The sequence below is a fragment of the Geodermatophilus sp. SYSU D00815 genome (assembly GCF_054050035.1).
Genome location: NZ_JBJGYO010000010.1, coordinates 114,317 through 169,516 on the forward strand (window position 1 = coordinate 114,317; position 55,200 = coordinate 169,516).

Consider the following 55,200-nt stretch of genomic DNA (forward strand, 5'->3'; position numbering starts at 1 on the left):
GGACCTGGTCGAGGGCCTGCTCAACAACGTCGTGCGGCCGCCGGTGCGCAGCCGCGACGGCAGCCGGGTGCTCTTCGAGGACCAGGCGCTGCCCCACTTCAACGAGGTGGACGAGGGCGTCGCCGTCGACGGCCTGGTCACCAACCGGGTGTGGCGGGCCATGGGCCTGGACCCGGCGACCACCCTGCACGACGTCCGCTGGGGCGAGGACTACGACGGGCAGTTCGTCTGGGTCTTCGAGATCTCCGGGTCGGTGCCGCCGTCCCACCTCGTGGGCGGCTACGCCGGGGCCGAGGGCTGGCGGCAGGGCAACGTCTTCTTCCCGGCCGGCGGCAGCACGATCAACGGCGTCTCCAAGCCGGGCGAGATCGTCTGGTCGCGGGTCTACCTCGCCGAGGGCGCGCTGCACGTCGACATCGGCCGCGGCACCGTCGTGGAGCTGCCCGCCGAGGAGACGCAGCGCCGCAAGGAGGCCACCAACCCGGAGTGGCCGATCATGCACGCCGTCCTGCACGGGGTCTCCCGCGACCAGTTCATGGGGCGGCACAAGGCCAACCACATCCAGGTCGCCTACGCCGAGGACGCCGACGGCGCCGACCGCGCGCTGACCGCCAAGGCGGCGATGTTCGACGCGCTCGGCCTGCAGGTGCACGTGTGCGGCGACGTGCGGTTCACCGGGGTGGCCGCCTGATGAAGATCGGCTGCCACGGGCTCGTCTGGACCGGCGTCTACGACCCGGAGGGGATCCGGCACGCCGTCCGCAAGACGCGCGACGCCGGGTTCGACCTCATCGAGTTCCCGCTCATGGACCCGTTCACGTTCGACGTCGCGGCCGCCCGCGCCGCGCTCGACGAGACCGGGCTGGAGGCCACCGGCTCGCTGGGGCTGAACGAGTCCACCGACATCAGCAGCGAGGACGACGCCGCGGTCCGGGCCGGCGAGGACCTGCTCAACCGGGCGGTGGACGTGCTCGCCGAACTCGGCGCCGAGCACCTCTGCGGGATCGTCTACAGCGCCATGCGCAAGTACATGGAGCCGGCGACCCCGCGGGGCGTGGCGAACAGCCAGGCCGTGATCGGCCGGGTGGCCGAGCGGGCCCGCGAGGCCGGGATCAAGGTCTCGGTCGAGGTCACGAACCGCTACGAGTCGAACGTGCTCAACACCGCGCGCCAGGCCCGGGAGTTCGTGAAGGGCACCGACAGCGCCAACGTCGGCGTCCACCTCGACACGTACCACATGAACATCGAGGAGAGCGACATGTTCTCCCCGGTGGTCGAGACCGCCGAGCAGCTGTCGTACGTGCACATCGGGGAGAGCCACCGCGGCTACCTGGGCACCGGGAGCGTGGACTTCGGCTCCTTCTTCCGGGCCCTGCACCGCGTGCGGTACGACGGCCCGGTGGTGTTCGAGTCGTTCTCCTCCGCCGTCGTCGCGCCCGACCTCAGCCGCATGCTGGGCATCTGGCGCAACCTGTGGAGCGACAGCGACGAGCTCGGCGCGCACGCGAACGCCTACATCCGCGGCACGCTGACCGCGATGGCGTCGCTCGAGCACCACTGACGTGCGCCGGCTCCTCCCCGCCGCCGCGGACCCCGTCGACGACGCCGCCCTGGCCGAGGCCTACCGGGCCCCGGCCGGGCGGTTCGTCCGGGCCGACTTCATCGCCGCGCTGGACGGCGCGACGACGGTGGCGGGGCGGAGCCGGGGCCTGCAGAGGCCGGGCGACCTGCGGGTGTTCCGGGTGCTGCGGGCGCTCGCCGACGTCGTCCTGGTCGGCGCCGGGACGGCGGCGGCCGAGGGGTACGGGCCGATGACCGACGACTCCGCCGTCGGCCGTCTGCGCGGCCGGCTCGGCCGCCCCCCGACCGCGCCGATCGCCGTGGTGTCCCGCCAGGCGTCGCTGGAGCCGGGCAGCCGGCTCGCCGCGCCGCCGACGATCCTGGTCACCTGCGCGGCGGCCGACGCCGGACGGCGGGCCGCCCTCGCCGGCGCCGGCGTGCAGGTGCTCGTCCGCGGCGAGGACGACGTCGACCTGCCGGCGGCGCTGGACGCGCTCGCGGAGCGGGGGCTGGAGCAGGTCACCTGCGAGGGCGGGCCGCAGCTGCTGCGCTCCGCGCTGGAGGCCGGCGTCGTCGACGAGCTCGACCTCTCGATCTCCCCCGCGCTCGTCGGCGGCGAGGTGCGGCTGCTCGGCGACACCGCGCTGCGCGACGTCGTCCGGCTCGACCTGCGCCAGGTGCTCGAGGAGGACGGGATGCTGTTCACCCGGTACGCGGTCCGGCGGGCGCAGGCCTAGCGGGCCGCGCCGATCCCGGCGTCCCGGGCGCGCGCGACGGCCTCCGCCCGGCTGGCCACGCCGAGCTTGAGCAGGACGTTGGAGACGTGGTTCTGCACCGTCTTCACGCTGATGCCGAGGCGCAGCGCGATGACGTCGTTCGACGCGCCGGCGGACATCCGCTCGAGCACGTCGGCCTCGCGCTCGGTCAGCTGCGGGAACGCCGCACCCGGACCGGGCCGGCCGACGTCGACCAGGGCGGCGGTGACCGCCGGGTCGAGGATGGCCTGGTCGGCGTGCACCGCCTCGATGGCCCGCAGGATGTCGTCGGGGGGCGCGTCCTTGACGATGTAGCCGCGCGCCCCCGCCCGCAGCGCCTCGCGGACCCGCGCCGAGTCGGCGTGCATGGTGAGGACGAGCACCCGCACCCGCGGCAGCTCCTGCACGATGCGCTGCGTCGCCACCACACCCCCGCCGCCGGGCATGTCCAGGTCCATGACGACGACGTCCGGCCTCAGCTCGCCGGCTGCGGCGACGGCCGCGCCGGTGTCGGCCGCCTCGCCGACGACCTCGATGCCGGGAACGGCGTCGAGGAGCCGCCGCATGCCGAGCCGGAAGACGGAGTGGTCGTCGGCGACGACGACGCGGACGGGACGGGCGGGTTCCTCCACGGGGCCTCCTCCAGCGGGAACGTGGCGGCGACGGCGGTGCCCCCACCGGGCGCCGGGCCGAGGGCGAAGACGCCGCCGAGCTCGAGCACGCGGCGGCGCATCGAGCCGATGCCGATCCCGGCGACGTAGGGCTCGGTCAGGCCGGCGCCGTCATCGGTCACGGTGACCCCGAGCGAGCGGCTCCCGCGCTCGACGGCGACCACGACCCGGGAGGCGCCGGCGTGGCGCAGGACGTTGGTCACCGCCTCCAGGACGAGGAAGTACGCCGCCTCCTGCACCGGGACCGGCAGCGGGTCCACGTCCGACGCGGCGAGCTCGACGGCGGGACCACCGGGCAGCTGCGCCAGGCGGGCGAGGTGGTCGCGGACGGCCTCGACCAGCCCCCGCTCGAGCAGCGCGACCGGCTGCAGGCGGTCGACGATCCGGCGCACCTCGGCGGAGGCGTCCCGGAGCTGGCCGGCGACCTCGGCGAGGCCGGCCGCCGCCGGGTCGCCGTCGGCGCCGCGGCGCAGCGCGTCGACGGCCAGCCCGGTGCCGAGAAGCAGCGGGCCGAGCCGGTCGTGGAGCTCCCGGCGCAGCCGCTCGCGCTCCGCCGCCGCCGCCCGGCTGACGCGGTCGGCCGCCGCCCGCAGCTCGGCGCGCAGCCGGACGGCGTGCGCGGCGGCGGCGACCTGGTGGCCGAGCTCGGTGAGCAGCACGAGGTCGGCCCGGCCGAACGGCACCCCCGGGTCGCGCAGGCCGACGGTGAGCGCGCCGAGCAGCTCGGACTGGTGCACCAGGGAGAACTCCACCGCGTCGGCGCCGGGCTCGCCCGTGCGGGCCAGCTCCTTCCGGTCCCCGTCGGTCAGCAGGGTCAGGGCGACCGAACGGGTCCGCAACAGGCGCGGCACGACGTCGACGACGGCCGCGCCCAGCTCGGCCTCGTCGGTGGCCGCCCGGAGCCGCTCGCGCAGCACCGCCAGGGCGGCCAGCGGCTCGTCCCGGCGGCCGAGCAGCAGGCGGGTGATGGCGCGCTGCAACCGGAGGCGGACCGGCTCGGCCACGGCCGCGACCACGACCGCCGCCACGAGGGCCGCGCGCTCGGAGGGGTCGGCCCCGAAGGCCGCGGCGACGCCGAGGTAGGCGGCGAACACCAGCACGGTGACGCCGGTGAAGACCGCGGCGCGCCGGATCACCAGGTCGACGTCGTAGAGGCGGTACCGCAGCACGGCCAGGGCCACGCTGCCGACCAGCAGCACCGGCACGGCGAGCAGGGCCACCTGCGCCGCGTGCGGCGGCAGGAGGTCGACGACGGCGTAGAGCAGGAGCGAGACCAACCCCGCGAGCAGCAGGTACTTCAGCTGCTGCCGGGCCACACCCGTCGACCGCCGCCAGCGGGCCACCACGGCGGCCAGCGCCGCCAGCGCGGCGACCGCCCACAGGATGCCGGTCAGCAGCCCGACGACCGGCCCGGCCGCCGCCCAGTCCGCCACCGCGACCGACACCGTGGCCACCCAGCCCAGCGCGACCACCGGACGCCAGCGGGGCGTCGGCGCCCGCCCGTCCGGGAAGACGGCGAGGAGGACCGTGGTGACCGGCACGACGCTGAACGCCCACAGCCCGCGCGAGGAGGACCAGGCCACCGCGTCGGCCCACGCGGCACCGGCCGCCCCGGCCACCGCGACGACCCCGCCCCCGGCCAGCGCGAGGGCCATCGCGCACCCGCCGAGCAGCAGCAGCAGGCCGATCCGGCGGCCCTCCCGCCGGCCGGCCAGGGGGGCGCCGACACCCACGAGCAGCAGGGCGACGACCACGTTCTGCACGAGGCCCCAGCCGACGGTCGCGCCGAGCCCGTCGGCCGCGACGGAGAGGGCGACCCCCAGCGCCGTCGCGGCCAGGGCCCCGGCCGGAAGCCAGCGCACGGGCTCAGCGTGCGGTCGCGGGTGCCGGGCTGTCCAGCACCGCGGGCCTCCGGGTGCCGACGACCAGCGCCACCCCGAGGGCGGCGCCGACCACGAACGCACCGAAGGGCAGCCAGGCGGCCGGGGCCAGCAGCACGACCAGGAGCCCCTGCCACCGCGGCAGGCCGCGGTCGCGGAGCATGGCGACGCCGGCCAGCACGATGCCCGGCATGATCAGGTAGCCCAGCCACTCGAGGGCCATGAAGCCCGGAGGCAGGTCGCCCCGGCCGAGCACGCCGCGCACCAGGGCGCCGACGGTGATGAGGGCGTACTCCAGCGGGCCGCCGAGGAGGTTGAGCCAGGCCCCGACCCGGCCGATCCGCCCCTGGACCGCCCGCCGCCGCGCCCACAGCGCCAGCACGGCCAGCGGCAGGAGGGCCCAGTACCACTGCAGCGTCAGCCGGCCGACCCACTGGGGCCACTCCTGGTTGCCCGGCTCGTGCATGTGCGCGACGGCCATCTCGTGCACGGGGATCAGGGCACCGCCCACGACGAGCAGGACGGCGACGACGGGGACGGGGATGCGGGCGAGGCCCGACCAGATGCGTGTCATGGCGGCAGCGTCGCCACGGCCCTTCCCGGGTGGCCAGGGAGCAGCACCCCGGCCGGCCGGGAGGTCCTCCCCGGGATCCTCGCCACCCCGCACCGGACGGCCGGGTCCGGGAGGGACACCCGGTCCGGCGACACGGGCGCGGGAGCCGTGGTCCGCCGTCGCGCCCGGCTGGTCTACTGACCGGCATGGACCTGCCCCTGCTGCCGCCGGTGAAGCCGATGCTGGCCAAGGCGTCGACGAAGTTGCCCACCGGCGACGGCCTGTTCTACGAACCGAAGTGGGACGGCTTCCGCTGCATCGTCTTCCGCGACGGCGACGAGGTGGAGCTCGGCAGCCGCAACGAGCGGCCGATGACCCGGTACTTCCCCGAGGTGGTCGAGGCGGTCAAGGCGGCGCTGCCCGAGCGCTGCGTCGTCGACGGCGAGATCGTGATCCAGAGCGGTGACCGGCTCGACTTCGAGGCGCTGCTGCAGCGCATCCACCCGGCCAAGTCGCGGGTCGACCTGCTGGCCGAGCAGACGCCCGGGACGTTCGTCGCGTTCGACCTGCTCGCCCTGGGCGACGAGGTGTTCCTCGAGACGCCGTTCGCGCAGCGCCAGGCGCGGCTGCGGGAGGTGGTGACCACGACCGGGTCGGTGCACGTCACCTCGATCACCCAGGACGCGGAGACCGCGCAGCGCTGGTTCCAGGAGTTCGAGGGCGCCGGGCTCGACGGCGTCGTCGCCAAGGCCCCAGACCTGCCCTACGGCCCGGACCAGCGGCTGATGACCAAGGTGAAGCACGTGCGGACCGCCGACTGCGTCGTCGCCGGGTTCCGCTGGCACAAGAGCGGGCCGATCGTCGGCTCCCTGCTGCTCGGCCTCTACGACGACGGCCGGCTGCAGCACATCGGCGTGGCGGCGTCGTTCCCGATGGCCCGGCGGGCCGAGCTGGTCGAGGAGCTGGCGCCCTACCGCGAGAACGCCCTGGCCGACCACCCGTGGAAGGACTGGGCGAACGCCCAGACCAACGGCGAGGGCAACGGCAACGGCAACGGCCACGGCGGGGACCGCATGCCGGGGGCGGTGAGCCGGTGGAACGCCGGCAAGGACCTCTCCTGGGTGCCGCTGCGCCCCGAGCTGGTGGTGGAGATCAAGTACGACCAGCTCGAGGGCCGCCGGCTGCGGCACACCGGCCAGTTCCTGCGCTGGCGGACCGACCGCGACCCCGCGAGCTGCACCTACGACCAGCTCGACGTCCCCGTGAAGTACGACCTCGCCGAGGTCCTCGACGGGTGACGCGGGTCATGTCCACGGGCGTGCCGGGAGGGGCCCTCCTAGGCTCGTGATCATGCGACGTCGCTCCCCCCTGCCCGTCGTCGTGGCCGGGCTGCTCCTCCTGCTCACCGGGTGCACCTCCTTCACCAGCGGCGTGGGCGCGGAGGGGACGCCGGCCACGGCCACCTCGGCCGCGCCGCCCGAGGCGCCCGAGATCGAGTGGAACGAGTGCAGCGAACAGCTGCGGCCGTTCGTGGAGGGACGCCCGGGGTCAGAGCGCCCGCTCACCTTCGAGTGCGGCCGCACGGAGGTGCCGATCAGCTACGACGAGCCGCAGGGCGCGACGCTGCCGCTGTTCCTCGTGCGGGTGACGCTGGCCGGGCAGACCGACCGCATCGGCTCGCTGGTGGTCAACCCCGGCGGCCCGGGGGGCTCGGGCGCGGACTCCGTGATCGGGCTGGCGCTCAGCCTCCCCGAAGACCTGCTGCGCCGGTTCGACCTGGTCGGCTTCGACCCCCGCGGCGTCGGGCTGTCGACGCCGGTGGAGTGCATCCCGGCCGAGCTCAAGGACCGGATGATCGCCGCGGAGCCGCGCCCGGCGTCCGACGAGCAGGTCGACGACGCCTTCGCCCTCGCCGACGAGGTGGCCGAGGGCTGCGCGGAGAAGTACGGCGAGGCGCTGGGCAGCTTCAACACCGTCGACACCGCGCGGGACATGGACCTGCTGCGCGAGGCGCTGGGCGACGAGCAGCTGACCTACCTCGGCTACTCCTACGGCACGACGCTCGGCTCGACCTACGCCGAGCTGTTCCCCGAGAACGTCCGGGCGCTGGTGCTCGACGCGGCGGTCGACCCCACCACCGATCCGGTGGAGGACGCCGAGGCGGGCGCCGCCGGGCTGGAGGCCGGCTTCGACGCGTTCGCGCAGAACTGCACGAGCCTGATCTCCGGCTGCCCGATCGGCGGCAACCCGCGCCAGTTCGTCCTGGACCTGCTCGCCCAGGCGGCCACGACGCCCATCCCGAGCGCCGCGCCCGGCGAGACCCGCACCGCGACCCCGGGCGTGGTGATGACGGCGGTCAAGGCCGCGCTGTACAGCCAGAACTCCTGGCCGCTGCTGTCGCAGGCGCTCGCGGCGGCCCAGCGCGGCGACTCCCAGGGCCTGTTCAACCTCGCCGACAGCTACGCCGGACGGCTCGACGACGGCCGGTACTCGAACCTCTTCGACGCCAACATCGCGATCAACTGCGCCGACACCTCCACCGAGGCCGAGGTGCCCGACGACGAGATCCGCCGGCTCGCCGCGGAGTGGAACGAGCGGTACCCGCTGTTCGGCGCGAGCACGGCGGTCGGCCTGTACACCTGCTCCGCCTGGGAGGCCGAGCGCACGCCGCTGCCGGAGCGGGACGCGGAGGGCTCGGCGCCGATCCTGGTCGTCGGCAATTCCGGCGATCCGGTGACGCCGTTGCCCGGAGCGGTGGACATGGCGGAGGAACTCGAGTCCGGCGTGCTGCTGACCTGGCAGGGTCAGGGCCACACGAGCTACCCGAAGACGCCGTGCGTGACCGACGCCGTCGACGCGTACCTCATCGACCTGACCGCGCCGTCCGACGGGCTGACCTGCCCGGCGGCCTAGGCGCCCGACCGGGCCCGCGCCGCCCGAGGAATGGAGCGCCCATGGCCGCGAGCAAGGACGCCGTCGTCCTGGAGATCGACGGGCACGAGGTCCGCGTCTCCAACCCGGAGAAGCCCTACTTCGCCGAGCGCGGCATCCGCAAGATCGACGTCGTCGAGTACTTCGTCTCGGTCGGCCCGGGCATCCTGCACGCGCTGCGCGACCGGCCCACGACGCTGGAGCGCTGGCCCGGCGGCGTCTTCGAGGGCGCGCGGCTGTCGACCCGGGTCGACAACACCGGGGACGCCTTCTACCAGAAGCGGGTGCCGAAGAACGCCCCCGACTGGGTGCCGACCGCGCACATCACCTTCCCGAGCGGGCGGACGGCGGACGAGATCGCCCCCGACTCGGTGGCGGTGGTGGCCTGGTGCGCCAACCTCGGCACGCTGACCTTCCACCCGTGGCCGGTGTCGAAGGGCGACGTCGAGCAGCCCGACCAGATCCGCATCGACCTCGACCCGCAGCCGGGCACCGACTTCGCCGACGCGGTGCGGGTCGCCCCGCACGTGCGCGAGCTGCTCGGCGAGTTCGGCATGCAGGGCTGGCCCAAGACCTCCGGCGGGCGGGGCGTGCACGTCTACGTGCCGATCCAGCCGCGCTGGACCTTCCCCGAGGTGCGCCGCGCGGTGATCGCGTTCGGCCGCGAGCTGGAGCGGCGGCTGCCCGACCGCGTGACGATGTCGTGGTGGAAGGAGGAGCGCGGCGAGAAGATCTTCATCGACTACAACCAGATGGCCCGGGACCGCACGATCGCCTCGGCGTACTCCATCCGCCCCAAGCCGCACGCCCCCGTCTCGGCGCCGGTGGACTGGGAGGAGCTGCCCGACGTCCACCCCACCGACTTCGACGTGCTCACCATGCCCGAGCGCTTCCGCGCGGTGGGCGACAAGCACGCCGGCCTGTCCGACCACTCGTTCGGCATCGAGCCGCTGCTGGAGCTGGCCGAGCGGCAGGCGCGGGACCAGGGCCTGGGCGACCTGCCCTATCCCCCGGACTACCCGAAGATGCCGGGCGAGCCGATGCGCGTGCAGCCGAGCCGCGCCCGCAAGCCCGCTGACTGACCGACGGGGACGACCGGCGGCTCGTCCGCGGAGTGGGCGCGCGCGGCCGCCGGCGGCTCGGCCAGCGCCTGCTCGAAGCAGGCGTGCAGCAGGGTGAGGCGGTCGACCAGCCGGTCCACGTAGAGGACGGACGACCCGACGGCGACCGGCCGCTGCATCAGGAACCAGAAGAAGCGGTCCAGCTCGCGGCCGTCGTCGTGCTCCCGGCGCTCGGCGGGGGTGGGGAGGTAGCCGACGGCGGCGAGGAACAGGTGGGCGACGCGGCGGTGCAGCGCGACCGTCGCCCGCGCGTGGGCCGCGACGGCGTCGCCGAGCCGGTCGGCGGTCACGCCCGCGGGCGGGCGCGCCACCAGGCCCACGGCCCGTCCCAGCAGCGGGACCAGCCGGGGCCGGTCGGCGTCGGAGAGCAGGTCGTTGGCGTGCCGGAGCACCGCGGCGAGCTCGTGGTCGACGCAGTCGGGGGCGTCGCTGAACGGCTCACCGGCGAGGAGGGACGTGTACTCCAGGAAGCACGCGCCCCGGGACGGGTGCTTGTGCTTCCCCCGGCTCAGCACCGGCATCAGGTCCGGGACCACGGCCATGGGGCAGCCTAGCCGGGTCCCGGCCCCCGGCGGGGGCCGTTGCGCGCAGCGGTCAGGCGGCGGCGCGGTGCCGGCCCGACGTGCGCTCCACCGCCGAGGACCAGGTGCTGGCCAGGGCCGCGATGGTCGCCATGGCCTCCTCGTAGATGCGCTCGTGCGACTCCACGGGCGCCTCGTAGATCACCTCGGCGATCGCCTCGTCGGTCACCTCGACGACCGCCTCGGCCTCCTCCTCGGTCACCTGGTCGGCGACGTCCCCGGCGGTGTCGTCGGCGGTGTCCTCGACGGGGTCCTCGACGGTGTCCTCGACCACCGGGGCGCCGGCCACCGCCTCCGGCTCCGGCGTGGGGGCGGCGGCGACCGGCACCGGCCGCCGGACCGGCCCGGCGATGGTCAGCGCCACCGTGGGGTGGGCCGTCCCGGCCGCGGCGGGAACCGGGATGCGGGGCAGCACCTGCGTGTCACCGGAAGTCGTCACGCTGCTCCCTATCGGCGGACGCCGACCCTCGCGTGACCGCGGTCCCGCGGGGCAGGATCCCGCCGTGTCGCCCTACGACCCCGAGCCGTGGCACGACCTCGGCGTGGCCGTGGCGGGCGCCTGCGCCGCGCTGACCGGCCTGCTCTTCGTCGCCGTCTCGCTCAACCTGGCGCGGATCCTGGAGTTCCGCACGCTGCCCGGCCGCGCGGCGCGGACCCTCGGCCTGCTCGTGGCGCTGCTGGTCGCCGGCGTCCTCCTCCTGGTGCCGGGGCAGCCCGACGGCGCGCTGGCCGCCGAGCTGGGCGGGCTGGGGCTCTTCCTCGCCGCGAGCGCGGGCACCTCGGTGCGGCACGTCCGCCACGGGGAGTCGCCGCACAGCCGGGTGGTGCCGGCGGCGGCCGTCCTGCTGGTCCCGGCGCTCGCCCTGCTGGTGTGCGGCGTCAGCCTCGCCGCCGGCGCCGGCGGTGGGCTCTACTGGCTGGCGGCGGCCGTCGTCACCGGCATGGCCGGCGCGACGGTGAACGCCTGGGTGCTGCTGGTGGAGATCAACCGCTAGCTCACCGCGCCAGCAGCATCGCGGTGACGTCGAGGTCGTGCGCGCCCTGCGCCGCGGCGTCGGTCCGGATCGCGAACGCCAGCGAGACGGCCCGGGCGAGCACCGCGGGGCCGCGCACCTCGGCGGGCAGGAAGCCCGTCGCGGCCAGGCGCGGGCGGGCGACGGGGGCGAACGCGGTGGCGGGCGGCATGGGAGGACTCCTGTCGTCGGTGCGGACCGGGTCCGTCCCGGTCGTCGACCAGCCTGCGCCGGGCACCGCACCCCTCCCGCAGGGAAACCGCACGATCGCCGCAAGACGCCGCCGCTCACCCGGTCGGGTGAGGTCGCCCCGGTTCCGGCCCGCTCCCGCTCTCGCCGGGGCACCGATGTGTCGTTCCTGCATGCACGAGCCGGGAGGAGGTGGGGACGTGCGGATCTCGTTCGTGGTGTACGGGCTGCTCTACGTCATGGTCGAGCTGGTCGGCGCGGAGATCGAGGCGATCGGCTGGCCCGAGCTGACCGGGCTGGACGTCGCCACCGCGATCGCCCAGGCGGTGTTCACCATCAGCATCGCGCTCGCCGTCCTCCTCGGGCTCGACGTCCTGGTCCGCCGCTGGCGCCGCTCGCGGCAGGCCTGGCACGCGGAACGGGCCCGGCTCGCCGCCGAGGCGGAGCAGGAGCCGATCCCCGTCGGGGCCGGCCGCCCGGAGCCCGTGGCGGTGCCCGCGGGCAGCGCCCCCGGCCCCTTCACCGGACCCGACTACGCGACCCGGGACGACGGCGCTCTGCCGCTCTACGTCCCCTCGGAGATCCTCGACCGCGACGGCCGCCGCCTCTAGCCGGTCGCGCCGCGGAGCCGGCACCGCCGGTGCGGTGAGGCAGCGGTAACGCCGACGACACATCCGCGGCGCATGCTCCAGGGGCATGACGTGGAGCCGGTACGCCGCGGGCGCCGCGGAGGTCGTGACCGCGGAGACCCTGTGCTGCGGGGAGCCCCGTCCCCTGTCCCGGCCGGTGGGGGTGGCGCACGCCGTGCCGGTCCCGGCGGCCTCCGGCCCGGGCGCCGCGGTCTGCGGCGAGCCGGTGACCGTGGTCGGCGGCCTGGACTGGCAGATGGTCTGGGGCGTCCCCCGCTGCCCGGCCTGCCGGCAGCTCGCGGGTTGTTGACGCGGGCCCCCCTTCCCTCCGCGCTCCGGACGGCTAGTGTTCAGCCCGTCGGGAACACACTGCGCAATGGCAGGACCCCGATGCACCACTCAGCTAGGAGCAGGGAATGCCCGAAGGAACTGTCAAGTGGTTCAACGCGGAGAAGGGGTTCGGCTTCGCCACCCCTGACGGTGGTGGACCGGACGTGTTCGTCCACTACTCGTCCATCCAGACCAGCGGCTACCGCTCGCTCGACGAAGGGCAGCGCATCTCGTTCGACATCGAGCAGGGCCAGAAGGGCCCGCAGGCGGCGAACGTCCACCCGCTCTGAGCGTCTGATCTCGCGCCAGCGCCCCCGTCCGGTCCGCCGGGCGGGGGCGCTGCCGCGTCCGGGACCGGTCAGCGCCGGCGCGGCACGTACCCGCCGATGAGCGCCGCCATGAGCAGCGCGCCGTCGTCGTGGCCGAGGGCGTCGGCGGCCTGCGCCATCGCCCGCCAGCGCTCCCGCTCGACCTCCGTCGGGGCCTTCTCCGCCCGGACGGCGAGCTGCTCGAGCAGCCGCTCCCACTCCCCCTGCGGCGTCGGCCAGAGCCCGGCCAGCCGGCGCGCCTCCGCCGAGATGCCGGTGAACCGGACGATCTCGCCGGCGTAGGTGGTCAGCACCTCGACGAGGCCGGCCGCCACGAGGGCCCGCGCCGCCGCCAGCACGTCCGGCTTCGGCAGCCCGCTGGCCGGCACCACCTGCCCCAGGTAGGGCGCACCGCCGTGCGCCGGGGCGTCGACCAGCCGCGCGATCGCCCGCAGGACCGGCAGGTCGCGGGTGAACCAGACGTCGTCCAACGGTCGGTCCAGCGGTTCCACCGCCCGACCACCTCCTCGCCTGCTCCGGACGCCTCACGGTACGAGACCCGGCTGCCCGCGCCGGCGCCGGCCGACCCCTCCCGCGCCGTGCGCGGAGGGGGTCGGCCGGTGCGCGGTCAGCGGCGGGCGGTGGCGAGGTCCGGGCGCAGGGCGAGCACCAGCCCGAGGGCGGCGTAGCCGGCGAGCAGGTGGCCGGCGGCGATGTACGGCGCCGCGGCGGGCAGCAGGGCGGCGGCGGGCACGCACACCGGCGCCCAGCTCTCGGCGACCGCCGGCCAGACGCGGGCGGCGCCGCGCCAGCGCCCGGCGATCGCGATGCGGATGCCGATGGCGAACATGCCGAGCATGGAGAGGGGCCAGAAGGCGTCGAGCGCGACCCACGCCGGGGCGTCGTCCCACGCCGGGACCGCGATGGTCTGCACCGTGGAGACCATCGCCAGGCCGAGGAGCACGTGCTCGGCGTGCAGCAGCCGCCGGGCCAGCCGGCCGGTGCCGATCGCCCCGGTGCGCAGCTGCACCGCGACGAGGGCGACCAGGCCGATCTGGAACAGCAGGGTCGAGGTGTTGTAGACCGTCGCGTCCAGGCCCGGCTCCGCGCCGAGGCCGTAGACGAAGATGCAGGCCGCCCAGGCGGCCGAGCCGGCCGTGGTGGCGAGGCCGGCCAGCCGGACCGCCGACCGGGTGGTGGCGGGGGGCGCCGGCGGGCGGGCGGCGCGGGCGTCGGTGCGGGCCGGTACGGGCGTGGTGCTGAGGGTCATCGGGTCCTCCGGGGTGCGGTGACGGCGCTCGGTGCGCCGTCCTGGCACCACCGTCGGCGGGCGCCGTCCCGGGCACCCAGGGCCGGCCGCCCTCGATCCGGTCCTCTCCCCCGTCCCGGGGGACTCGGGACAGCTGCCTCCTGACGGACGGGACACCGGTCGGCGAGGATCCTGCGTGTGCCCGCCGCCCCCGACCTCGCCGCGCCGCGCGTCGCGGCGCCTCCCCCACCCCGGGAGGCCCGGCGGCCCGGGTTCGTGGCCGCGTGGGCGGTCGCGCTGGTCAGCGCCGCCGCCACGCTGGGCGCCGCCGTCCTCGACCTGCTGACACCCGCCGCGACGCGGGCCGCGGCCGAGGCGACCGTCGGCTGGGTCATCGGCCTGCCCGGGCTGCTGCTCGCGGTCCCGGCCGGCCTGCTCCTCGCGCGCCTGCCCCGCCACCCCGTCTCGTGGGTGCTCGGCGGCAACGCCCTGGCCTGGGGCCTCGACGGGCTGGCCCAGTCCTGGCTGGTGCACGCGCTGCGCGGCGAGGAGGCGCTGCCCGGGGCGACGGCGGCGTTCTGGTTCGTCTCCCGCTTCGGCGCCTGGCTGCTGATCGGGCTGCCGCTGCTCCTGCTGGTCTACCCCGACGGCCGCCTGCCCGGCGGCCGCTGGCGGCCGGTCGCGGTCGCGGGGCTCGCCGCCGCCGCGGTCCTGCCGCTGCTGCTCATGGTCGCGCCCGCCGCGCTGCTCGACGCCGGCTCCGGCACCACCACCTCGTCCTTCTACGACCGGGTGGACCTCGACCCGACCAGCCTGCCCCTCCCGGCCGGCGTGGTGCTGCCGCTGCTGCGCATCGGCCTGCCGGCGGCGATGCTCGGCATCGGCATCGCGCTCGCCGCGGTCGTCGCCCGCTACCGCCGGGCCACCGGCGAGCGGCGGCTGCAGCTGCGGTGGCTGCTGTGGGCCGGCGTCGTCGACGCGCTCGTGCTGCTCGCCACGCTCGTCGTGCCGGGCGACCCGAGCTCGCTGGCCTTCAGCCTCGCCGTCGGCCTCACCGGGGCGGCGGTCGCGGTCGGCCTGCTGCGGCCGCGGCTGGTCGACATCGACCGCCTGCTCGGCGGCACGCTGGTCTACGGCGGCCTGGCCGTCGCCGTCGTCGTCCTCGACCTCGCGGTGATCGCCGCCGCCGGGGCGCTGCTCGGCGACCGGCTCGGCGACCGCGACGCCACCCTGCTGGCGCTGCTGGTCGTGACCGGCCTGTACGTGCCGCTGCGCGCGCAGGCGTGGCGGCTGGTCCGCCGCTGGGTGCTGGGCGAGCGCGAGGACCCCTACCGCGTCGTCGCCGACCTGGCCTACCGGCTGGAGCGCTCCGACGGCGTCGACGAGCAGCTCGCCGCGGTCGCCGACGGCGTCGCCGAGGCCTTCCGCTCGCCCTACGTCGGCGTGGAGGTCGACGCCGTGGGCGGCGCCACGCTGCTCGTCGAGCACGGGCCGCGACCGGCCGCGGTGCAGGCGCTGCCGATCGCCTACCGCGGCGAGGAGGTCGGCCGCCTGCTGCTGCCCCGCGGCGGGGTCCGCGCGCACCTGGTCGCGCGGGACGAGCGGCTGCTCGCCGACGTCGTGCGGCAGGCCGCCGCCGCGGCGCGGGCCAGCTCGCTGGCCGCCCAGCTGCAGGACAGCCGCGAGCAGCTCGTCGCCGCCCGCGAGGAGGAGCGCCGCCGGCTGCGCCGCGACCTGCACGACGGCCTCGGGCCGAGCCTCGGCGCGGTGGTGCTGCGCATCGACCTGGCCCGCAACCTGGCCGGCCCCCGCCCGGACGAGGCCGACGCGGTGCTGCGGCAGGCCCGCGACGACGTGGCCGCCGCGCTCGCCGACGTGCGGCGGCTGGTGCACGACCTGCGCCCGCCCGCGCTCGACGACCTGGGGCTGACCGGCGCGGTCCGCCAGCAGGCCGAGCGGCTGCTGCCGGCGTCGGTGCACGTCGGCGTGCACGCCGCCCCCGACGTCGACGAGCTGCCCGCGGCGGTGGAGGTGGCCGCGTACCGGATCGCGTCGGAGGCGCTGGCCAACGTCGCCCGGCACGCGTCCGCGGGCCGGGTCGCGGTGCGGCTCGAGCGGCTGGCCGACGGCGCGCTGGCCGTCGAGGTGGCCGACGACGGCGTGGGCATCGAGCCCGGCGCGCCGGCCGGCGTCGGGCTGGTGTCGCTGCGCGAACGGGCCGCGGAGCTGGGCGGGACGTGCTCGGTCACGTGCCCGCCGGAGGGTGGGACGACGGTGCGGGCGGTCCTGCCCGTGGAGGGGAAGGGGATCGCTCGTGGCTGAGCCGGCCGTGCCGGAGGAGGACGGGCCCGTGCGGGTGGTCGTGGTGGACGACCACCCGGTCTACCGCGACGGGCTGGCCCTGCTGCTCGGGTCGGTGCCCGGGCTGGCGGTGGTGGGCACGGCCGCCGACGGCGCCGCCGCGGTGGACCTGGCGCTCGAGGAGCAGCCGGACGTCGTGATGATGGACGTGCAGATGCCCGGCCTCGACGGCATCGAGGCGACGCGGCGGATCACCAGCGCCTCGCCGTCGATCGGCGTCGTCGTCCTGACCATGAGCGAGGACGACGGCACGGTGTTCTCCGCGGTGCGGGCCGGCGCCCGCGGCTACCTGCTCAAGGGCGCCGACCAGGAGGAGGTCGTGCGGGCCATCACCACCGTGGCCGGCGGCGGCGCGGTGTTCGGCGCCGCCCTGGCACGGCGGATCGCCGACTTCTTCACCGCCGGCCCGCGGGGACCGGAGACGGCGTTCCCGCAGCTGACCGCCCGCGAGCGCGAGGTGCTCGACCTGGTGGCCGCCGGCCGGTCCAACGCGCAGATCGCCGCGACCCTGTACCTGTCGCCGAAGACCGTGCGCAACAACGTGTCCAACGTGCTGACCAAGCTGCAGGTGGCCGACCGGGCCGAGGCGATCGTCCGGGCCCGGGAGGCCGGATTCGGGCGCTGACCCGGCGTTGCGCGGCCGCCGTACCGTGAGGTCATGACCGCTTCCGCAGAGCAGCAGCCGAAGGTCGCGAAGACCGAGGAGGAGTGGCGGGCGCAGCTCTCGCCGGAGGAGTACGCCGTCCTGCGGCAGGCCGGCACCGAGCGGCCGTGGACCGGCGAGTACGTGGAGACGAAGACCGTCGGCGTCTACTCGTGCCGGGCGTGCGGGGCGGAGCTGTTCCGGTCGGAGACGAAGTTCGACTCGCACTGCGGCTGGCCGTCGTTCTGGGAGCCGTCGGCGTCCGACACCGTGGTCCTGCGCGAGGACCGCAGCTACGGGATGGTCCGCACCGAGGTGCTCTGCGGCACCTGCCACAGCCACCTCGGCCACGTCTTCGACGACGCCCCGCAGACCCCCACCGGCGACCGCTACTGCATCAACTCGCTGTCCATCCGGCTCGAGCCCGCCCGGTGAGCGGAGTGGGAGGGCGCGCTTCCCGCGTCCCTCCCACTCCGCTCACGGCAGGTCGGTGACCAGCTCGGCGACCGGCTTGCGGACGCCGGTGTAGAACGGCACCTCCTCGCGGACGTGCCGGCGGGCGCGGGAGGCCCGCAGGTCGCGCATGAGGTCGACGATGCGGTGCAGCTCGTCGGCCTCGAAGGCGAGCATCCACTCGTAGTCGCCCAGGGCGAACGAGGCGACGGTGTTGGCCCGCACGTCGGCGTAGCCGCGGGCCATCCGGCCGTGCTCGGCGAGCAGCTCGCGCCGCTCCTCGTCGGGCAGCAGGTACCACTCGTAGGAGCGCACGAACGGGTAGACGCACACGAACCGGCGCGGCTCCTCCTCGGCCAGGAAGGCCGGGATGTGGCTGCGGTTGAACTCGGCCGGCCGGTGCAGCGCCAGCTGCGACCACACCGGGTCGAGGTGCCGGCCGAACGCGGTGCGGCGCAGCCGGCCGTAGGCCTCCTGCAGCGCCTCCGCCGTCGGGGCGTGCCACCAGACCATGACGTCGGCGTCGGCCCGCAGACCGGAGACGTCGTAGGTGCCGCGGACGACGACGTCCTTGCCGGCCAGCTCCTCGAAGAGGGCGGCGACCTCGTCGGCGGCGGCGGCGCGCTGCTCGTCGCCGAGCGGCCGGGCGAGCCGGAACACCGACCACATCGTGTAGCGGATCATGGCGTTGAGCTCGTTCGCCCGCTTGCCGATGCTGCGTGCCTCGGTCGGCTGTCCCGTCTGCTGCTCGCTCATGGCGCCATTGTCCTCCGGGCTCCGGGGGCGACGACCACCGGCGGCGCCAGGCCGCCGCAGCCGGCGGGCCGGGCGCGGGAACCGGACGGGAGGGGCCGGAAGTCGGGTCGGCGCGAGGTTAGGTTAGCCTTCCCTGGCTTCACCACCGACCGTGCCCGCCCTCCCAGCAAGGACACCAGGAAGCATGCTGACACCGCGTCCCGTCGCGACGCTCTCGCTCGTCTCCGCAGCCGCGCTCGTGCTGGCCGGCTGCGGCGGCTCCGCCGACGCTCAGGACACCACCGAGGCGGCGGCCGGCACCGTCACCTACACGTGGGACCGCAACACCGCCGCCGAGGACGAGGACCCGACCTTCGAGGAGACCTCCGTCGAGGTCCCCGTGAACCCCGAGCGGATCGTCGTCTTCGACATGGCCAGCCTCGACACGATCGGCGCGCTGGGCGGCGAGGTCGCGGGCGCCCCGCTGGACTCGGTGCCCGACTACCTCCAGCAGCACCTCGCCGACGACGCGTTCAACGCCGGCACGCTGTTCGAGGCCGACATCATCGAGATCGAGTCGCAGCAGCCCGACCTCATCGTCATCGGCGGTCGCTCGGCGGCGCTGTACGAGGACCTCAGCGAGATCGCGCCGACCGTCGACCTGAGCCTGCAGGGGTCCTACACCGAGCACCTCGAGCGCACCGTCACCTTCCTCGGCGAGGTGCTCGGCGCCGAGGACGAGGCGGCCGCGGCGATCGACGAGCTCGAGGCGGGCATCGAGGAGGCGCGGGCGGCCACCGCCGAGGCCGGCACCGGGCTGGGCCTCATGGTCTCCGGCGGGGAGCTCAGCGCCATGGCGCCGGCGGCCGAGGGCGACACCGGCCGCGGGGCCCGCGGCGGCCTCATCTACGACGCGTTCGGCGTCCAGCCGGTGGTGGAGGACATCGCGGCCGCCACGCACGGCGAGCCGGTGTCGTTCGAGTTCCTGCTCGAGACGGACCCCGACTACCTCTGGGTCGTCGACCGCGACGCCGCCACCGGCGAGGAGGGCGCCCAGCCGGCCGCCACGGTGCTCGACAACGACATCGTCAAGCAGACCACCGCCTACCAGGACGACCACATCGTCTACCTCGACCCGACGGCCTGGTACATCGTCTTCGGCGGCATCGACACCACGCAGATCATGATCGACGACGTGCTGCAGATCGCGGAGGCGTCGGCCTGACCCGCGCTCGGCACCGCTCCCGTCGTCCATGACGGCGCTCGGCACCACCCCGACCGGCACCCCCGTCCCGGCGCGCCCCCGGCGCACCTGGGTGGGGGTGCTCGTCGGCGTGCTGCTCGCGGTCCTCGCGGTCGCGAGCCTGTTCGTCGGGGTCTCCGACGTCTCCCCGGTCTCGGTGCTCACCGGCGGCCCCGGCAGCGACGCCGCCTTCCTGCTCGGGGTGAGCCGGATCCCCCGCACGATCGCGGTGGTCCTCGTCGGCGCCTCCCTGGGCATCGCCGGGCTGATCATGCAGATGCTCGTGCGCAACAAGTTCGTCGAGCCGGGCACCACGGGCGTCAGCGAGTTCGCCACGCTCGGCATGCTCGTGACGATCGTGTTCTTCCCCGGCATGGCCGTGCTCGGGAAGATGGCCGTCGCCGCCGCGTTCGGCCTCCTCGGCACCTGGGTGTTCCTGCAGGTGGTCAAGGCCGTGCCCGTGCGCCAGCTCGTGCTGGTCCCGCTGGTCGGCATCATGCTCGGCGGCGTCGTCGGCGCCGTGACGACCTTCTTCGCCTACCGCCTGGACCTGCTGCAGTCGCTCGGGCAGTGGGCGCAGGGCAGCTTCGCCACGATCATGCAGGGGCGCTACGAGTTCGTCTGGATCGCCGGGCTCATGGTCGTCGTCGCCTGGGTGGCCGCCGACCGGTTCAGCGTGATCGGCCTCGGCGAGGAGTTCGCGACCAACCTGGGGCTGGACTACCGGCGGATCGTGGCCGTCGGCATGGTGGTCGTCGCGGTGATCACGGCGGCGGTGCTGGTCACGGCGGGCCTGATCCCGTTCCTGGGGCTGGTGGTCCCGAACATCGTGAGCCTCCTCATCGGCGACAACGTGCGCCGCGCGATCCCGTGGGTCGCGGGGCTGGGCGCCGTGTTCGTCCTGGGCTGCGACATCCTGGCGCGCGTCGTGCGCTTCCCCTACGAGATCCCGCTGTCGGTCATCGTCGGCGTCGTCGGCGCGGCGGTGTTCCTGTGGCTGCTCCTGCGGAAGGGCAGCCGTGCTCACTGACCCCGTCGCCACGACACCCGCCCCCGTCGCGGCCCGCGCCCGCGTCCGGGCGCGCTGGGCCCGCCCGTCCGTGCGGCTGGCCGTGCTCGCCGCCGCCGTCCTGGTCCTGACCGCCGGCTACCTGTTCACCGACGTCCCCGGTTCGCTGGCCTTCGCGCTGGAGATCCGCAGCCGCACGGTGCTCGCGATGCTCGTCGTGGCGACGGCGGTGGGCGTCTCCACGGTGGTCTTCCACACCATCACGCAGAACCGCATCCTCACCCCGTCGATCATGGGGTTCGACGCGTTCTACGTGCTCGTCTCGACGGTCATCGTGTTCGCCGCCGGCTCGGCGTCGTTCCTGGGCGTGGACCCGCTCACCCTGTGGCTGGTCCAGCTCGTCGTCATGGTCGCCTTCAGCGTCTCGCTCTTCACCTGGCTGTTCGGGGGCCGGCGCCGGTCGATCCACCTCATGCTGCTCGTGGGCATCGTGCTGGGCACGTTCTTCCGCAGCTTCACCGAGTGGATGCAGCGGATGCTCGACCCGCTGGACTTCCAGGTGCTCTCCGACGCGATGTTCGCCTCCCTCACCCGGCCCGACGAGACGCTGCTGCTGCTCACCGCCGTCCTCGTCGTCCTGGGCTGCGCCGCCGTCGTGCCGCTGCTGCGCACCCTCGACGTGCTGACGCTGGGCGCGCCGGCGGCCGTGGGCCTGGGCGTCGACCACCGGCGGGTGGTGATGACCGCGCTCGCGGTCGTCTCGGTGCTCGTCGCCGCGTCGACGGCGCTGGTGGGGCCGATCCTGTTCCTCGGCCTGATCGTCGCCAACCTCGCCTACTCCTACGCCGGCTCGTTCCGGCACGTGTGGACGGTGCCCACCGCCGTGCTCATCGGGATGGTGTGCCTGCTGGGCGGCCAGCTGGTCCTGGAGCAGGCGCTCGACTTCGGCGGCACCCTGTCCACGGTCATCGACTTCGCCGGTGGCCTGTTCTTCCTGTACCTCGTGCTGCGGAAGGGGGCGCGGTGATCCTGCTCGAGGGCGTCACGAAGCGCTACGGCCGGCAGACCGTCGTCGACGACGTCTCGCTCCGCTTCGGCGAGGAGGGGGTGACGGCGCTGATCGGCCCGAACGGCGCCGGCAAGTCGACCCTGTTCGGCCTCGTCGGCCGCCTCGTCCAGCCCGACGCCGGCCGGATCACGGTGGAGGGGGCCGACGTCGCGACGGCGTCGTCGCGGGACCTCGCCCGCACCCTCGCCGTGCTGCGCCAGGACAACCACGTCGCCGCTCGCCTCACCGTGCACGACCTGGTGGAGTTCGGCCGGTTCCCGCACTCGCGCGGCCGGCTCACGGTGGCCGACCGCGAGCACATCGAGCGCGCGATCGCCTACCTCGACCTCGACGCCCACCGCGGCCGGTTCCTCGACGAGCTCTCCGGCGGTCAGCGCCAGCGCGCCTTCATCGCGATGGTGCTCGCGCAGGACACGCGCCACGTCCTGCTCGACGAGCCGCTCAACAACCTCGACCTGCGGCACATGACCGAGACGATGGGGCTCGTCCGCCGCATGGCCGACGAGCTCGGCAAGCGGGTCGTCGTCGTGCTGCACGACATCAACTTCGCGGCGACCTGGTCCGACCGCATCGTCGCGATGCGCGACGGCCGCGTCGTGGCCGACGGGCCGCCGCGGGAGATCATGCGGCCCGGGGTGCTGGAGGCCGTCTACGACACGACCGTCGACGTCCGGGAGATCGACGGCCGGCCCGTCGCGCTGTACTACGGCTAGCGCGATCGGGCCGGCGCGCCCACGGCTCACGGCAGCGCCGGGGTGAGCCAGGCGTCGATCGCGATCCGCACGGGGCGGCCCACCAGGAACGACGGCGCCCGGATGCCGACCGCGGTCCGGTCGAGGACGCCGGTGGCGCGCACCCGCAGCCACGAGCCGTCCGGGGCCGCCGCCTCCGGCCCGCCGACCAGGGTCAGCGGCGCCGAGGTGCCGCGGACGGCGAGCACGCCCTCGGCGCGCCACGCGCCGTCCTCGCCCGCGGTGAACCGGTCGGCCGACCAGGTCATCGTCGGGTGCCGGTCGACGTCGAGGAAGCGCGGCGCGCGCAGGTCGGCGTCCCGGCGCGCGATGCCGGTGTCCAGGCTGTCGAGGTCGACCTCGGCCCGGACCCGCAGCGGGGCGCCGTCGGCCCCGATCTGCACCCGGCCCCAGCGGCAGGCGACCGAGCCGTGCACGGGGCGGCCGACGTTGCCGACGGTGAACGCGACGCGGGTGCGGCTGTCGGAGACCGCCCACGTCCCGGCCGCGATCCGGGCCCGCAGCAGGCCGGTCACGACCGCACCGCCCGCGGGACGTCGGCGCGCACGACGCGGCCGAGCTCGAGGCGGTCGTAGCCGGGCAGCAGCGCCGGGTCCTCGCCGGGCAGCAGCGGGGTGCGCATGATCCGCTCCTGCACCTCGGTGTGCGCCTCCAGGGAGGTGGCGGTGCCGAGGACGACGATCCGGTGGTCCGCCGACTCGAGGACCAGCGTGCCCACCAGGCCCTCGACGTCCCGGACGGCCGGGTGGATCCGCTCGCGGCCGCCGACCTCGGCGGCCCGGGCGACGGCCGGGTCGCCGGCGCCGTTGAGCCAGGTGACCTGCGCGAACAGCGGCGTGCGGCCGGCGGCGGCGCCGTCGAAGCCGTCGACGACGCGGTAGACCCGCTCGCCGGCCGGCGCCGACTCCTCGTCGGGCCAGAACGCGAGCGTGGTGCTCCCCCCGCCGTCGAGGTGGGCGACCTCGACCGAGCCCACGGGCTCGCCGGGGGGCGGGGTGGCGGTGACGGTGGCGAACACGGGGTGCTCCCTCCGGTTCGGGGGCCGGCGGGTCCGGTCCCGGCGCGGAGGACGATCCGCCGGCGGAGCATCCGCGACATCCGTGGAAGCACGGGACCACGGCACTGAAACGCGGTACTCAGCGCCGTCGCGGACCGGGATACTGCGCGCCGTGTTCGTCGGTCGCACCGCCGAGCTGGCCGAGCTCAGGGGGCGCATCGCCGCGGCCGCCGGGGGCCGGGGCGGCCTGCTGGTGCTCTCCGGGCCCGCGGGCATCGGCAAGACCCGCACCGTGGAGGAGGCGGTGGCCGGCGCGCCCGCGGTCGCGTGGGGGCGGTGCGTGGACGACCCGGGCGCTCCGCCGCTGTGGCCGTGGCGGCGGGTGATGCGCACGCTGCCGGGCGTGCGCACGGCCGTCGAGGAGGCGCTGGCCGCCCGCGGGCCGGCCGATCCCGAGGCCGCCCGCTTCGCGCTGGTCGCCACCACCACCGAGGCCCTGCTGGAGGCGGCCGAGCCGGGCGGGCTGGTCGTCGTCCTGGAGGACCTGCACTGGGCCGACGAGACGTCGCTGCGGCTGCTGCGCCACCTCGCCGGCGAGCTGCAGCGGTCGCGGCTGCTGGTGATCGGCACCCACCGCGACCCGGCCGGGCCGGCCGGCGGGCGGCTGGAGGACGCGCTGCCGGACCTGCTGCGCTGGCCGGCCACCCGGGCGCTCCCGCTCGCCCCGCTGACGGAGGCCGACGTGCGCGCCTACCTGCCCGGGGCGACGGCGGAGGCGGCGCGCGCCGCGCACCGGCGCAGCGGCGGCAACCCGCTGTACCTGCGGGCGGTCGCCCGCGCCCCGGCCACGGGCGCCGACGGCGGCACGGAGCTGCGGCACCTGGTGCGGACGACGCTGACGGCCCTGCCGCCGCCGGTGCTGGACCTGCTCGACAGCGCGGCGGTGCTCGGGGAGGAGGTCGACGCGGCCCGCCTCGCCGCGGTCACCGGCCGCCCGCTCGACGAGGTGCGCACCGGGCTGGACGCCGCGGTGGGGGCAGGGGTGCTGGCCGCGGTGCCGGACGTGCCGGGCCGCCGCCGGTTCGTGCACGCGGTGGTGCGCGACGCCATCCACGACGACCTCTCCCCCAGCACCCGCGAGGAGCTGCACCGGCGGGCGGCGGAGGCGCTGGAGCGCTTCGCCGAGGACGACGACACCGCGGCCGGGGTGGTCGCCGGGCACTGGCTGCGCGCCGCCGCGGAGCCGGCCACCCTGCGCCGGGCGGCGGCGTGGGCGCGCCGGGCCGCGGTCGCCGCCACCCGGTCGCTGGCGTTCGAGGAGGCGGCCCGGTTCCTCGCGACGGCGCTGACCGCGGCCGACCGCGCCGGGGCCCGGGCCGGCGAGCGCGCCGAGCTGCTGCTGGAGCTGGCGACGGCGGAGTTCCGGGCCGGGCGCTCGGGCGAGGCGCTCGCGCACGCCGACGCCGCCTCCGAGGCCGCCGCGGCGTGCGGGCGCACCGATCTGCTCGCCCCGGCCGCGCTGACCGTCCACGACGTCGCGGCGCCCGGCTTCCCGCCCGCCGTCCTGCGCATGTGCGAACGGGCGCTGGCCGACCCGTCGCTGCCCGCCGCGACGCGCGCCCGGCTGCTCGCCCAGTCGGCGTCGGTGCTGGCCGACGCCGGCCGGTTGGGTGCCGCCGCGGCCCGGTCGGCCGAGGCGCTGGCGCTGGCCGAGGAGAGCGGCGACCCGGAGGCGGTGCTCGACGCCGTGCGCGCCCGGATGAAGGCCAGCCCGGCCGCGCTGCCCCGCGAGGAGCGGATGCGGCTGGGGCTGCTGGCGATCGCGCACGCCGGGACGACGGGCCAGCCGCTCGCGGAGCTGTGGGGCGCGAAGTGGCGGATCGACGCGGCGCTGGAGGTGGGCGACACCGCGACCACCGAGGACGAGCTGGCGCGGGTCACGGCGCTGGCGCGGCGCACCCGGCTGCCGCTGGTCCGCTGGCACGACCTGCGGCTGCGGGCGTCGGTCGCCGCGCTCTACGGCCGGTTCGACGAGGCGCTCGAGCTCAACGAGCAGGCGCGGGTCGTCGGCGAGGCGGAGCTGGGGCAGGACATCTCGGCGGCGGGCATGTCGGGGGCGTTCCTGTACCAGCACTCCCTGGTCACCGGCGTGGAGATGGACCTGGACGCCAACCCGGTGCGGCTGCTCCAGCTGGCCGACGACGTGCCGATCGTCCAGGCCAGCCGAGCGGTCACCGCGCTGGTGGGCGGCCTGCGCGACGAGGCCGCGGCGCGCTACGCGCAGCTGCGGCCGCGGCTGGTCGAGCGCGACTTCGTCGAGTCGGCGGGGGTGGCCGAGACGCTGGTGCCGCTGGTCGAGGCGTTCGGCGACGCGGCGGCGGCGGCCGACCTGGCCGCGGTCGTCGCCGGCCTGCAGCGGGTCGCCGCGGGCGGCGCCGGGGTCTACTGCTGCGGGTCCCTGGAGGTGCTGCTCGGCCGGCTCGCCGCCGTCCGGGGCGAGTGGGAGGTGGCGGTGGCGCACTTCGCGGAGGCGCTGGCCGTGGACACCCGCACGGGCGCCCGGCCGGCCGCCGTCAACGACCGGGTCGGGCTGGCGGGCGCGCTGCTGGAGAGGGGCCGGGCCGCCGACCTGCCACGGGTCCGGGAGCTGGCCCGGACGGCGCTGGCGGAGGCGCGGCGGCTCGGCATGCCCGGGCCCGGACGGCGGGCCGCGGAGCTGGTGGAGCGGGCGGGCCGGGCGGCGCGCGCGGCGGACCCGCTCACCGGGAGGGAGCGGGAGATCGCCGCGCTCGTCGCCGAGGCCCTGACCAACCGGCAGATCGCCGATCGGCTGGTGCTCTCCGAGCGGACGGTGGAGAGCCACGTGCGGAACATCCTGGCCAAGCTGGGCCTGGCCAACCGCACGGAGATCGCGACGGCGGTGGTCAGCGGGCCGTCGCGGGCCGCTTCCCCGCGGCGCTGACCAGCGTGGCGTGCGCGGCGCGGCAGTCGTCGCAGACGGCCATCCAGACGCTGTGCCTCAGGCAGCGGACGGGGCGGTCGGGGATCAGGTTCTTCTTCTCGTCGGGGTGGTGCTGGTGGTTCACCCCGGGCTCAACAGCGCCGGCCGCCCGCAGATGCCCCGCCCGCCCCGTGGCGTCCGCCACCCCGGGCTTTCGGTACCGAAGGCCCGGGGGACGGCGGGGCTTTCGGTACCGAAACCCCGGGGAGCCCGAGAGGAGGGCGTCGAGGGCGTGGTGCGCGTCGCGGATGCAGGCCGGGACGCCGACCCCGCGGAAGGCCGCGCCGGCGATGGCCAGGCCCGGCACCTCGCTCACCGCGGCCCGGACCGCGTCCACCCGGTCCTGGTGCCCGACCAGGTACTGCGGCAGCCCGCCGCCCCACCGCGCCAGGTGCGTGGCCACCGGTTCCGGCCGCTCCAGGCCGAGCAGGTCGGCGACGTCGGCGACGACGGCGGCGGTCAGCTCGCCGTCGCCGCGCTGCAGCTCCGACTCGTCGCGGAACCGGCCCACCGACGCCCGCACCAGCAGGTGCTCGCCCGCGAGGTGCGGCCACTTGGCCGAGGAGACGGTCACGCCCTTGACCAGCCGGCCGGTCACCGGCGGGACGAGCAGCCCGGAGCCGGCGTCGACCCGCTGGGCCGGGAACGCCATCGCCACGACCGCCATCGACGCGTACGGGATCCCGCGCAGCGGCTCCGCGGCGGCCGGGACTGCGTCGGCGAGCAGCCGGGCGGCCTTGGGCGCCGGCGCGGTCACCAGGACGGCGTCGGCGGTCAGCGTCTCCGGGCGCGCGGCCGGGCCGACGGACAGCGCGAACCCGCGGGCGGTGCGGCGCAGGCCGTGCGCCGGGGTGCCCAGCCGGACCTCGGCGCGGGCGGCGGCGACCAGCGCGGCCGGCAGCGCGCCGATGCCGTCCGACACCGTCGTGAACACCGGGCCGTCGTCGTCGCCGCGGCTGCGGGTGCCGGCGTCCCGCGCGGCCGCGGCGGCGGCCAGCACCGACCCCGCCCGCGGCAGCTGCGCGGCCAGCGCCGGCATGGTGGCGGCGAGGGAGAGCTCGTCGGCGCGGCCGGCGTAGACGCCGCCGAGCAGCGGCTCGACCAGGCGGTCGACCAGCTCGTCGCCGAGCCGCTCGCGCAGCAGCACCCCCACGCCGACGTCTCCGTCGAGGGCGAGCGGCGGCAGCCCGGCCTCCGCGCGCACCCGCGCGACGCCGCCCGGCGACAGCAGCCCCTCCAGGCCGTCGGCAGACGCCGGGACGCCGAGCACGGTCCCGGCCGGCAGCGGGTGCCGGCCGTCGGGCAGGACGACGGCGGCCTGCGTGGTCGCCGGCGCGACCAGCCGGTCGGCCATGCCGAGCTGCTCGACCAGCCGCACCGCCTCGGGCACCCGCGCCAGCAGCGCCTCCGGGCCGGTGTCGTACCAGTGCCCGGCCAGCTCGATCCGGTCCAGCTTGCCGCCGATCCGGTCGCCGGCCTCGAGGACCACGACCTCGTCGTCCGGCCGGCGCCGGCGCCACTCGAACGCGGCGGCCAGGCCGGTGATCCCGGCCCCGACGACGACCAGGCGGCTCATCGGGACGACAGCTCGTGGACCAGCTCGACGACGTGGGTGAGCACGTCGGGGTCGGTCTCGGGCAGGACGCCGTGGCCGAGGTTGAACACGTGCCCGCGCGCGGCGCGTCCCTGCTCCACCACCCGGCGCACCTCGCGGTCGACCGTGGCGCGGTCGGCGAGCAGCACCGCCGGGTCGAGGTTGCCCTGCAGCGAGTAGCCCGGGCCCACCCGGCGGGCGGCCTCGTCGAGCGGCACGCGCCAGTCGACGCCGACCACGTCGGCGCCGGCGTCGCCGATCAGCGGCAGCAGCTCGCCGGTGCCGACGCCGAAGTGGATCCGCGGCACCTCGTGGCCGCCGAGACCGTCGAACACGGCGCGCGAGTGCGGCAGCGCCCGCTCGGCGTAGTCGGCGGCCGACAGCACCCCGGCCCAGCTGTCGAACAGCTGCACCGCGCTGGCCCCGGCGGCGACCTGGGCGCGCAGGAACGTCGCGGCGGAGACGGCCAGCCGGTCGAGCAGGCGGGACCACGCCCCCGGCTCGGCGTACATGAAGGCCTTGGTGCGGGCGTGCTCCTTCGACGGCCCGCCCTCGATCAGGTACGTGGCCAGGGTGAACGGCGCCCCGGCGAAGCCGATCAGCGGCGTCGCGCCGAGCTCGGCCACCAGCTGGCGGACGGCGGTCTCCAGGAACGCCAGCCGCTCCGGCTCGAGCGGCGGCAGGGCGTCGACGTCGGCGACCGTGCGCACCGGCGTGGCCACCACCGGGCCGACGCCGGGCTTGATCTCGATGTCCACCCCGGCCACCACCAGCGGCAGCACGATGTCGGAGAAGAGGATGGCCGCGTCCACCCCGTGCCGGCGCACCGGCTGCAGGGTGATCTCGGTGACCAGGTCGGGGTCCTGGCAGGCCTCGAGCATCGCCGTCCCCGCGCGCAGCGCCCGGTACTCGGGGAGCGAGCGCCCGGCCTGGCGCATGAACCACACCGGGGTGCGGTCCACCGGCAGGCCACGGGCGGCGCGGACGAGGGCGGAGTCGGCAGCGGCGGCGCTGTCGGGTGCGGTGCTCACGACCGCCGATCCTCCCAGACCGGGAATTGCCACACCCTCCGCGACCAGGCCGTCACGCAGGGGCACGGGCAGGCCGGATGCGGCGTGGCGGGCGCACAGCGCCCGTTCTCGCCCTACCCTGCGAAGGCGTGGAGCCGCACAGCCTGGCGGGCAGCGGGGACGCGGCCGGCAGCGAGCCGCCCGCGCCCTTCCGGGCTGCGCTGGAGGCGATGGCGCGGGTCCACCCGCGCGACGAGATCGTCCTCGAGACCATCCCTGCCCCGCAGCGGCTGGCCCCCTTCGCGCACGCCCTCGGCGCCCAGGTCTACGAGCCCGACGGCGACGAGGAGGTCGAGGTCGCCAGCGGCCGGTTCATCGTGCTCTACGACCCCGAGGGCCACCAGGCCTGGGACGGCACGACCCGCTGCGTCGGCTACGTCTCCGCGGTCACCGACGAGACCCTCGTCGACGACACGATGTTCTCCGAGGTCGCGTGGAGCTGGCTCACCGACGCGCTCGCCGAGGCAGGCGCGGGCTCCCACGCCGTCGGCGGCACGGTGACCCGCACCGCCTCCACCCGCTTCGGCGACCTCGCCGGCCCCGAGCACTCGGTGGAGGTCGAGATCCGCGCCTCCTGGACGGCGGAGGACAACAGCGCGCTCGACCGGCACCTGTCGGCCTTCCTCGAGGTGCTGGGCACCGCGGCCGGGTTGCCGCCGCCCGGCGTGCACCTGCTGGGTCCCTCCGGGCGCAGCGGCGACGGGACTCTCTAACATCGCAGGGCGGCCGTGCCTGCAGCACGGCGACGGGACTGCGAGAAGGTGGACGAGCGCTGAGCACCGCGCCCTTGGGAGATGAGGCCGTTCCGGCGCCGGAGGAGGACGCGTCGTCCGCCGTCCCGCTGCTGACGCCGCGCGACGGGCTGCCGCCGGTCGTGGAGACGTCCACCGCGCTGGTCGCGTACGCCGAGGCGCTGCGCGCGGGCACCGGCCCGGTCGCCGTCGACGCCGAGCGCGCCTCCGGCTACCGCTACGGCCAGCGCGCCTACCTCGTGCAGCTGCGCCGCCGCGGCGCCGGCACCGGCCTGATCGACCCGGTCCCGCTGCCCGACCTGTCGGTGCTGCAGGAGGCGATCGCCGACGAGGAGTGGGTCCTCCACGCGGCCAACCAGGACCTGCCGTGCCTGGCCGAGATCGGCCTGGTGCCGAGGCGCATCTTCGACACCGAGCTGGCCGCCCGGCTGGCCGGCCTGCCCCGGGTGGGGCTGGCCGCCGTCGTCGAGTCGCTGCTCGGGTACTCGCTGCAGAAGGGTCACTCGGCCGCCGACTGGAGCACCCGCCCGCTGCCCGAGGAGTGGCTGGTCTACGCCGCGCTCGACGTGGAGGTGCTGGTCGACCTGCGCGACGCGCTCGCCGCGCTGCTCGAGGAGCAGGGCAAGACCGAGTGGGCGCGGCAGGAGTTCGAGGCGATCCTGGCGGCGGGGCCGCCGGCGCCGAAGCCCGACCCGTGGCGGCGCACCTCCGGTGTCCACGGCCTGCGCAACCGGCGGCAGCTGGGCATGCTGCGCTCCCTCTGGCAGGCCCGCGACGACCTCGCCCGCCGGCGCGACCTCGCCCCCGGCCGGGTGCTGCCCGACGCCGCGATGGTCTCCGCCGTCCAGGCCGACCCCAAGAGCGAGGCGGCGCTGTTGGAGCTGCCGGTGTTCCGCGGGCGGGCCAACCGCAAGCTGGTCGGCACCTGGTTCGGCGCGCTCGCCCGCGGCCGCGCGCTGCCCGAGGCGGAGCTGCCCCTGCAGAGCCGGCCGGGCGACGGTCCGCCGCCGGTCAACCGCTGGGCCGACCGCGATCCGGCGGCCGCGACCCGGCTGCAGCGCGCTCGGGCCGGGCTGGCGGCGCTCTCCGAGGAGCACTCGGTCCCGGTGGAGAACCTGCTCTCCCCCGACCTGGTGCGCCGGCTCATGTGGACCCCGCCGGAGCCGCGCACGGCCGACACCGTGGCCGTGGCGCTGCGCGCCGGGGGCGCGCGCGAGTGGCAGGTCGAGCTGACCCGGGAGCTGCTCACCGAGGCGGTCGCGGCCGCCTGAGCGACCGCTCGCGGTCGCGGCGGGGGGACCCGCCCGGGGCGAGCGCCCGACCGGCGGCTACGCTCCCGCGACGGTGCCCCGTGCCCCCGGTTTTGGGTGTGCGCCCTCTCCCCCGGCGGGTGGTCCGGGGCAGCCTCGGAGCGCGCACCCTCTGTGGTGCACCGCACACAGCGACGAAGCGGGGCCAGAGTTCCGGAACCGGCCGATTGCGAGGACGCCGTTGATCAAGGTCATGGTGGTCGAGGACAACGACCTGGTCCGCGACGCCCTCGTCGACCTGCTGGGGACGACGCCGGAGGTCACGGTGGTCGCCGCGTGCGCCGACGGCTCCGAGGTGCTCGACAGCGCGCGGCGCACCCAGCCGGACGTCGTCCTCATGGACATCGTCATGCCGAAGATGGACGGCCTGGAGGCGGCCCGCCTGCTGCTCACCGAGGAGCCGTCGTCCCGCGTCGTCGTCCTGACCGGCAGCCTCACGCTCGAGCACGTGCGCCGGGCGCACGACCTGGGTGCGGTGGGCTTCCTGCTCAAGGACGGCGACCCGGGAGAGGTGTCCCGGGCGGTCACGGAGGTCGCCGACGGCGGCACCGCCTGGAGCGCCCCGGCCCGGGCGTACCTGCCGCCGTCGTGATCCGGCCACGCAGGGTCACCGAGTCGATCACCGTCCGCACCGGCACGACGGGGGGCACCCCCTACGAGTGATCCGAACCGCCCTCCGGCCCCTGCGCCGCCCCCCGGCCCGGACCGATACTCCCCGCGGTTCCACCCTGCGCTGCCGCAGACCCGCGAGGACCCATGCCGCTGACCAGTGACGCTCGGCCCAGCAGAGGCCATCCCGCGCTGCGCCGCGAGATCGTCGCGTTCATCTCGATCGCGCTCGTGGTCCTCACCCTGGTCGTGGCCGTCACCCTCGTGATCACCGACAAGATCGCCCGCGACAACGCCCAGCGCGAGGCAGAGCGCACCGTGAGCCGGCTGGCGACGGTCCTGGTGGAGCCGCTGCTCACCAACGTGCTGCGGGGCGAGGAGGAGGACCGGCGCGACCTCGACCAGATCCTCGGGGTCCGCAAGAGCGACGGCAGCCTGACCGAGGTGTTCGTCTGGACCGCCCAGGGCCAGATCGTCTACTCCACCGACCCGGCCCAGGTGGGCAGGCAGATCACCCCGACGCCGGAGCTGCGCGCCGCCATCGGCGGCGACGTCGTGTCGACCATCGAGGAGGCCTCGGAGGTCGACGACGACGACGTGCGCGCCGAGCCGCAGCTGGAGGTGTACGTGCCCATCGAGGCGGCCGAGGAGCAGCTGGCCCTCGAGGCCTACCTCAGCGCCTCCACGATCGACGACGAGGCGGCCCTGCTGCGCTCCCGCGCCGTGCCGCTCACCATCGGCGCCCTCCTGGTGCTCCAGCTGCTGCAGTTCCCGATCGCCGCCTCGATGGCGCGCCGGTTGACCCGGAACGAGGCGGAGCAGACCGACACGGTGCGGCGCTACCTGGCGGCCTCCGAGCGGGAGCGGCGGGAGATCGCCGCCGACGTGCACGACGGCCCAGTGCAGGACCTGGCCGGGGTGAGCTACGGCCTGCGCGCGCTGCGCCCCCACCTGCCGGAGCGGCAGCAGGCCTCCCTCGACCGCATGGTCGACGCGCTGCGCAGCGCCGTGACCTCGCTGCGCCGGCTGATGATCGCCATCTACCCGCCCGACCTCAGCGGACCGGGGCTGGCCACGGCGATCCAGGACCTGGGCGAGCGGGTCAAGGAGAACCTGACCGTGCACGTCGAGGCGGAGGCGCTGCCCGAGATGCGCTCGGAGGACGCCGCCGTGCTGTACCGCACCGCCCGCGAGGCGCTGGCCAACGTCGTGAAGCACGCGCAGGCGCGGAACGCCTGGATCCGGCTGCAGGAGGCCGACGGCCCGCGCGGGCCGGCGGTGCGGCTGCTCGTGGAGGACGACGGCGTGGGGCTCGACGAGGACTCCGACGAACTCGCGCTCAACGGCCACTTCGGCATGCGGCTGATCTGCGACCGCCTGGCCGAGCACGGCGGCACCGCGGAGCTGCGCAACCGGCCGGAGGGCGGGGCGGTGCTGGAGGCCCTCCTGCCGGTCGACGGGGCCGCCGACCACCCCTGACGCGGGAGAACCGCCGCGCCCCGTGGACCTCGCGGTTACCAGCGGGTAACTTGAGCGGCGCCGGTTGCTACCGGCCGGTAATCGCCCCGCTGCGGAGGTCCCATGTCCCGCTCCCTGCGCGAGGTCGTCTTCGTCGACGGCGTGCGCACCCCCTTCGGCAAGGCCGGCCCGAAGGGCCTCTACGCCGAGACGCGCGCCGACGACCTGGTCGTGCGCTGCATCCGCGAGCTGCTGCGCCGCAACCCGGCGCTGCCGGCCGACCGGGTCGACGAGGTCGCGATCGCCGCGACGACGCAGACCGGCGACCAGGGCCTGACGATCGGCCGGACGGCGGCGCTGCTCGCCGGCCTGCCGAAGTCGGTCCCCGGCTACGCGATCGACCGGATGTGCGCCGGCGCGATGACCGCCGTGACCACCACCGCGTCGGGCATCGCCTTCGGCGCCTACGACGTCGCGATCGCCGGCGGCGTCGAGCACATGGGCCGGCACCCGATGGGCGAGGGCGTCGACCCGAACCCGCGGATCGTCAGCGAGAAGCTGGTCGACCCCTCGGCGCTGGTCATGGGCTCGACCGCGGAGAACCTGCACGACCGCTTCCCGCACCTGACCAAGGAGCGCGCCGACGCGTTCGCGCTGGCCAGCCAGCAGAAGTACGCCAAGGCGGTCGCCAACGGGCAGATCGGCCCGGAGCTGGTGACCGTGGCGACCCGCTCGGCCGAGCAGGGCTGGGGCCTGGCCACGGTCGACGAGCCGCCGCGGCCGGGCACCACGCTCGAGGGCCTGGCGGGCCTCAAGACGCCGTTCCGCCCGCACGGGCACGTCACCGCCGGCAACGCGGCGGGCCTGAACGACGGGGCCACCGCCTGCCTGCTCGCCGACGAGGCGACCGCGCGCGAGCTCGGGCTGCCGATCGGCATGCGGCTGGTCGGCTACGGCTTCGCCGGCGTCGAGCCCGAGGTCATGGGCGTGGGCCCGGTCCCCTCCACCGAGAGGGCGCTGGCCCGCACCGGCCTGTCCATCGAGGACATCGGCCTGTTCGAGCTCAACGAGGCCTTCGCCGTGCAGGTGCTGGCCTTCCTCGACCACTTCGGCATCGCCGACGACGACGAGCGGGTCAACCCCTGGGGCGGCGCGATCGCCGTCGGCCACCCGCTGGCCTCCTCCGGCGTGCGGCTGATGACCCAGCTGTCCCGCCAGTTCGCCGAGCGGCCCGACGTCCGCTACGGCCTGACCGCCATGTGCGTGGGCCTGGGCATGGGCGCCACGGTCATCTGGGAGAACCCGAACTGGGAGGGGTCCGAGAAGTGACCGCCGTCTTCGCGAACGAGGTCGTGACGGCCGCGCACGTCCGGTACCTGCGGGTGCCCGGGCTGGCCGGCGAGCTCGCGCTGATCACCCTGGACAACGGGCACGACCACACCCGGCCGTCCACGTTCGGCCCGGGCGGGCTCGCCTCGCTCGACGCCGCGCTCGACGAGATCGCGGCGCACTCCCCCGCCCCGGTCGCCATCGGCGTCACCGGCAAGCCGTTCATCTTCGCCGTCGGCGCCGACCTCTCCGGCGTCCCGGCGATCACCTCGGCGGCCGACGCGCGGGAGATCGCCGAGACCGGGCACCGGGTGTTCCGCCGGCTCCTGGACTCGCCGGTCCCGACGTTCGCCTTCGTCAACGGCGCGGCCCTGGGCGGCGGCCTGGAGCTGGCCCTGCACTGCCGGTACCGCACCATCGCCTCGACCGCCGTCGTCGCCTTCCCCGAGGTGTTCCTCGGGCTGGTGCCCGGCTGGGGCGGCACGCAGCTGCTGCCGAACCTGATCGGCATCGACCCGGCGGTCACCGTCGTGGTGGAGAACGCGCTGGCGCAGAACAGGATGACGCCGGGCCCGAAGGCGGCGCAGCTCGGCATCGCCGACGCCGTCCTCGAGCCGGCCGACTTCCTGGAGCGGTCGCTGGAGTGGGCGGCCGGCGTGCTGTCCGGCGACGTGACCGTCGCGCGTCCCGAGGTCGACCGCTCGGCCTGGGACGACGCGATCGCCCGCGCGCGGCAGGTCGTGCAGGCCCGCACCCGCGGCGCCTCCCCCGGCGCGCTGCGCGCCGTCGAGCTGCTCGACCTGGCCCGTTCCGGGGTGGACGGCGAGGCGTTCACCGCCGGCACCTCCGCCGAGGACGACGCCCTGACCGACCTGCTCATGAGCGACGAGCTGCGGGCCGGGCTGTACTCGTTCGACCTGGTGAACAAGCGGGCCAAGCGGCCGGCCGGCGCGCCCGACAAGAGCCTGGCGCGGAAGGTCACCAAGGTGGGCGTCGTGGGCGCGGGGCTGATGGCCTCGCAGCTGGGCCTGCTGCTCGTGCAGCGGCTCGAGGTGCCCGTCGTCCTCACCGACGTCGACCAGGCACGCGTCGACAAGGGCGTGGCCTACGTCCACCGGCAGCTGGACGAGCTGGCCGCCCGGGGCCGGCTGTCGAACGACCGGCTCAACCGGCTCAAGGGCCTGGTGTCCGGCGCGCTGGACAAGGCCGCGTTCGCCGACGCCGACCTGGTCGTCGAGGCCGTGTTCGAGGAAATGTCGGTCAAGCAGCAGGTGTTCGCCGAGGTCGAGGCGGTGGTGTCGGAGACCTGCGTGCTGGCCACCAACACCTCGGCGCTGTCGGTGACCGAGATGGCCTCCAAGCTCGAGCACCCCGAGCGCGTGGTCGGGCTGCACTTCTTCAACCCGGTCGCCGTCCTGCCGCTGCTGGAGGTGGTGCGCGCCGGGCAGACCGACGACGCCACGCTGGCCACCGCGTTCGCCGTGGGCAAGCAGCTGAAGAAGTCGTGCGTGCTCGTCGCCGACGCCCCGGCGTTCGTGGTCAACCGGCTGCTCACCCGGTTCCTCGGCGAGATCACCTCCGCCGTGGAGCAGGGCACCCCGGTGGCCGTGGCCGACCGGGCGCTCGACCCGCTGGGCCTGCCGATGACCCCGTTCGAGCTGCTCACGCTGGTCGGCCCGCCGGTGGCGCTGCACGTGGCCGAGCGGATGCACGAGGCCTTCCCCGACCGGTTCGCCGTCGGCGAGGGCCTGCGCCGGATGGTCGAGCTGGGCAAGTCGTCGGTGTACAGCGAGCCGGGCGTCGTCGACCCCGACCTCGCCGGCATCGACGCCGGCGACGACGCGCTCACCGAGGAGGAGGTGCGCGTGCGCGCCGAGCGGGCGCTGGCCCAGGAGATCCGGCTGATGCTCGACGAGGGCGTGGTCCAGGCGGTGCAGGACATCGACCTGTGCATGCTGCTGGGCGCCGGCTGGCCGTTCTGGCTCGGCGGCATCTCGGCCCACCTGGACCGGACCGGCGTGAGCGAGGCCGTCACCGGCGCCCGCTTCCTGCCGCGCGGGGTGGCCTCCCTCCCCGCCTGAGCGGCTCGGCGACGATCAGGTCCGCTGATCCCGGAGGGTCCTACCCCGCGCTGCGGCGCGGGGTAGGACCCTCCGCGGTGAGGGAGGACGGCGAGCATGCGCCACCCGCGCCCCGGCCGGCGGTGCGGTCGGTCAGCGGAACTTGCGGGTGAGGCTGGCCATGCTGCGCTGGACGGACGCGATCTTGACGTGCGAGAGGCCGCCGTTGGCGCCGGCGAGCATCATCGCCTCGTGCGCGGCGCGCAGGGTGTCCCACACCCGGTCGGCCTCGCCCTCCAGCGTGGTGCCGAGCGCGCCGACCTCGTACGCCAGCCCCGAGTTCGCGATCACCTCGATCGCGGCCTCGACGTGGGCGTGCGGGTTGCCCGGCGTCCCGGGTGGCGAGGGCGCGACCTGGATCTCGGCGATGACCCACTCGCCGGTCGCCTCGGTCACTGCTGCCCCTCCACCGGCTCGTCCTGGACGGCGGTGGGGGCGCTCTCGGCCCGCTCGCCGAGCACCGCCGCCCACTCGGCGATGCGGCGCGCGACGTCCTGCTCGGTGAGCCCGGCGTCGGCGAGGACCTGCCCGCGGCTGCCGTGCTCGAAGAATTGCTGCGGCAGGCCCATCGAGCGCACCGGGACGTCGATCTGCCGGTCCTGCAGCGCCTGGGTCAGCGTCGTGCCGATGCCGCCCGCCCGGCCGCCGTCCTCGACGGTGACCACCATGCGGTGGCCGACGGCGAGGTCCACCAGCTTGGCCGGCACGGGGATCACCCACCGCGGGTCGACGACGGTGACCTCGATGCCGTGGTCGGCGGCGCGCTCGGCGGCGGCCAGGCAGATCGGCGCCATCGAGCCGACGGCGACCAGCAGCACGTCCGGCCGGGCGCCCCGGCGCAGCACGTCGACCGGTCCGCGGCGCTCCAGCGCGGGGATGTCCGGCGGCAGCGAGCCCTTGGGGAAGCGGACGACCGACGGCCCGTCGGCGATGTCGACGGCCTCGCGCAGCGCCTCGCGCAGAGTGGCCTCGTCGCGCGGGGCGGCCAGCCGCAGGCCCGGGACGACGGACAGCACCGACATGTCCCACATGCCGTTGTGCGAGGCGCCGTCGTCGCCGGTGACCCCGGCCCGGTCGAGGACGACGGTCACCGGCTGCTCGTGCAGCGCGACGTCCATGAGCAGCTGGTCGAACGCCCGGTTGAGGAACGTGGAGTAGACGGCGACGACGGGGTGCATCCCGCCCATCGCCAGGCCTGCGGCCGAGGTGAGCGCGTGCTGCTCGGCGATGCCGACGTCGAAGGTCCGCTCGGGGAAGCGCTCGGCGAACGGCGCCAGGCCGGTGGGGTGCAGCATCGCCGCGGTGATGGCCACGACGTCGGGCCGCTCGGCGCCGATGCGGACCAGCTCGTCGGCGAAGGCGTCGGTCCAGGCCTGCCCGGTCTTGCGCACGCTGGTGCCGCTGTCGGGGTCGAAGACGCCGGTCGCGTGCCAGGCGTCGATCTGGTCGGTCTCGGCCGGCGGGTAGCCGAAGCCCTTGGTGGTGACGGCGTGCACGATCACCGGGCCGCCGAAGGAGCGGGCGCGGCGCAGCGCCGACTCCACGTGCTCGGCGGAGTGGCCGTCGACCGGGCCGACGTACTTCAGCCCGAGGTCCTCGAACATGCCCTGCGGCGCGAGGACGTCCTTGAGGCCCTTCTTGATGGCGTGCAGCGCGTCGTACAGGGCCGAGCCGACCACCGGGGCCCGGTGCAGGGCCTGGCGGACGGCGAGCAGCGCCTGCTCGTAGCCCGGCCGCAGCCGCAGCGTGGCCAGCGCGTCGGCCACGCCGCCGATCGTCGGCGAGTAGGAGCGGCCGTTGTCGTTGACGACGATGATCACCGGCCGGTCCTGCGCGGCGGCGATGTTGTTCAGCGCCTCCCAGGCCATGCCGCCGGTGAGCGCCCCGTCGCCGACGACGGCCACGACCGGCCGCCGGTCGCCGCGGATGGCGAAGGCCTTGGCCAGGCCGTCGGCGTAGGACAGCGCCGTGGAGGCGTGGCTGTTCTCGACCCAGTCGTGCTCGCTCTCGGCCCGGCAGGGGTAGCCGGACAGGCCGCCGCGCTGGCGCAGCCGCTCGAAGCCGTCGACCCGGCCGGTGAGCATCTTGTGCACGTAGGCCTGGTGGCCGGTGTCGAAGACGATCGGCTCGCGCGGGGAGTCGAAGACGCGGTGCAGCGCGATGGTCAGCTCGACCGCGCCGAGGTTGGGCCCGAGGTGGCCCCCCGTCCTGGCCACGCTGGTGACCAGCGCGTCCCGGATCTCCGCCGCCAGGACCGGCAGCTGGTCGGCGGGCAGCGCCCGGAGGTCCTCGGGGCCCCGGAGCGTCGGCAGGATCGGCACGGCGCGGGTGGTGTCCTCTCTGGTGGCGGCGCGGCCCGGGGAAGAAGCCGCCGATCCACTGTAGCCGCGGGAGGGGAAGCGCTCAGGCCGAGCGCTCAGGCCCCCACCAGGCCGCGCAACGCGCCGGCCAGCCGGTCGGCGAAGAGCTGGTGCCCGAGGTCGCTGGGGTGGATCGAGTCCGACCACAGGTGCCGGTCGCCGGCGTCCAGCCAGTCCTCGGCCGCGGGGTCGAGGAACGGCAGGCCGGCGTCGTCGGCCGCCGCGCGCACCGCGCGGTTGATCCAGTCGATCGTGGCCTCGGGGGTGCCCGGGTTGTCGGCCGCGCCGACGACGAGGATGCGGGTGGCGGGGTCGGCCAGGTCGCGCAGCGCGGCGAGCGTGGTGCGCGCCGCCGGGGCCAGCACGCCGGGCCGGCTGCGCCGCTCGTTGAGGCTGCCCTGGACGACGATCCACTCGGGAGCGCCCTCGACGGCGAGCTCCAGCCGCTCGGCGAAGAGGTCGTCGTGCGGCCCGGGCACGCTGTAGCCGCTGCCGCCCGCGCCGAGCACCCGCGCGTGCCAGCCCAGCGCGGCGGCCGTGCGCACGGCGTAGCCCTGCAGGTCGGTGGCGCCGCGGCCGACGGTCCAGGAGTCGCCCACGAACACCACGGTCGGCGCGTCCTCGGCCGCGGCGGGCAGCCCGTCGAGCACCGGCCCGCCGGCGGGCGCGCTGGCCACGCGCGGCAGCAGGACGGCGAGCCCGGCGGCGGCCGCCAGCACCAGGAGGAGCGCGACCGCCCTACCCCCGCGGACCCCCTGCTGACCAGGCACGACGGGCAAGGTACGGCCACGGACGCCCCCGCGGGGGCGCGTCGCGCGGCATCGGGACCGTCGTCCCCCTCACAGGTGACTTCCGTCCCACCCGGCACTCACAACCGGGGCACCCAGCGCTCCCCGCGCAGCGCCCCGGCGACCACCTCGACGCCGCGCGCGGCCGCGGCCAGCCGGGTGCCCTCGCGCTCGTAGGCGGCGACGGCCGCCTCGATCGCCTCCGGCGGCAGGTGCTCGGCGAGGTCGACGCGGACCGTGCGCCAGCCGGCGCGGGCGGCCTCGAGGCCGGCGCGGACGTGGTCGCCGGCGAAGCGGGCCAGCAGCACCGGGTAGTGGCGCAGCACCTCGTGCGCCCGGTAGTCCGGCGGGACCAGGTCGAACAGCCACGCCACCGCCGTCCGCTCCCAGTCGGGGGCGCCCGGCGGGCGGACCTGCTCCGGCCACCCCGGCGGCAGCGTTCCGTCCACCGCGCCAGTGTGCCCCATCCGTCGAACAGGTGTTCGACGGACGCGCGGGTCAGCTCCGCTGCCGCTTGAGCCAGAACTGCTCGAAGCCCCACGTGCCGGCGCCGCTGGAGTGGTAGCTCACCAGCTCCCAGCCCTCGCCGCCGAGCCGGTTGAGCACCGTGCTGGCGTCCTCCTCCTGCCGCTCCATCGGCCCGCCGGGCAGCTTGACGCTCACCCCGGCCTTGCGGCTCTCGGCGTCGTTGGCGGTGATGACCGAGGCGTACTCCCAGGTGGTCACCCGTGCACGGTAGCCGGAGCGGGTTCCAGCAGCGCGACGCACTCCACGTGGTGGGTCATGGGGAAGGCGTCGAAGCCGCGGAGGCCGGCCAGCCGGTAGCCGGCGCCGGCGAACGCCGCGACGTCGCGCGCGAGCGCGGCCGGGTCGCAGGCCACGTAGACGACCGCCCGCGCGCCCGTGCCGGCCAGCAGCCGGCTCACCGCGGCGCCGGCGCCGGCCCGCGGCGGGTCGAGGACGACGACGTCGGGCGCCCCGCCCAGCTCGGCCAGCAGCTCCGCCAGCCCCCCGGCGTCCACCTCGCCCTGCCAGACCTCGGCCTGCGGCAGGTCGGCGAGGTTGGCGTCGGCCGCGGCGCAGGCGGCCGGGTCGGCCTCCACGCAGACGACCCGGCCGTCGGCGCCCACCGCCGGGGCCAGCGCCCCGCCGAACAGCCCGGCGCCGGCGTAGAGGTCGAGCACGGTCTCCCCCGGCCGCACCCGGGCGAAGCCGGCCACGGCGGCCACCAGCGCGTCGGCGGCGCCGGGGTGCACCTGCCAGAAGCCCGTGCCCTCGACCTCCCAGTCGCGACCGGCCGCCGTCCGCCCGGCCCGGCCGGCCGGCTCCTCCGGCACGTCGGAGCCCGGCCGCAGCACCCGGGTGGTCAGGGGCCGGCCACGCCGGTCCAGCCGGGTGGTGGTGACGACGCCGGCGGCGTCGACGGACACGTCGACCGCCCCGGCGCCGGGCCAGCGGTGGTCGAGCACCGCGCGCGCGGCCGGCTCGACGGTGATCGGGCAGTCGGCCAGCCGGACGACGTCGTGCGAGCGGTGCCGCCGCAGCCCCGGCACGCCGGCGCGGTCGACGGCGAACCGGGCGCGGGAGCGCCAGCGCAGCGGCCCCCCGGGCAGTTCCTCGACCACCACGTCGACGTCCTCGAGGTGCGCCAGGCGGGCCAGCTGCTCGCGCACCACGGCGGCCTTGAGCCGGCGCTGCTCGGCGGGCGCCACGTGCTGCCAGTCGCAGCCGCCGCACTTCCCGGGCCCGCTGTACGGGCAGGGCCGCTCGACCCGCTCGGGGTGCGGCTCCAGCACCGTGACGGCGTCGGCGCGGCAGTAGCCGGGGTGCCGGTCCTCGGTGACCCGGGCGAGCACCCGCTCCCCCGGCAGGGCGTGCCGCACGAACACCACGCGCCCCTCGTGCCGGGCGACGCAGTGCCCGCCGTGCGCGACCGGGCCGACGGCCAGCTCGAGCTCGCGGCCGGTCCAGCCGCCGCCGCGGTCCGGGGACGGGCGACGCCGGCGCTCAGCCATACGGGGTGGCCGGGACCTCGTCGTCGGTGATCCCGCGGCGCAGGTCACCGGGCATGGGCGCCGAGCCGCGCTGGCCGTTGTTCTCCTGGCCGATCGAGCTCTCCAGCTGCCAGGGCACCGTGGTGATCATGACGCCGGGGGTGAACTGCAGGCGCGCGCGCAGCCGCAGCGCGCTCTGGTTGTGCAGCACGTTCTCCCACCAGTGCCCGACCACGTACTGCGGCACGAACACGACGACGAGCTCGCGCGGGCTGTCGCGGCGGATGGCCTTCACGTAGTCGAGCACCGGGCGGGTGATCTCCCGGTACGGCGACTCCAGCACCGTGAGCGGCACCGGGATGTCGTAGCGCTCCCACTCGCCCTGGAGCGCTCGCGTCTCGGCGTCGTCCACGTTCACGGTGAGCGCGGTGAGCACGTCGGGCCGGGTCGCCCGGGCGAAGGCCAGCGCCCGCAGCGTCGGCTTGTGCACCTTGGAGACGAGCACGATCGCGTGCACCTTGCTGGGCAGCAGCCGCGCGTCGGTGTCGGGCACCAGCTGGGCGGCGACGTTGGTGTAGTGCCGGTTGATCGCCTTCATCAGGGCGAACAGCACCGGCATGGCCAGCAGGACCAGCCAGGCGCCGCGGGTGAACTTGGTGACCACGATGATCAGCAGGACGACGGTGGTGAGCGTGCCGCCGATGGTGTTGATCACCTGCGAGCGGCGCATCCGGCGGCGGGCCGCGGCGTCGTCGGACTGCCGGATCTCCCGGTTCCAGTGCCGCACCATGCCCCACTGACCGATCGTGAAGCTGGTGAACACCCCGAGGATGTAGAGCTGGATCAGCCGGGTGACGTCGGCCCCGAACGCGACGATGAGCAGGGCGGCGAAGCCGGCCAGCAGCAGGATGCCGTTGCTGAAGACCAGCTTGTCGCCGCGTGTGTGCAGCTGGCGGGGCAGGAACCGGTCCTGCGCCAGCACCGAGCCCAGCAGCGGGAAGCCGTTGAACGCGGTGTTCGCGGCGAGGACGAGGATGAGCGCGGTGGCCGCCTGGATGTAGAAGAAGCCGACCGAGGTGTCGCCGCCGAAGGTGGCCGCCGCCAGTTGCGCGATGACCGTGCGCTGCGGATCGGTCTCGCAGTCGCCGACGAAGCCCTCCAGGTCGCAGGTGAACTCGGTGTACTTCACGTCGCCGAGCAGGGCCAGCGCGGTCACCCCGGCGAACATGGTGGCCGCCAGCCCGCCCATGATCGCCAGGGTGGTGGCGGCGTTCCTGCTCTTCGGCGGCCGGAACGCGGGGACGCCGTTGGCGATCGCCTCGACGCCGGTGAGCGCGGTGCACCCGGAGGCGAACGCCCGCAGCGCGAAGAACAGCAGGGCCAGGCCGGTCACCTGGGAGTAGCCCGGTTCCGGCGTGATCGTGTAGCCGGCGCTCTCGGCCACCACGGGGTCGTCGGTGAAGAAGTCGCGGAACAGCCCGGTGCCGATCATCACCAGGATGCCGCCGATGAACAGGTACGTCGGCAGCGCGAACGCGCGGCCCGACTCCCGCACGCCGCGCAGGTTGAGCGCGGCCAGCAGGGCGACCAGCCCGACCGCGATGAGCACGCGGTGCTCGTTCCACGACGGGAACGCCGAGATGATGTTGTCGGTCCCGGCCGAGACCGACACGGCCACGGTGAGCACGTAGTCGGTGAGCAGGGCGCTGGCGACGACGAGCCCGGCGAACTGCCCGTGGTTCTTCATCGCGACCTCGTAGTCGCCCCCGCCCGACGGGTAGGCCCGCACGACCTGGCGGTACGACAGCACCACCGTGGCCAGCAGCAGGACGACGGCGATGGCCAGCCACGGCGCCAGGTACAGGAACGCCGTGCCGGCCAGCGTCAGCACGATGAGGATCTCCTGGGTGGCGTAGGCCACGGAGGAGAGCGGGTCGCTGGCGAAGATCGGCAGCGCGAGGCGCTTGGGCAGCAGCGACTCGCCCACGCGGTCGCTGCGCACGGGGCGGCCGAGGACGAGGCGTTTCGGGAGTTGTCCGAGGTCGGACAGCGATGGCACGGCGGCGATCGTACGAGCGCTGGGGACCCCGTGCCGCCACCGCGGCGGCGCGACTTGCCCGGGAGGGGGAGATCCGCGCGACAGCGCCGCGCGGGCCCGCCCGGCGGGTGTAGCTTCGCGCCCGGCAGACAGCGGGCGGACGTGCCCGCACCGGTGTCGACAAGGAGTTCCACGTGCACGTGGTCGTGATGGGCTGCGGGCGTGTCGGCTCCGCGATCGCCCGGCGGCTGGAGGAGATCGGGCACAGCGTCGCGGTGATCGACCAGGACCCCGAGGCGTTCCGCCGGCTGGGTCCCGACTTCGCGGGCCGCCAGGTGACCGGGCTCGGCTTCGACCGGCAGACGCTGCTCGACGCCGGCATCGACTCCGCCGGCGCGTTCGCCGCGGTGAGCAGCGGCGACAACTCGAACATCATCAGCGCCCGCGTGGCGCGCGAGACCTTCGGCGTCCAGCACGTCGTCGCCCGCATCTACGACGAGAAGCGGGCGGAGATCTACGAGCGCATGGGCATCCCGAGCGTGGCCACGGTGCCGTGGACGGCCAGCCGGCTGCTGCGCGAGCTGCTCTCGGTCAAGGTCAGCGAGATGTGGCGGGAGCCCACCGGCCAGGTCCTCCTGGAGCGGGTCACCGTGACCGAGGCGTGGATCGGCCGCCGGCTCGCGGAGTTCGAGGCCGCGTCCGGCGCCCGCGCGGCCTGGATCGTGCGCTTCGGCGAGGCCCAGCTGCCCACCGCCGCCACGGTCCTGCAGGACGGCGACCACCTGGTCCTCGCCGTCACCGACGCCATCACCCCGCGGGTGCACGCGGTGGTCGAGCACGGCGCCGAGGGGGCCGAGCGATGAGGGTCGCGATCGTGGGCGCCGGCGCCGTCGGCCGGTCGATCGCCGGCGAGCTGCTGGCCAACGGCCACACGGTGATGCTCATCGAGAAGGACGGCCGCAAGGTGCGCACCCGCGCCGTGCCCGGTGCCGAGTGGGTGCAGGCCGACGCCTGCGAGGTCAGCTCCCTGGAGGAGGCGCAGCTGGCCACCTGCGACGTCGTCGTCGCCGCCACCGGTGACGACAAGGCCAACCTGGTCGTCTCGCTGCTGGCCAAGACCGAGTTCGCGGTCAACCGGGTCGTCGCCCGCGTCAAGGACCCGCGCAACGAGTGGCTCTACACCGAGGCGTGGGGGGTCGACGTCGCCGTCTCCACCCCGCGGGTGCTCGCCGCGCTGGTCGAGGAGGCGGTGACCGTCGGCGACGTCGTCCGGCTGATGAGCTTCCGCAAGGGCGCGGCCAACCTGGTCGAGATCACCCTCGCCGAGGACACGCCCTGGGTCGGCAAGCCGCTGCGCGAGGTGCCGCTGCCCCGCGAGACCGTGCTCACCGCGATCCTGCGCGGCGAGCGGGTGATCAACCCGACCCCCGACGAGCCGCTGGAGGCCGGCGACGAGCTGCTGTTCGTCGCGCACGCCGAGGTGGAGGAGCAGCTGCAGGCGGTGCTGGCCCCCGAGGGCGCGCACGGCCCCCTCTGACCGTTCGACGGGCTCGTCCCGGGACCCGTCGTCGGCGATCATGGAGTTCCGGACGCGACATGCCGCCACCGGTCGGTGTGTCGCCTCCCGAACTCCGTGATCGTCGAGGCCGGGGCCCTTCCTCAGGCGGCGGGGGCCTCGCCGTCGGTGCGCCGCTCCACCGGCTCGGTGGCGGCCGCCGCCCCGGCCGGCTCCTGGCAGCGGTGCCGGTGCAGCCGGGACACCACCCACAGGGTGACGATCAGCTCGGCCGCGGTCACCGGGATGCCGAGGACCAGCGACGCCGTCCCCAGCAGCTCGACGTCGTTGCGCTGGTAGAGCAGCCCCTGGACGGCGACCCGCAGCAGGAAGGTGCCGCCCCACAGCGCGGTCAGCCAGGAGTAGGCGCGCAGCATGCGCGGGTCCTCGCGCCAGTGCTGCTCGGGCTCGGGGTCCTTGGGCCGCTCCCCGGTCTCCGGGTCCGGCGGCGGGCGGTGGTGCAGCGTGGCGCTCACCCGGTCGATCCGGTTGCGCAGGCCGGGCAGCCGGTGGGTGGCCATCGCGCCGAGGTGGCTGGGCGCCAGGAACTCGGCGATGTAGCCCACGAGGGGCCGGCGGACGAGGATCGAGCCGATCAGGACCACGCCGATGGCGGCGTTGCGCACGATGCCGAGCACGAAGAAGTCGCGCGCCTGGCCCGAGGCCGCGGCGATCGCCACCGCCACCGCGACCCCGATCAGCCCGCTGATGCCCTGCTGGAGGCTCTCCCGCCGGACCAGCCGGAGGAGGAAGACCAGGACGGCGGCGCCGAGCGCGGTCCAGATGCCGACCCGCAGCCCGCCGAGGCTGTTGGCCACGATGAACGCGACCGTGGGCAGCGTGGCATCGACCATGCCCCGCCAGCCGCCCAGCTGCTCGAGCACCAGGTGGCGGTCGAAGGACAGCGGCTGCGCGGGCGCGCGGTCGGCGTCCGCGGCCTCGTCGCGTGCCTCGTCCGGTGCGCCCACCGCCGCCTCCCGCCCCTGTCGCTGCCCCGGTCCTCCCCCTGCTACCCCGGTCCCCGGCGGCGGGTGGTCAGCCGGCACCCAGCTCGTACCACGGGTTGTAGATGACCCGCTTGCCGTCGAAGGCGGCGAACCGGCCGCGGGCGGTCAGCGTGCGCCCCGGCTCGATGCCGGGGATGCGCCGCCGGCCCAGCCAGACCAGCGTCACCGAGCCCGAGCCGTCGAACAGCTCGGCCTCGAGCGTGGGCACCGTCTCGCGCGGGGTGTAGACCACCGACTTCAGCCGGCCGGTCACGGTGACCACCGCGCCCTTGCGGCACATGCTCACCGGCTCGCAGCCGGCGCTCGCAGAACCGGCGCGGAGCTCCTCCGCGTCGATCTGGTGGTCGTCCGCGGTGAGGCGCTCGAGGGTCCTCGAGAACCAGCCGCGCGACTTCGCTTGCGTCACGGTTCAAGCGTAATCCGCCCGACGCGCTGTGCACGGCGCGCCTCGAGCCAGTCGCGGGCGATCCGCCAGCCGTCGCCGGCCGGGTCGATCAGCGCCATGTGGTCGGCGGGCAGCACGCGCACCTCGACCGCGTCGCCCGCGGCGGCGGCCGCGGTGGCGTAGGCCTGGCTCTGGGTCACCGGGACGACGTCGTCGTCCCGGCCGTGCACGCACAGCACCGCGGCGCCGGTGGGCAGCAGCCGGACGGGGTCGGCCTCCGCCCACCGGGCGGGAGCCGCCTCGGGCGGCGCGCCGAGCAGGTCGCGCGCGGCCCCGGCGCCCAGTCCCTGCTCGTCGGCGAGACGCAGGTCGAGGACGCCGGCCTGCAGCACCGCCGCGGTGACCCGCACCCGCGGCGCCGCCCCCGGCGCGCCGTCGGGCAGGTGCGCCCGGCCGGCCGCCCAGGCCGCGAGGTGGCCACCGGCCGAGTGCCCGACGACGGCGACCTCCCCGAGGTCGAGCCGGGCGGCCTCGGGCAGGTCCGGCAGGGCGTCGAGCGCGGCCGCGACGTCGGCCGGGGTCGCCGGCCACCCGCCGCCGTTCCCGACGCGCCGGTACTCGACCGCGACGGCGGCCCAGCCGGCGGCGGCGAGGTCCGCGGCGAGCGGGCGGGCCAGTTCGACGCCGTAGGCGGCGCGCCAGAAGCCGCCGTGCAGCACGACGGCGACCGGCGCCGGCGCGTCCCCGCCGGGCAGTGTCAGCTCGAGGAACTGGTCGGGCGCCGGCCCGTAGGCGACGGTCCGGGGCGCCACGTCAGGCGTCGGGCGCGGCGTGCCGGCCAGCCGGCGGGCGGGCCGACTGCGCCGCCTGCTGGGCGGCCTGGCGGGCCGCGACCTGGGCGGCGGCCTGCGGCGGCAGCGTCATCGGCAGCTGCTCGCGCACCGGCATCGGCTCGCTGCCGCGCACCACCACGATCTGCCGGAACGCCTCCTCCAGCGGCGCGGCGGCCGCGGGGTCCTCCCCGGCGGGGCCGGCGATCATGCCGCGCAGGAACCAGCGCGGGCCGTCGACGCCGACGAACCGGGCGGGCCGGCGGACCGGCTTGGGCGCCGCGGTCTGCCCCGGCTGCGGCGCCGACTGCACCAGCACGGTGCCGGCCAGCTCGGGGCCGAAGGGGCCGTCGACCTCCTTGAGCGACGCGCCCTGGCCGGAGGCACCCCTGGCCAGGTCGGCGCGGACGTCGTCCCAGATGCCCCCGGCCCGCGGCGCCGCGAAGGCCGACACCGACAGGGTCGACTCCCCCGACCGCAGCGTGGCGCCGATGACCTTCTGCTGCTGGTTGACGTCGACCCGCAGCTCCATCCCGGCGATGGCGGGCAGCCGCACCGAGCCGAGGTCGACCCGGTTGACCCCGTCGTCCGGCGCGTCCGCCTCGTCCCAGGGCCCGGTGGTCTCGGCCTGCTCCCGCTCGCGGTGCTGCGGCTCCGGGGGCACGCCCCGCTCGCGCAGGCTGCGGTCGATGCGGTTGCGCCGCCGTCCGAACGGCATGGTCAGTCCCGTCCCTCTCGTGTCGCGAGCCTCTCGTGCCCGCCGGTCGAGCCGTGGCCCCCGGCGCCGCGGTCGCTGGCGGGCAGCTCCTCGACCGGGACGAACCGCGCGCGCACGACCGGCTGCACCACCAGCTGGGCGACGCGGTCGCCGCGGCGCAGGGTCAGCGACGTGGTGGGGTCGAGGTTGATCAAATTCACCTTGATCTCGCCGCGGTAGCCGGCGTCGATCGTGCCGGGGGCGTTGACCAGGCTCAGGCCGACCCGGTGGGCCAGGCCCGAGCGCGGGTGCACGAAGCCGGCGTAGCCCTCGGGGATCGCCACGGCGACGCCGGTGCCGACCAGCGCCCGCTGCAGCGGCGCGAGCTCGACGTCCTCGGCGACCGACAGGTCGGCGCCCGCGTCGCCGGGCAGGGCGTACGCCGGGGCGACGGCGTCCGGGGACGTCAACCGGACCGGGACGTCGACGGCGGGTGCGAGGGCGTCGGCCACGCCGCGACCCTATAAGGACCCCGGCCCTCCTCCCGCCTCGCCGGCTCGGCGCGAGCCTCTGGTCCCGGGCCGTTCCCTCAGGTCACCGGGCGGCGTGCAGGTCGGCCCGCACGCGGCGGGCCAGCGTCTCGGTGGCCCGGCGGTTGCCCCGGCCGGCGATCGCCGCGCCGACCAGCAGCGGCGCCGCCACGGGGATGCCGCGCGCCAGCCGGCGGGTCATCCGCCGGCTGAGCGCCCGCAGCCCCGCGGTGCCGAGCACCGAGACCAGCCCGGGGGCGGCCGGGCCGTCGAGGGCCCGCTGATCGGCCCAGGCGGCCAGGTAGGCGCCGGCCCGGTCGCGGGCGGCGCCGAGGGCCGGCCGCCCGGCGAGCTCGTGCAGCTCGCCGAGCAGGACGACCTCGACGGCGGCGACCAGCACGGTCTCCGCGCCGAGCTCCAGCGGCAGGGCCAGCAGCGACGGCGGCGCCAGCCACTGCGCGGCCGACAGCCCGCCGGTGGCCGCGCCGATGCCGGCGGTCAGGCGGGCCGAGCGCGCCACGAGCGCGTCGGCGATCTCCTCGTCGGTCAGGCCGGGGTAGGCCACCCGCAGCCGCGCCGCGTCGCGGATGGGCAGTCGCGGCGCGGCGGCGGCGAGCAGGTCGCCGAGGAACGCGCCGGCGGACCGCTGGCCGGGCTCCCGGCCGCCGGGCGGGGCGGCGGCGCCCGCTCCCTGGTCGCGCCGCTCCCGCCAGGCGCCGGCCGCCCCCGCCAGCGCGGTGAGGACGTCCCGGAGGCCGGCCGCCGCCGACGGGGCGGCGGCCGGGTCCGGGGCGCCCGGCGTCGAGGTGCCGAGGAGCCCGCCCACGGCGTCGGCCACGACCCGCGCGGCGCGGGCCAGCGGGCCGGCGTCCTCGGGCTCGGGCTCGGGCGGCGCGGCGGGCGCGCGCACGGGACGCGGCGGGGGGACGTCCCTCGCCGCGCCGGTGCGCGGAGCGTGCTCGGACATGGACCTCTTCCCGGTCAGCCGTGCCGGCCCCCTCGCCGGGCCCCGCGGCGCGAGCGGTGGGGGCAAGGGGGTTCGTCGCTCAGGCGGCGCAGTCCCGGCAGTACATCTGGTCGCCCTTGGTGGCGGCCAGGCGGCTGCGGTGCTGCACGAGGAAGCAGCGGGAGCAGGTGAACTCGTCCTCCTGCTTCGGCAGGACGCGGACCGTGAGCTCCTCGTTGGACAGGTCGGCGCCCGGGAGCTCCAGGTTCTCGTTGAAGTCGGTCTCGTCGACGTCGACCGATGCGGACTGCGCCTCGGCCCGCCGGGCCTTGAGCTCCTCGAGCGAGTCCTCGCCGAGCTCGTCGGCCTCGCTGCGCCGTGGGGCGTCGTAGTCGGTGGCCATGGGGTGCCCCTCCTCCGGGGTTTCTCGCGGGCGTCGTGCCCGCATTGCGTCTGACGTCGGCGAGGTGCGCCGCCGTCCTGACCGGCCGCCTGGTGGGCGACCGGAGGTCTGGCGCCGGGTTCCCGGGAACGGGTCCCCGGCGACGGGTCGTGCTCCGGCCCCGCGTCGTTCCCTTCGGGCGCCGAGGGGCGCCCGGTTGCGGAACCGGCAGCCCCCCAACGCCAGGAGGCCCCCGTTTGTGCCCGGCGCGGGTGCGCCCACACCTCGCCCCGGAAACGGGCGGGCGGGGGCGCGGAGCGCCAGAGGTTACCCTGCCGCCGTGTCGACTCCCGTGGGTGCTGATCCGGCCGTCGTCGGGCCCTACCTGGCCTCGGTCCTCGGCGACGAGAGGTGGCGATCGGTGTCGGTCGGGCTCATCGCCGCGGGCATGTCGAACCTCACCTACACGGTGACCCCCGAGGGCGGCTCGCCGGACGACGCGGTGATCCTGCGGCGGCCGCCGACGGGGGCGGTGCTGGCCACGGCGCACGACATGGCCCGGGAGTACACGGTCATCACGGCGCTCGGCCCGACGGCCGTGCCGGTGCCCCGGACGCTGCACCTGTGCGAGGACACCTCGGTGCTCGGCGCCCCCTTCTACGTGATGGAGCGGGTCGTCGGCGTCCACGTCGTCGACGAGATCCCGCCCGGCTACGCCGACGAGCCCGACCAGCGGCGGGCCATCGGCGAGGGGCTCGTCGACGTCCTGGCCGCCCTGCACACCGTCGACCACGAGGCGGTGGGGCTGGCCGGGTTCGGCCGGCCCGAGGGCTTCATGGCCCGGCAGGTGCGCCGCTGGACCACGCAGTGGCAGGCCACCCGCGACCGCGACCGCCCCGGGCTCGACGCCCTCGCCGCCCGGCTCGCCGAGACCGTGCCCGGCACCCAGCGGCACGCCGTCGTCCACGGCGACTACCGGCTCGACAACTGCCTGCTCGACCCTGACCGGCCGGGCGGGATCCGCGCCGTCCTCGACTGGGAGATGTCCACGCTGGGCGACCCGCTCGCCGACCTCGCGATGCTCCTCGTCTACTGGCCGCAGGCCGGCGAGGACCTGCCCGCGAGCCAGGCGGCGGTCACCGCGCTGCCCGGCTTCCCGACGCGGGCCGAGGTCGCCGAGCGCTACGCCTCGCGCACCGGCCTCGACCTGTCGGCGCTGAACTGGTACGTGGGCTTCGCCTACTTCAAGTTCGCCGCGATCGTCGCCGGGATCGTCGCCCGGGGGGCCGCCGGCGCCATGCCCGGCAAGGACACGTCCGGTTACGCAGACCGCATCGACCCGTGCGTGGAGCGAGGACGCGCCGCACTGGACGCAGGTGCCATCTAGCGCCCCGACGGCGTCCTACACTCCCGCCGGGTTCCAGCGAGGAGGGCGCGTGACGAGCGTGGGTGAGCGGACCGAGCGGCCTCCGGTGCGGGCCCGGAGCGGACGGCGTCCGATCCCGCCGCTGATCTTCCTGCTCGTGCTGGCCCTGGCCGCGCTGGGCGTGTGGTGGAACGTGCTGCGCACCGAGGAGACCCGCCAGGCGGAGCAGGCCGCGGCGTGCACCACCGCCCAGGAGGCGGCGCCGTCGATGGACCCGACGACGATCAACCTGCGCGTGCTCAACGCCACCGACCAGCAGGGCCTGGCCGGCACGGTCGCCGCCCAGCTGCAGTCGCTCGGCTTCGTCGTCGACGAGATCGCCAACGACTCCAGCGGCCGCGAGGTGACCGGCGTCGGCGAGGTCCGGCACGGCCCCCGCGGGGCCGACGCCGCCCGGTTCGCGACCGTCTACCTCACCGGCGCCACCACGTACGAGGACACCCGCGCCACCGCCGTGGTCGACGTCGTCATCGGCCCCGATTTCACGAGCCTGGCCTCCCCCGACCAGGTCGCCGCCGCCCTGTCGGCCGGCGCCAGCGCCCAGGCCGCCTGCTAGCGGGACCCTCCCGCCCCCGCCGCTCGCACGCTCGCGGCGGGACCCTGCGGCAGCGCCTCAGTGGAGGTCGTCGAGGAGGGCCACGAACTCCTCGGCGACGGCCGGGGACACCGCGATGCCCAGCGGCGCGCCGAACGGCCGGCCCGGCAGCCCGGTGACCACCGCCCCGGCCTCGGCCGCCACCAGGCTGCCGGCGGCGAAGTCCCACGGGTTGAGGTGCCGCTCGAAGTAGGCGTCCACCCGCCCGGCCGCGACGGCGCACAGGTCCAGCGCGGCCGAGCCGAAGCGGCGGATGTCGCGGACCCGCGGCAGCAGCTCGGCGACGACCGCGCCCTGCGCGCGGCGCTGCTCGGCGCGGTAGCCGAACCCGGTGGCGACCAGGGTCTGCTCCAGCGACGCCGGGGCGCTCACCGCCAGCGGCACCGGCTCGGCGCCTGGCGCCGACAGCCGCGCGCCACCGCCGAGGGTCGCGGTGAACAGCTCGCCGGTGGCGGCGTTGAGCACCGCGCCGGCGCGCACCCGGCCGTCGACCTCGGCGGCGATGGAGACCGCGTACGCCGGCACGCCGTAGACGAAGTTGGTCGTGCCGTCGATGGGGTCGACGATCCAGCGCACCCCGCTGGTGCCGGCCCGGTCGCTGCCCTCCTCCCCCAGCAGCCCGTCGTCGGGGCGGGCGCCCAGCAGCCGGCCGACGACCAGCTCCTCGCTGGCCCGGTCCACGGCGGTCACCATGTCGACGGGGCTGGACTTGACGTCGACCGACGCCGCGGCGCCGGCCCGGCCGCGGGCGACGAGCGCGGCCGCCTCCCGGGCGGTGGCGACGGCGAGGTCGAGCAGGTCGGCATCGGCGGGGCGCGGGGAGCTCACGGGCCGATCCTGCCCGAGCGGGGCACGGGGCCGGGCCGGCTGTCGGGCTGATCACTACGCTGACGCCCGTGGCGCACGGTTTCGGGGTGGACATCGGCGGCAGCGGCATCAAGGGCTGCACGGTCGACCTGCACAAGGGTGAGCTGATCGGCCAGCGGGTGCGCATCGAGACGCCGCAACCCTCCCTGCCCGAGCCGGTCTACGACGTCGTGGGGCAGATCGTCGCCTCGTTCGGCTGGACGCACCGGATCGGGGTCACCTTCCCCGGCGTGCTCAAGCACGGCGTCGTCCACACCGCCGCCAACGTCGACAAGAGCTGGCTCGGGACCAACCTCGCCGAGGGCCTGCGCGCCCGCATCCCCAGCGACCACGTGCAGACGCTCAACGACGCCGACGCCGCCGGCTTCGCCGAGGTCCGCTACGGCGCCGGCCGCGACCGCAAGGGCGTCGTGCTCATGCTCACCTTCGGCACCGGGATCGGCAGCGCGCTGTTCATCGACGGGCACCTGGTGCCCAACACCGAGTTCGGCCACATCCAGGTCGACGGGGAGGACGGCGAGCGGCGCGCCTCGGCCGCCGCCAAGGACCGCGAGGACCTCAGCTACCCCGAGTGGGCCAAGCGCGTCGACCGGTACCTCGACGTCCTGGAGGCCAGCGTCTGGCCGGACCTGATCATCGTCGGCGGCGGCGTGAGCAAGAAGGCGCACAAGTGGGTGCCGCTGCTGTCCACCCGCACCGAGGTGGTCGCCGCGGAGCTGCAGAACGACGCCGGCATCGTCGGCGCGGCGCTCGCCGCGCACGAGCACATCGGCCAGTAGGCCGCGGGGAACGCCCCGTCCGGGCGAGGAGAGACCGTCGGGAACGGTGGAATAGCGGTTCACGGTCGTTACAATGGGAGAGCCCCACCCCGTCGTCCGCCAGCCGGGAGGGATCCCCCGCTCGACCGCCGGTCAAACGCCGCGCCGGTCTGCCCGGGTCCCGACGGCCGTCCGCTCGACGGTGGGCGCCGCTGCCCGGGGACCACTCGGTCCTCCGGGGAACGACCCAGCACGGGAAGGAACCTGAGTGCCCGCCGACAAGCCAGCACCGGAAGCAGCCGCCGCGAGCACCAGCACTCGCTCCAGGACGGTCGCCGCCGGTACCCGGGCCCCTCGGGCCACCGCGACGGTCTCCCCGGAGGCAGCTCCGAAGGCGGCCAAGAAGAAGGCTCCCGCGAAGTCCCCGGGTGGGCGCACCAAGCCGGCCATCACCCCCTCCCCCGCCGCCGACGGCGCCGTGCTGACCGCCGTCGCCGACGGCGAGGCCCCCGCCGAGGGCCTGGCGCTGGACGAGGCCGTCGTCGCGGGCGCCGACGGCGTCGCCGAGGGCCCGGCCGAGGGCGAGGTCGCCGCGGCGGCCGAGGAGGAGGCCGAGTCCGGCGACTTCGAGTGGGACGACGAGGAGGAGTCCGAGGCGCTGCGGCAGGCCCGCAAGGACGCCGAGCTCACCGCGTCGGCCGACTCGGTCCGCGCCTACCTCAAGCAGATCGGCAAGGTCGCGCTGCTCAACGCCGAGGAGGAGGTCGACCTCGCCAAGCGCATCGAGGCCGGCCTCTACGCCGCCGAGCGGATGCGGCAGGTCGAGGAGGAGGGCCAGAAGCTCTCCCCGCAGATGCGCCGCGACCTCAACTGGATCATCCGCGACGGCGAGCGGGCCAAGAACCACCTGCTCGAGGCCAACCTCCGGCTCGTGGTCTCCCTCGCCAAGCGCTACACCGGCCGCGGCATGGCGTTCCTGGACCTCATCCAGGAGGGCAACCTCGGCCTGATCCGCGCGGTCGAGAAGTTCGACTACACCAAGGGCTACAAGTTCTCCACCTACGCCACCTGGTGGATCCGGCAGGCGATCACCCGCGCCATGGCCGACCAGGCCCGCACCATCCGCATCCCGGTGCACATGGTCGAGGTCATCAACAAGCTCGGCCGCATCCAGCGCGAGCTGCTCCAGGACCTGGGCCGCGAGCCCACGCCGGAGGAGCTGGCCAAGGAGATGGACATCACCCCGGACAAGGTGCTGGAGATCCAGCAGTACGCCCGGGAGCCGATCAGCCTCGACCAGACCATCGGCGACGAGGGCGACAGCCAGCTCGGCGACTTCATCGAGGACTCCGAGGCGGTCGTCGCGGTCGACGCGGTGAGCTTCACCCTCATGCAGGACCAGCTGACCAGCGTGCTGCAGACGCTGTCCGAGCGGGAGGCCGGCGTCGTCCGGCTGCGGTTCGGCCTCACCGACGGACAGCCGCGCACCCTCGACGAGATCGGCCAGGTCTACGGGGTCACCCGGGAGCGGATCCGGCAGATCGAGTCGAAGACCATGTCGAAGCTGCGCCACCCCAGCCGGTCGCAGGTCCTGCGCGACTACCTCGACTAGGAACGGTCACCGCCCCCGCTCGCCCCTCGCGGCGGGGTCGTCCGCGGGGGCGGGGGGGGGGGGGGGGGGGGCGGGGGGGGGGGGGGGGGGGGGGGGGGGGGGGGGGGGGGGGGGGGGGGGGGGGGGGGGGGGGGGGGGGGGGGGGGGGGGGGGGGG

The 55,200-nt window shown here is 75.8% G+C and carries 58 protein-coding genes (1 of these 58 running past the window's edge); 30 read left to right on the top strand and 28 right to left on the bottom strand.

Annotation, left to right across the window (positions count from 1 at the left end; genetic code table 11):
• The 3 genes in view from ACI78S_RS13655 to ACI78S_RS13665 are tightly spaced (at most 1 nt apart) and all read left to right on the top strand, a layout consistent with a single transcriptional unit that may run on beyond the window.
• Positions 1–691: the end of a hypothetical protein gene (locus ACI78S_RS13655; RefSeq protein ID WP_456974118.1), read on the top strand. 959 nt of this gene lie to the left of the window's left edge; only the last 691 of its 1,650 coding nucleotides appear in the window; the start codon falls outside the window, past its left edge; the stop codon is at positions 689–691.
• On the top strand, positions 691–1,560 hold the full coding sequence (locus tag ACI78S_RS13660) for a sugar phosphate isomerase/epimerase family protein (RefSeq protein ID WP_456974120.1): 870 nt from the start codon (positions 691–693) through the stop codon (positions 1,558–1,560). Before ACI78S_RS13655 ends, ACI78S_RS13660 begins: the two co-directional genes overlap by 1 nt.
• Position 1,561: 1 nt before the next feature.
• The gene (locus ACI78S_RS13665) at positions 1,562–2,296 is read left to right on the top strand and encodes a dihydrofolate reductase family protein (RefSeq protein WP_456974122.1); all 735 of its coding nucleotides are present in this window, start codon (positions 1,562–1,564) and stop codon (positions 2,294–2,296) included.
• On the opposite strand, the gene ACI78S_RS13670 is transcribed toward ACI78S_RS13665, so the two are convergent.
• From ACI78S_RS13670 to ACI78S_RS13680, 3 genes are read right to left on the bottom strand one after another with little or no spacing between them, the layout of a single operon-like run.
• Positions 2,293–2,880, bottom strand: coding sequence for a response regulator (locus ACI78S_RS13670; RefSeq protein ID WP_456974228.1), 588 nt, complete (start codon positions 2,878–2,880; stop codon positions 2,293–2,295). The genes ACI78S_RS13665 and ACI78S_RS13670 overlap by 4 nt on opposite strands.
• Positions 2,790–4,847: a histidine kinase gene (locus ACI78S_RS13675; protein WP_456974124.1), complete on the bottom strand. Its 2,058-nt coding sequence runs from the start codon at positions 4,845–4,847 to the stop codon at positions 2,790–2,792. The genes ACI78S_RS13670 and ACI78S_RS13675 overlap by 91 nt, the downstream gene beginning before the upstream one ends.
• A gap of 4 nt (positions 4,848–4,851) precedes the next feature.
• Complete coding sequence (locus ACI78S_RS13680; RefSeq protein WP_456974126.1) at positions 4,852–5,439, bottom strand: hypothetical protein; 588 nt, start codon at positions 5,437–5,439, stop codon at positions 4,852–4,854.
• Positions 5,440–5,624: 185 nt separating this feature from the next.
• Here ACI78S_RS13680 and ACI78S_RS13685 point away from each other — a divergent pair, with 185 nt between their 5' ends.
• Genes ACI78S_RS13685 through ligD form a run of 3 tightly spaced genes read left to right on the top strand, consistent with a single transcriptional unit; the run spans position 5,625 to position 9,431 of the window.
• Positions 5,625–6,716 (top strand): ATP-dependent DNA ligase, encoded by a 1,092-nt coding sequence (locus tag ACI78S_RS13685; RefSeq protein ID WP_456974128.1) that lies wholly within the window; start codon positions 5,625–5,627, stop codon positions 6,714–6,716.
• A gap of 52 nt (positions 6,717–6,768) precedes the next feature.
• Entirely contained in the window at positions 6,769–8,331 is a 1,563-nt protein-coding gene (locus tag ACI78S_RS13690) for an alpha/beta hydrolase (RefSeq protein ID WP_456974130.1), read from the top strand.
• A gap of 41 nt (positions 8,332–8,372) precedes the next feature.
• On the top strand, positions 8,373–9,431 hold the full coding sequence (ligD, locus tag ACI78S_RS13695; RefSeq protein ID WP_456974132.1) for a non-homologous end-joining DNA ligase: 1,059 nt from the start codon (positions 8,373–8,375) through the stop codon (positions 9,429–9,431).
• Here the strand turns inward: ligD and ACI78S_RS13700 are convergent.
• Together ACI78S_RS13700 and ACI78S_RS13705 are read right to left on the bottom strand one after the other, a co-directional pair.
• Complete coding sequence (locus tag ACI78S_RS13700; protein WP_456974134.1) at positions 9,365–10,012, bottom strand: hypothetical protein; 648 nt, start codon at positions 10,010–10,012, stop codon at positions 9,365–9,367. The two genes, ligD and ACI78S_RS13700, sit on opposite strands and share 67 nt — an antisense overlap.
• Positions 10,013–10,064: 52 nt before the next feature.
• Positions 10,065–10,490, bottom strand: coding sequence for a hypothetical protein (locus ACI78S_RS13705; RefSeq protein WP_456974136.1), 426 nt, complete (start codon positions 10,488–10,490; stop codon positions 10,065–10,067).
• Between the two features lie 64 nt (positions 10,491–10,554).
• Here ACI78S_RS13705 and ACI78S_RS13710 point away from each other — a divergent pair, with 64 nt between their 5' ends.
• Positions 10,555–11,046: a hypothetical protein gene (locus ACI78S_RS13710; RefSeq protein ID WP_456974138.1), complete on the top strand. Its 492-nt coding sequence runs from the start codon at positions 10,555–10,557 to the stop codon at positions 11,044–11,046.
• 1 nt (position 11,047) lies between these two features.
• Here ACI78S_RS13710 and ACI78S_RS13715 read toward each other — a convergent pair whose 3' ends face one another.
• A complete protein-coding gene (locus ACI78S_RS13715) occupies positions 11,048–11,236 on the bottom strand; it encodes a hypothetical protein (RefSeq protein WP_456974140.1) in 189 nt (62 codons plus the stop codon).
• Positions 11,237–11,453: 217 nt separating this feature from the next.
• Here ACI78S_RS13715 and ACI78S_RS13720 point away from each other — a divergent pair, with 217 nt between their 5' ends.
• The 3 genes from ACI78S_RS13720 to ACI78S_RS13730 all read left to right on the top strand — a co-directional run bounded on the left by ACI78S_RS13720 (position 11,454) and on the right by ACI78S_RS13730 (position 12,502).
• Positions 11,454–11,864 carry a hypothetical protein gene (locus tag ACI78S_RS13720; RefSeq protein ID WP_456974142.1) on the top strand — a complete coding sequence of 137 codons (411 nt, stop codon included), beginning with the start codon at positions 11,454–11,456 and terminating at the stop codon, positions 11,862–11,864.
• Between the two features lie 85 nt (positions 11,865–11,949).
• Positions 11,950–12,192 carry a hypothetical protein gene (locus ACI78S_RS13725; RefSeq protein ID WP_456974144.1) on the top strand — a complete coding sequence of 81 codons (243 nt, stop codon included), beginning with the start codon at positions 11,950–11,952 and terminating at the stop codon, positions 12,190–12,192.
• 106 nt (positions 12,193–12,298) lie between these two features.
• A complete protein-coding gene (locus ACI78S_RS13730) occupies positions 12,299–12,502 on the top strand; it encodes a cold-shock protein (RefSeq protein ID WP_263551050.1) in 204 nt (67 codons plus the stop codon).
• 68 nt (positions 12,503–12,570) lie between these two features.
• Here ACI78S_RS13730 and ACI78S_RS13735 read toward each other — a convergent pair whose 3' ends face one another.
• Positions 12,571–13,032: a hypothetical protein gene (locus tag ACI78S_RS13735; protein ID WP_456974146.1), complete on the bottom strand. Its 462-nt coding sequence runs from the start codon at positions 13,030–13,032 to the stop codon at positions 12,571–12,573.
• A 116-nt stretch (positions 13,033–13,148) separates the two neighbouring features.
• On the bottom strand, positions 13,149–13,790 hold the full coding sequence (locus tag ACI78S_RS13740) for a hypothetical protein (protein WP_456974148.1): 642 nt from the start codon (positions 13,788–13,790) through the stop codon (positions 13,149–13,151).
• 177 nt (positions 13,791–13,967) lie between these two features.
• Here ACI78S_RS13740 and ACI78S_RS13745 point away from each other — a divergent pair, with 177 nt between their 5' ends.
• The 3 genes from ACI78S_RS13745 to msrB are packed head-to-tail and all read left to right on the top strand — an operon-like array spanning position 13,968 to position 17,208.
• The gene (locus ACI78S_RS13745; RefSeq protein WP_456974150.1) at positions 13,968–16,091 is read left to right on the top strand and encodes a histidine kinase; all 2,124 of its coding nucleotides are present in this window, start codon (positions 13,968–13,970) and stop codon (positions 16,089–16,091) included.
• Positions 16,084–16,755 (top strand): response regulator, encoded by a 672-nt coding sequence (locus ACI78S_RS13750; protein ID WP_456974152.1) that lies wholly within the window; start codon positions 16,084–16,086, stop codon positions 16,753–16,755. The genes ACI78S_RS13745 and ACI78S_RS13750 overlap by 8 nt, the downstream gene beginning before the upstream one ends.
• Positions 16,756–16,788: 33 nt before the next feature.
• Complete coding sequence (gene msrB / locus ACI78S_RS13755; RefSeq protein ID WP_456974154.1) at positions 16,789–17,208, top strand: peptide-methionine (R)-S-oxide reductase MsrB; 420 nt, start codon at positions 16,789–16,791, stop codon at positions 17,206–17,208.
• 42 nt (positions 17,209–17,250) lie between these two features.
• On the opposite strand, the gene hemQ is transcribed toward msrB, so the two are convergent.
• The gene (gene hemQ, locus ACI78S_RS13760) at positions 17,251–17,982 is read right to left on the bottom strand and encodes a hydrogen peroxide-dependent heme synthase (RefSeq protein ID WP_456974156.1); all 732 of its coding nucleotides are present in this window, start codon (positions 17,980–17,982) and stop codon (positions 17,251–17,253) included.
• A 184-nt stretch (positions 17,983–18,166) separates the two neighbouring features.
• Here hemQ and ACI78S_RS13765 point away from each other — a divergent pair, with 184 nt between their 5' ends.
• The 4 genes from ACI78S_RS13765 to ACI78S_RS13780 are packed head-to-tail and all read left to right on the top strand — an operon-like array spanning position 18,167 to position 21,995.
• On the top strand, positions 18,167–19,186 hold the full coding sequence (locus tag ACI78S_RS13765) for a siderophore ABC transporter substrate-binding protein (RefSeq protein ID WP_456974158.1): 1,020 nt from the start codon (positions 18,167–18,169) through the stop codon (positions 19,184–19,186).
• A gap of 28 nt (positions 19,187–19,214) precedes the next feature.
• On the top strand, positions 19,215–20,234 hold the full coding sequence (locus ACI78S_RS13770; RefSeq protein WP_456974160.1) for an ABC transporter permease: 1,020 nt from the start codon (positions 19,215–19,217) through the stop codon (positions 20,232–20,234).
• Positions 20,224–21,240 carry an iron chelate uptake ABC transporter family permease subunit gene (locus ACI78S_RS13775; RefSeq protein WP_456974162.1) on the top strand — a complete coding sequence of 339 codons (1,017 nt, stop codon included), beginning with the start codon at positions 20,224–20,226 and terminating at the stop codon, positions 21,238–21,240. Before ACI78S_RS13770 ends, ACI78S_RS13775 begins: the two co-directional genes overlap by 11 nt.
• Positions 21,237–21,995: an iron ABC transporter ATP-binding protein gene (locus ACI78S_RS13780; RefSeq protein WP_456974164.1), complete on the top strand. Its 759-nt coding sequence runs from the start codon at positions 21,237–21,239 to the stop codon at positions 21,993–21,995. Before ACI78S_RS13775 ends, ACI78S_RS13780 begins: the two co-directional genes overlap by 4 nt.
• 26 nt (positions 21,996–22,021) lie before the next feature.
• Here ACI78S_RS13780 and ACI78S_RS13785 read toward each other — a convergent pair whose 3' ends face one another.
• Both ACI78S_RS13785 and ACI78S_RS13790 read right to left on the bottom strand, forming a co-directional pair.
• On the bottom strand, positions 22,022–22,549 hold the full coding sequence (locus tag ACI78S_RS13785; protein ID WP_456974165.1) for a YceI family protein: 528 nt from the start codon (positions 22,547–22,549) through the stop codon (positions 22,022–22,024).
• Positions 22,546–23,052 (bottom strand): hypothetical protein, encoded by a 507-nt coding sequence (locus ACI78S_RS13790; RefSeq protein ID WP_456974167.1) that lies wholly within the window; start codon positions 23,050–23,052, stop codon positions 22,546–22,548. Before ACI78S_RS13790 ends, ACI78S_RS13785 begins: the two co-directional genes overlap by 4 nt.
• A gap of 151 nt (positions 23,053–23,203) precedes the next feature.
• On the opposite strand from ACI78S_RS13790, the gene ACI78S_RS13795 reads away from it, so the two are divergent.
• Positions 23,204–25,993 carry an ATP-binding protein gene (locus ACI78S_RS13795; RefSeq protein ID WP_456974169.1) on the top strand — a complete coding sequence of 930 codons (2,790 nt, stop codon included), beginning with the start codon at positions 23,204–23,206 and terminating at the stop codon, positions 25,991–25,993.
• Here the strand turns inward: ACI78S_RS13795 and hemG are convergent.
• Together hemG and hemE are read right to left on the bottom strand one after the other, a co-directional pair.
• Positions 25,956–27,608 (bottom strand): protoporphyrinogen oxidase, encoded by a 1,653-nt coding sequence (gene hemG, locus ACI78S_RS13800; RefSeq protein ID WP_456974171.1) that lies wholly within the window; start codon positions 27,606–27,608, stop codon positions 25,956–25,958. The two genes, ACI78S_RS13795 and hemG, sit on opposite strands and share 38 nt — an antisense overlap.
• The gene (gene hemE / locus ACI78S_RS13805) at positions 27,605–28,657 is read right to left on the bottom strand and encodes a uroporphyrinogen decarboxylase (RefSeq protein WP_456974173.1); all 1,053 of its coding nucleotides are present in this window, start codon (positions 28,655–28,657) and stop codon (positions 27,605–27,607) included. The genes hemG and hemE overlap by 4 nt, the downstream gene beginning before the upstream one ends.
• Before the next feature lie 128 nt (positions 28,658–28,785).
• On the opposite strand from hemE, the gene ACI78S_RS13810 reads away from it, so the two are divergent.
• The 6 genes from ACI78S_RS13810 to ACI78S_RS13835 all read left to right on the top strand — a co-directional run bounded on the left by ACI78S_RS13810 (position 28,786) and on the right by ACI78S_RS13835 (position 36,235).
• The gene (locus ACI78S_RS13810; protein ID WP_456974175.1) at positions 28,786–29,409 is read left to right on the top strand and encodes a DUF3000 domain-containing protein; all 624 of its coding nucleotides are present in this window, start codon (positions 28,786–28,788) and stop codon (positions 29,407–29,409) included.
• Positions 29,410–29,483: 74 nt separating this feature from the next.
• Positions 29,484–30,719 carry a ribonuclease D gene (locus ACI78S_RS13815; protein ID WP_456974177.1) on the top strand — a complete coding sequence of 412 codons (1,236 nt, stop codon included), beginning with the start codon at positions 29,484–29,486 and terminating at the stop codon, positions 30,717–30,719.
• A 220-nt stretch (positions 30,720–30,939) separates the two neighbouring features.
• The gene (locus ACI78S_RS13820; RefSeq protein ID WP_456974179.1) at positions 30,940–31,350 is read left to right on the top strand and encodes a response regulator; all 411 of its coding nucleotides are present in this window, start codon (positions 30,940–30,942) and stop codon (positions 31,348–31,350) included.
• A 164-nt stretch (positions 31,351–31,514) separates the two neighbouring features.
• Positions 31,515–32,846 (top strand): ATP-binding protein, encoded by a 1,332-nt coding sequence (locus ACI78S_RS13825; protein WP_456974181.1) that lies wholly within the window; start codon positions 31,515–31,517, stop codon positions 32,844–32,846.
• 102 nt (positions 32,847–32,948) lie between these two features.
• Complete coding sequence (locus ACI78S_RS13830) at positions 32,949–34,154, top strand: thiolase family protein (RefSeq protein WP_456974183.1); 1,206 nt, start codon at positions 32,949–32,951, stop codon at positions 34,152–34,154.
• Positions 34,151–36,235, top strand: coding sequence for a 3-hydroxyacyl-CoA dehydrogenase NAD-binding domain-containing protein (locus tag ACI78S_RS13835; RefSeq protein WP_456974185.1), 2,085 nt, complete (start codon positions 34,151–34,153; stop codon positions 36,233–36,235). Before ACI78S_RS13830 ends, ACI78S_RS13835 begins: the two co-directional genes overlap by 4 nt.
• Positions 36,236–36,367: 132 nt before the next feature.
• On the opposite strand, the gene ACI78S_RS13840 is transcribed toward ACI78S_RS13835, so the two are convergent.
• From ACI78S_RS13840 to ACI78S_RS13870, 7 genes are all read right to left on the bottom strand, one after another.
• A complete protein-coding gene (locus ACI78S_RS13840) occupies positions 36,368–36,670 on the bottom strand; it encodes a thiamine-binding protein (RefSeq protein WP_456974187.1) in 303 nt (100 codons plus the stop codon).
• Positions 36,667–38,595, bottom strand: coding sequence for a 1-deoxy-D-xylulose-5-phosphate synthase (gene dxs, locus ACI78S_RS13845; protein ID WP_456974189.1), 1,929 nt, complete (start codon positions 38,593–38,595; stop codon positions 36,667–36,669). Before dxs ends, ACI78S_RS13840 begins: the two co-directional genes overlap by 4 nt.
• Positions 38,596–38,690: 95 nt before the next feature.
• Positions 38,691–39,404 (bottom strand): SGNH/GDSL hydrolase family protein, encoded by a 714-nt coding sequence (locus tag ACI78S_RS13850; protein WP_456974191.1) that lies wholly within the window; start codon positions 39,402–39,404, stop codon positions 38,691–38,693.
• Positions 39,405–39,502: 98 nt separating this feature from the next.
• Complete coding sequence (locus ACI78S_RS13855; RefSeq protein ID WP_456974193.1) at positions 39,503–39,871, bottom strand: hypothetical protein; 369 nt, start codon at positions 39,869–39,871, stop codon at positions 39,503–39,505.
• A 49-nt stretch (positions 39,872–39,920) separates the two neighbouring features.
• The gene (locus ACI78S_RS13860; protein ID WP_456974195.1) at positions 39,921–40,148 is read right to left on the bottom strand and encodes a DUF4177 domain-containing protein; all 228 of its coding nucleotides are present in this window, start codon (positions 40,146–40,148) and stop codon (positions 39,921–39,923) included.
• Positions 40,145–41,437, bottom strand: coding sequence for a class I SAM-dependent RNA methyltransferase (locus tag ACI78S_RS13865; protein ID WP_456974197.1), 1,293 nt, complete (start codon positions 41,435–41,437; stop codon positions 40,145–40,147). The genes ACI78S_RS13860 and ACI78S_RS13865 overlap by 4 nt, the downstream gene beginning before the upstream one ends.
• Positions 41,430–43,475: an APC family permease gene (locus tag ACI78S_RS13870; protein WP_456974199.1), complete on the bottom strand. Its 2,046-nt coding sequence runs from the start codon at positions 43,473–43,475 to the stop codon at positions 41,430–41,432. The genes ACI78S_RS13865 and ACI78S_RS13870 overlap by 8 nt, the downstream gene beginning before the upstream one ends.
• 173 nt (positions 43,476–43,648) lie before the next feature.
• On the opposite strand from ACI78S_RS13870, the gene ACI78S_RS13875 reads away from it, so the two are divergent.
• Positions 43,649–44,317, top strand: coding sequence for a potassium channel family protein (locus ACI78S_RS13875; RefSeq protein ID WP_456974201.1), 669 nt, complete (start codon positions 43,649–43,651; stop codon positions 44,315–44,317).
• On the top strand, positions 44,314–44,991 hold the full coding sequence (locus ACI78S_RS13880; protein WP_456974203.1) for a potassium channel family protein: 678 nt from the start codon (positions 44,314–44,316) through the stop codon (positions 44,989–44,991). The genes ACI78S_RS13875 and ACI78S_RS13880 overlap by 4 nt, the downstream gene beginning before the upstream one ends.
• A 122-nt stretch (positions 44,992–45,113) precedes the next feature.
• On the opposite strand, the gene ACI78S_RS13885 is transcribed toward ACI78S_RS13880, so the two are convergent.
• The 7 genes from ACI78S_RS13885 to ACI78S_RS13915 all read right to left on the bottom strand — a co-directional run bounded on the left by ACI78S_RS13885 (position 45,114) and on the right by ACI78S_RS13915 (position 49,807).
• On the bottom strand, positions 45,114–45,977 hold the full coding sequence (locus tag ACI78S_RS13885) for a DUF3159 domain-containing protein (RefSeq protein WP_456974205.1): 864 nt from the start codon (positions 45,975–45,977) through the stop codon (positions 45,114–45,116).
• Between the two features lie 67 nt (positions 45,978–46,044).
• Positions 46,045–46,422 carry an OB-fold nucleic acid binding domain-containing protein gene (locus ACI78S_RS13890; RefSeq protein ID WP_456974207.1) on the bottom strand — a complete coding sequence of 126 codons (378 nt, stop codon included), beginning with the start codon at positions 46,420–46,422 and terminating at the stop codon, positions 46,045–46,047.
• Positions 46,419–47,213: an alpha/beta hydrolase family protein gene (locus ACI78S_RS13895; RefSeq protein WP_456974209.1), complete on the bottom strand. Its 795-nt coding sequence runs from the start codon at positions 47,211–47,213 to the stop codon at positions 46,419–46,421. The genes ACI78S_RS13890 and ACI78S_RS13895 overlap by 4 nt, the downstream gene beginning before the upstream one ends.
• 1 nt (position 47,214) lies before the next feature.
• Positions 47,215–47,949: a DUF3710 domain-containing protein gene (locus ACI78S_RS13900; RefSeq protein ID WP_456974211.1), complete on the bottom strand. Its 735-nt coding sequence runs from the start codon at positions 47,947–47,949 to the stop codon at positions 47,215–47,217.
• Positions 47,950–47,951: 2 nt separating this feature from the next.
• Positions 47,952–48,440, bottom strand: a complete 489-nt coding sequence (dut, locus tag ACI78S_RS13905) for a dUTP diphosphatase (RefSeq protein ID WP_456974213.1) — start codon at positions 48,438–48,440, stop codon at positions 47,952–47,954.
• Between the two features lie 82 nt (positions 48,441–48,522).
• Positions 48,523–49,425, bottom strand: coding sequence for a hypothetical protein (locus ACI78S_RS13910; RefSeq protein ID WP_456974215.1), 903 nt, complete (start codon positions 49,423–49,425; stop codon positions 48,523–48,525).
• Between the two features lie 79 nt (positions 49,426–49,504).
• Positions 49,505–49,807 carry a DUF4193 domain-containing protein gene (locus tag ACI78S_RS13915; protein ID WP_456541814.1) on the bottom strand — a complete coding sequence of 101 codons (303 nt, stop codon included), beginning with the start codon at positions 49,805–49,807 and terminating at the stop codon, positions 49,505–49,507.
• Between the two features lie 319 nt (positions 49,808–50,126).
• Here ACI78S_RS13915 and ACI78S_RS13920 point away from each other — a divergent pair, with 319 nt between their 5' ends.
• The gene (locus tag ACI78S_RS13920) at positions 50,127–51,173 is read left to right on the top strand and encodes a phosphotransferase family protein (RefSeq protein ID WP_456974217.1); all 1,047 of its coding nucleotides are present in this window, start codon (positions 50,127–50,129) and stop codon (positions 51,171–51,173) included.
• 49 nt (positions 51,174–51,222) lie between these two features.
• Positions 51,223–51,768, top strand: coding sequence for a LytR C-terminal domain-containing protein (locus ACI78S_RS13925; protein ID WP_456974219.1), 546 nt, complete (start codon positions 51,223–51,225; stop codon positions 51,766–51,768).
• 57 nt (positions 51,769–51,825) lie between these two features.
• Here ACI78S_RS13925 and ACI78S_RS13930 read toward each other — a convergent pair whose 3' ends face one another.
• A complete protein-coding gene (locus ACI78S_RS13930; RefSeq protein WP_456974221.1) occupies positions 51,826–52,635 on the bottom strand; it encodes an inositol monophosphatase family protein in 810 nt (269 codons plus the stop codon).
• 68 nt (positions 52,636–52,703) lie between these two features.
• On the opposite strand from ACI78S_RS13930, the gene ppgK reads away from it, so the two are divergent.
• Together ppgK and ACI78S_RS13940 are read left to right on the top strand one after the other, a co-directional pair.
• Positions 52,704–53,453: a polyphosphate--glucose phosphotransferase gene (gene ppgK / locus ACI78S_RS13935; protein WP_456974223.1), complete on the top strand. Its 750-nt coding sequence runs from the start codon at positions 52,704–52,706 to the stop codon at positions 53,451–53,453.
• Between the two features lie 247 nt (positions 53,454–53,700).
• Positions 53,701–55,044 carry an RNA polymerase sigma factor gene (locus tag ACI78S_RS13940; RefSeq protein WP_456974226.1) on the top strand — a complete coding sequence of 448 codons (1,344 nt, stop codon included), beginning with the start codon at positions 53,701–53,703 and terminating at the stop codon, positions 55,042–55,044.
• Positions 55,045–55,200: the final 156 nt, after the last annotated feature.

Coding starts and splice junctions, on each gene's coding strand:
- ACI78S_RS13685 (WP_456974128.1), top strand. CDS start 5,625: ATGGACCTGCCCCTGCTGCCGCCGGTGAAGCCGATGCTGGCCAAGGCG.
- ACI78S_RS13900 (WP_456974211.1), bottom strand. CDS start 47,949: ATGCCGTTCGGACGGCGGCGCAACCGCATCGACCGCAGCCTGCGCGAG.
- ligD (WP_456974132.1), top strand. CDS start 8,373: ATGGCCGCGAGCAAGGACGCCGTCGTCCTGGAGATCGACGGGCACGAG.
- ACI78S_RS13865 (WP_456974197.1), bottom strand. CDS start 41,437: ATGGCTGAGCGCCGGCGTCGCCCGTCCCCGGACCGCGGCGGCGGCTGG.
- ACI78S_RS13725 (WP_456974144.1), top strand. CDS start 11,950: ATGACGTGGAGCCGGTACGCCGCGGGCGCCGCGGAGGTCGTGACCGCG.
- ACI78S_RS13730 (WP_263551050.1), top strand. CDS start 12,299: ATGCCCGAAGGAACTGTCAAGTGGTTCAACGCGGAGAAGGGGTTCGGC.
- ACI78S_RS13740 (WP_456974148.1), bottom strand. CDS start 13,790: ATGACCCTCAGCACCACGCCCGTACCGGCCCGCACCGACGCCCGCGCC.
- ACI78S_RS13880 (WP_456974203.1), top strand. CDS start 44,314: ATGAGGGTCGCGATCGTGGGCGCCGGCGCCGTCGGCCGGTCGATCGCC.
- ACI78S_RS13915 (WP_456541814.1), bottom strand. CDS start 49,807: ATGGCCACCGACTACGACGCCCCACGGCGCAGCGAGGCCGACGAGCTC.
- ACI78S_RS13700 (WP_456974134.1), bottom strand. CDS start 10,012: ATGGCCGTGGTCCCGGACCTGATGCCGGTGCTGAGCCGGGGGAAGCAC.
- msrB (WP_456974154.1), top strand. CDS start 16,789: ATGACCGCTTCCGCAGAGCAGCAGCCGAAGGTCGCGAAGACCGAGGAG.
- ACI78S_RS13910 (WP_456974215.1), bottom strand. CDS start 49,425: ATGTCCGAGCACGCTCCGCGCACCGGCGCGGCGAGGGACGTCCCCCCG.
- ACI78S_RS13670 (WP_456974228.1), bottom strand. CDS start 2,880: ATGCGGCGGCTCCTCGACGCCGTTCCCGGCATCGAGGTCGTCGGCGAG.
- ACI78S_RS13830 (WP_456974183.1), top strand. CDS start 32,949: ATGTCCCGCTCCCTGCGCGAGGTCGTCTTCGTCGACGGCGTGCGCACC.
- ACI78S_RS13690 (WP_456974130.1), top strand. CDS start 6,769: ATGCGACGTCGCTCCCCCCTGCCCGTCGTCGTGGCCGGGCTGCTCCTC.
- ACI78S_RS13825 (WP_456974181.1), top strand. CDS start 31,515: ATGCCGCTGACCAGTGACGCTCGGCCCAGCAGAGGCCATCCCGCGCTG.
- hemG (WP_456974171.1), bottom strand. CDS start 27,608: ATGAGCCGCCTGGTCGTCGTCGGGGCCGGGATCACCGGCCTGGCCGCC.
- ACI78S_RS13765 (WP_456974158.1), top strand. CDS start 18,167: ATGCTGACACCGCGTCCCGTCGCGACGCTCTCGCTCGTCTCCGCAGCC.
- ACI78S_RS13715 (WP_456974140.1), bottom strand. CDS start 11,236: ATGCCGCCCGCCACCGCGTTCGCCCCCGTCGCCCGCCCGCGCCTGGCC.
- hemQ (WP_456974156.1), bottom strand. CDS start 17,982: ATGAGCGAGCAGCAGACGGGACAGCCGACCGAGGCACGCAGCATCGGC.
- ACI78S_RS13660 (WP_456974120.1), top strand. CDS start 691: ATGAAGATCGGCTGCCACGGGCTCGTCTGGACCGGCGTCTACGACCCG.
- ACI78S_RS13770 (WP_456974160.1), top strand. CDS start 19,215: ATGACGGCGCTCGGCACCACCCCGACCGGCACCCCCGTCCCGGCGCGC.
- ACI78S_RS13680 (WP_456974126.1), bottom strand. CDS start 5,439: ATGACACGCATCTGGTCGGGCCTCGCCCGCATCCCCGTCCCCGTCGTC.